This is a genomic window from Candidatus Magnetobacterium casense (assembly GCF_000714715.1).
Classification (GTDB): Bacteria; Nitrospirota; Thermodesulfovibrionia; order Thermodesulfovibrionales; family Magnetobacteriaceae; genus Magnetobacterium; species Magnetobacterium casense.
In genome coordinates this window covers 1-43,317 of record NZ_JMFO01000028.1, presented here as the reverse complement: position 1 = coordinate 43,317, position 43,317 = coordinate 1, and the positions used below count along the sequence as shown (strand labels likewise).

38 protein-coding genes are annotated in these 43,317 nt (G+C 49.9%); 20 read left to right on the top strand and 18 right to left on the bottom strand.

The genetic code is table 11. The features are described 5' to 3' along the window. A partial coding sequence (locus tag Mcas_RS12795) for a transposase (RefSeq protein ID WP_040335936.1) occupies positions 1–353 on the top strand: 353 nt, incomplete at its 5' end. Positions 354–977: 624 nt separating this feature from the next. Here the strand turns inward: Mcas_RS12795 and cheB are convergent. Both cheB and Mcas_RS12780 read right to left on the bottom strand, forming a co-directional pair. Continuing rightward, positions 978–2,057, bottom strand: coding sequence for a chemotaxis-specific protein-glutamate methyltransferase CheB (gene cheB, locus Mcas_RS12785; protein WP_040335934.1), 1,080 nt, complete (start codon positions 2,055–2,057; stop codon positions 978–980). Between the two features lie 14 nt (positions 2,058–2,071). Beyond that, positions 2,072–4,504 carry a hybrid sensor histidine kinase/response regulator gene (locus Mcas_RS12780; RefSeq protein ID WP_040335933.1) on the bottom strand — a complete coding sequence of 811 codons (2,433 nt, stop codon included), beginning with the start codon at positions 4,502–4,504 and terminating at the stop codon, positions 2,072–2,074. Positions 4,505–5,047: 543 nt separating this feature from the next. On the opposite strand from Mcas_RS12780, the gene Mcas_RS12775 reads away from it, so the two are divergent. After that, a complete protein-coding gene (locus Mcas_RS12775) occupies positions 5,048–5,260 on the top strand; it encodes a hypothetical protein (protein ID WP_052567419.1) in 213 nt (70 codons plus the stop codon). A 131-nt stretch (positions 5,261–5,391) separates the two neighbouring features. Here Mcas_RS12775 and Mcas_RS12770 read toward each other — a convergent pair whose 3' ends face one another. The 4 genes from Mcas_RS12770 to Mcas_RS16995 form a co-directional block, all read right to left on the bottom strand. Then, on the bottom strand, positions 5,392–7,008 hold the full coding sequence (locus tag Mcas_RS12770) for a methyl-accepting chemotaxis protein (RefSeq protein ID WP_162176328.1): 1,617 nt from the start codon (positions 7,006–7,008) through the stop codon (positions 5,392–5,394). Beyond that, positions 6,935–7,972 carry a hypothetical protein gene (locus Mcas_RS18540; protein ID WP_040335932.1) on the bottom strand — a complete coding sequence of 346 codons (1,038 nt, stop codon included), beginning with the start codon at positions 7,970–7,972 and terminating at the stop codon, positions 6,935–6,937. The genes Mcas_RS12770 and Mcas_RS18540 overlap by 74 nt, the downstream gene beginning before the upstream one ends. A gap of 63 nt (positions 7,973–8,035) precedes the next feature. Then, a complete protein-coding gene (locus tag Mcas_RS12760) occupies positions 8,036–9,136 on the bottom strand; it encodes a chemotaxis protein CheW (RefSeq protein ID WP_156033360.1) in 1,101 nt (366 codons plus the stop codon). 205 nt (positions 9,137–9,341) lie between these two features. After that, positions 9,342–12,641 (bottom strand): response regulator, encoded by a 3,300-nt coding sequence (locus Mcas_RS16995; RefSeq protein WP_052567415.1) that lies wholly within the window; start codon positions 12,639–12,641, stop codon positions 9,342–9,344. 278 nt (positions 12,642–12,919) lie between these two features. On the opposite strand from Mcas_RS16995, the gene Mcas_RS12750 reads away from it, so the two are divergent. The 11 genes from Mcas_RS12750 (at position 12,920) to rnhB (ending at position 21,230) form a co-directional block, all read left to right on the top strand. Beyond that, complete coding sequence (locus tag Mcas_RS12750) at positions 12,920–13,294, top strand: MORN repeat-containing protein (protein ID WP_040335930.1); 375 nt, start codon at positions 12,920–12,922, stop codon at positions 13,292–13,294. After that, positions 13,291–13,881 (top strand): hypothetical protein, encoded by a 591-nt coding sequence (locus tag Mcas_RS16990; protein WP_052567413.1) that lies wholly within the window; start codon positions 13,291–13,293, stop codon positions 13,879–13,881. The genes Mcas_RS12750 and Mcas_RS16990 overlap by 4 nt, the downstream gene beginning before the upstream one ends. 4 nt (positions 13,882–13,885) lie before the next feature. After that, positions 13,886–15,310 carry a proton-conducting transporter transmembrane domain-containing protein gene (locus tag Mcas_RS12740; protein WP_040335929.1) on the top strand — a complete coding sequence of 475 codons (1,425 nt, stop codon included), beginning with the start codon at positions 13,886–13,888 and terminating at the stop codon, positions 15,308–15,310. Further along, entirely contained in the window at positions 15,211–16,761 is a 1,551-nt protein-coding gene (locus tag Mcas_RS12735) for a hydrogenase large subunit (RefSeq protein ID WP_162176326.1), read from the top strand. The genes Mcas_RS12740 and Mcas_RS12735 overlap by 100 nt, the downstream gene beginning before the upstream one ends. A 310-nt stretch (positions 16,762–17,071) precedes the next feature. Further along, on the top strand, positions 17,072–17,401 hold the full coding sequence (gene trxA / locus Mcas_RS12730) for a thioredoxin (RefSeq protein ID WP_040335927.1): 330 nt from the start codon (positions 17,072–17,074) through the stop codon (positions 17,399–17,401). Between the two features lie 8 nt (positions 17,402–17,409). After that, entirely contained in the window at positions 17,410–18,732 is a 1,323-nt protein-coding gene (gene ffh, locus Mcas_RS12725; RefSeq protein WP_040335926.1) for a signal recognition particle protein, read from the top strand. A 90-nt stretch (positions 18,733–18,822) separates the two neighbouring features. After that, positions 18,823–19,077: a 30S ribosomal protein S16 gene (rpsP, locus tag Mcas_RS12720; RefSeq protein WP_040335944.1), complete on the top strand. Its 255-nt coding sequence runs from the start codon at positions 18,823–18,825 to the stop codon at positions 19,075–19,077. A 17-nt stretch (positions 19,078–19,094) separates the two neighbouring features. Further along, positions 19,095–19,328, top strand: a complete 234-nt coding sequence (locus Mcas_RS12715) for a KH domain-containing protein (RefSeq protein WP_040335925.1) — start codon at positions 19,095–19,097, stop codon at positions 19,326–19,328. Positions 19,329–19,526: 198 nt separating this feature from the next. Next, positions 19,527–20,273 (top strand): tRNA (guanosine(37)-N1)-methyltransferase TrmD, encoded by a 747-nt coding sequence (gene trmD / locus Mcas_RS12710; protein WP_040335924.1) that lies wholly within the window; start codon positions 19,527–19,529, stop codon positions 20,271–20,273. Continuing rightward, the gene (gene rplS, locus Mcas_RS12705; RefSeq protein ID WP_052567411.1) at positions 20,260–20,637 is read left to right on the top strand and encodes a 50S ribosomal protein L19; all 378 of its coding nucleotides are present in this window, start codon (positions 20,260–20,262) and stop codon (positions 20,635–20,637) included. Before trmD ends, rplS begins: the two co-directional genes overlap by 14 nt. Continuing rightward, on the top strand, positions 20,634–21,230 hold the full coding sequence (rnhB, locus tag Mcas_RS12700) for a ribonuclease HII (protein ID WP_052567408.1): 597 nt from the start codon (positions 20,634–20,636) through the stop codon (positions 21,228–21,230). Before rplS ends, rnhB begins: the two co-directional genes overlap by 4 nt. Before the next feature lie 20 nt (positions 21,231–21,250). Here the strand turns inward: rnhB and Mcas_RS16985 are convergent, their stop codons facing one another. From Mcas_RS16985 to Mcas_RS12680, 4 genes are read right to left on the bottom strand one after another with little or no spacing between them, the layout of a single operon-like run. Further along, positions 21,251–24,133 carry a CHASE domain-containing protein gene (locus tag Mcas_RS16985; RefSeq protein ID WP_052567407.1) on the bottom strand — a complete coding sequence of 961 codons (2,883 nt, stop codon included), beginning with the start codon at positions 24,131–24,133 and terminating at the stop codon, positions 21,251–21,253. Between the two features lie 44 nt (positions 24,134–24,177). Continuing rightward, complete coding sequence (locus Mcas_RS12690; protein ID WP_040335923.1) at positions 24,178–24,753, bottom strand: hypothetical protein; 576 nt, start codon at positions 24,751–24,753, stop codon at positions 24,178–24,180. 11 nt (positions 24,754–24,764) lie between these two features. Beyond that, complete coding sequence (locus Mcas_RS12685; protein ID WP_052567405.1) at positions 24,765–25,181, bottom strand: Hpt domain-containing protein; 417 nt, start codon at positions 25,179–25,181, stop codon at positions 24,765–24,767. Between the two features lie 24 nt (positions 25,182–25,205). Beyond that, positions 25,206–26,168, bottom strand: coding sequence for a chemotaxis protein (locus Mcas_RS12680; RefSeq protein ID WP_040335922.1), 963 nt, complete (start codon positions 26,166–26,168; stop codon positions 25,206–25,208). 159 nt (positions 26,169–26,327) lie between these two features. On the opposite strand from Mcas_RS12680, the gene Mcas_RS16980 reads away from it, so the two are divergent. The 4 genes from Mcas_RS16980 to Mcas_RS12660 all read left to right on the top strand — a co-directional run bounded on the left by Mcas_RS16980 (position 26,328) and on the right by Mcas_RS12660 (position 32,269). Further along, positions 26,328–27,959, top strand: coding sequence for a response regulator (locus tag Mcas_RS16980; protein WP_052567403.1), 1,632 nt, complete (start codon positions 26,328–26,330; stop codon positions 27,957–27,959). Then, a complete protein-coding gene (locus tag Mcas_RS16975) occupies positions 27,959–28,573 on the top strand; it encodes a DUF3786 domain-containing protein (protein ID WP_052567402.1) in 615 nt (204 codons plus the stop codon). The genes Mcas_RS16980 and Mcas_RS16975 overlap by 1 nt, the downstream gene beginning before the upstream one ends. Positions 28,574–28,679: 106 nt before the next feature. After that, positions 28,680–31,019 carry an Lcl domain-containing protein gene (locus tag Mcas_RS12665; protein WP_162176325.1) on the top strand — a complete coding sequence of 780 codons (2,340 nt, stop codon included), beginning with the start codon at positions 28,680–28,682 and terminating at the stop codon, positions 31,017–31,019. A gap of 89 nt (positions 31,020–31,108) precedes the next feature. Continuing rightward, positions 31,109–32,269: an Lcl C-terminal domain-containing protein gene (locus Mcas_RS12660; protein WP_040335920.1), complete on the top strand. Its 1,161-nt coding sequence runs from the start codon at positions 31,109–31,111 to the stop codon at positions 32,267–32,269. 97 nt (positions 32,270–32,366) lie between these two features. On the opposite strand, the gene Mcas_RS12655 is transcribed toward Mcas_RS12660, so the two are convergent. The 6 genes from Mcas_RS12655 to Mcas_RS12635 form a co-directional block, all read right to left on the bottom strand. Next, positions 32,367–33,971 (bottom strand): sensor histidine kinase, encoded by a 1,605-nt coding sequence (locus Mcas_RS12655; protein ID WP_052567400.1) that lies wholly within the window; start codon positions 33,969–33,971, stop codon positions 32,367–32,369. Positions 33,972–33,984: 13 nt separating this feature from the next. Further along, complete coding sequence (locus tag Mcas_RS12650; RefSeq protein ID WP_040335919.1) at positions 33,985–34,380, bottom strand: response regulator; 396 nt, start codon at positions 34,378–34,380, stop codon at positions 33,985–33,987. 194 nt (positions 34,381–34,574) lie between these two features. Beyond that, on the bottom strand, positions 34,575–34,751 hold the full coding sequence (locus Mcas_RS19315) for a type II toxin-antitoxin system HicA family toxin (protein ID WP_081853849.1): 177 nt from the start codon (positions 34,749–34,751) through the stop codon (positions 34,575–34,577). Next, the gene (locus tag Mcas_RS12645) at positions 34,748–34,954 is read right to left on the bottom strand and encodes a type II toxin-antitoxin system HicB family antitoxin (protein ID WP_040335918.1); all 207 of its coding nucleotides are present in this window, start codon (positions 34,952–34,954) and stop codon (positions 34,748–34,750) included. Before Mcas_RS12645 ends, Mcas_RS19315 begins: the two co-directional genes overlap by 4 nt. A gap of 193 nt (positions 34,955–35,147) precedes the next feature. Beyond that, positions 35,148–37,286 carry a Tex family protein gene (locus Mcas_RS12640; RefSeq protein WP_040335917.1) on the bottom strand — a complete coding sequence of 713 codons (2,139 nt, stop codon included), beginning with the start codon at positions 37,284–37,286 and terminating at the stop codon, positions 35,148–35,150. A 6-nt stretch (positions 37,287–37,292) separates the two neighbouring features. Then, entirely contained in the window at positions 37,293–39,800 is a 2,508-nt protein-coding gene (locus Mcas_RS12635) for a glycogen/starch/alpha-glucan phosphorylase (RefSeq protein ID WP_052567398.1), read from the bottom strand. A 185-nt stretch (positions 39,801–39,985) separates the two neighbouring features. Here Mcas_RS12635 and Mcas_RS12630 point away from each other — a divergent pair, with 185 nt between their 5' ends. Both Mcas_RS12630 and Mcas_RS12625 read left to right on the top strand, forming a co-directional pair. After that, positions 39,986–40,459, top strand: a complete 474-nt coding sequence (locus Mcas_RS12630) for a PIN domain-containing protein (protein ID WP_040335916.1) — start codon at positions 39,986–39,988, stop codon at positions 40,457–40,459. After that, the gene (locus tag Mcas_RS12625) at positions 40,440–40,625 is read left to right on the top strand and encodes a hypothetical protein (protein WP_040335915.1); all 186 of its coding nucleotides are present in this window, start codon (positions 40,440–40,442) and stop codon (positions 40,623–40,625) included. Before Mcas_RS12630 ends, Mcas_RS12625 begins: the two co-directional genes overlap by 20 nt. 122 nt (positions 40,626–40,747) lie before the next feature. Here the strand turns inward: Mcas_RS12625 and Mcas_RS12620 are convergent, their stop codons facing one another. Together Mcas_RS12620 and Mcas_RS12615 are read right to left on the bottom strand one after the other, a co-directional pair. Further along, a complete protein-coding gene (locus Mcas_RS12620; RefSeq protein WP_040335914.1) occupies positions 40,748–41,620 on the bottom strand; it encodes a tetratricopeptide repeat protein in 873 nt (290 codons plus the stop codon). Further along, positions 41,595–42,809 carry a CHAT domain-containing protein gene (locus tag Mcas_RS12615; protein WP_040335913.1) on the bottom strand — a complete coding sequence of 405 codons (1,215 nt, stop codon included), beginning with the start codon at positions 42,807–42,809 and terminating at the stop codon, positions 41,595–41,597. Before Mcas_RS12615 ends, Mcas_RS12620 begins: the two co-directional genes overlap by 26 nt. Before the next feature lie 105 nt (positions 42,810–42,914). Between Mcas_RS12615 and Mcas_RS12610 the strand changes: the two genes are divergently transcribed. Beyond that, positions 42,915–43,317: ISAzo13-like element transposase-related protein (locus tag Mcas_RS12610; RefSeq protein ID WP_040335912.1), on the top strand; the 403-nt coding region annotated here is incomplete at its 3' end.

The window sequence follows — 43,317 nt, the reverse complement described above, 5'->3', positions numbered from 1 at the left end:
ATCTGAATTTACAAACTATAAGAGCATTTCATATACGTGAAAATTTTCAATCAATTTATACAGAACAGACACAAGAAGAATTTGAATTAAAACTACATAAGTGGTATTTTTGGGCAACTCATAGTCGCTTAAAGCCTATATATGAAGCAGCCAAAACAATAAAAAGGCATTGGTCAGGAGTAACGAGATGGTATGAAAGTAGAATAAACAATGGAATATTAGAAGGACTTAATAGTCTGGTACAGGCAGCTAAAGCAAAGGCAAGAGGTTATAAAACATTCAAAAACATAAAGACTATTATCTACATGCTAACAGGTAAGCTGGATTATACTAAGATTGGGCTACCCACTTGAAATGAAAAGGAACCAAAGAAATCCTATGATTTCTTTCAACAATATACATAGTGCTTATATGGAATCAGACGGGCAACTATCAGTTAAAGAAAACACCTGCAGATCGTCTAAAAAGGGACATTATCAATTACTGAGAAAGATTAATGATCAAGCTTATTTTGTAATGTTATTTGCTTATTTAGAAGAAAAGATTAATATTGCATGTGAAAAAATTATAAGTAAAAAAAGGACTTTGAAGAGATGGTCGCAAAAACGAGTATGGGGAATTATTATACATAAAAACTTGAGGTTCCAACAAAAAACAGCTCTCTTGTTCGATAGTTCAAAACAAGATTATCAATATATTCTTGATAGCTATAAGATTAGGTGTGAAATAGCACATGATAATTTTCCTAATTGCTCTATCAATATCCCATCGTTCATAACTGACTTAGAAAATATAATGAGCAAAATCAAAACATAAGAGGTGATATACTTAAATGACACAGGTTTTTTCAGGCATGATAATTGATCGTGAAAAAATGGGGTCAAGGGGACTGGTCCCCTTGCGGGGGGTTCTAAAGGGGGGCGGAGCCGCCCCTTTCTTTCTTCTCCGGTCAAATACGATTGCCCTATGGGGAGGGGTCAGATGTTAAGGGCGCGTCTGCGGCAGTCGGTGAATCTCAGACCCTGGAGTACGGCGGCTATCTCCTCTGCGGACATGATGCAACGCACGGCGCCAAGCTCTATGGCCTGCCTGGGCATACCAAAGACTACGCAACTATCCTCATCCTGTGCGATCGTTATTCCACCTGCGTTGGCTATATCGAGGATGCCGTCGGCGCCGTCTCTTCCCATGCCGGTCAGGATTATACCAACTGAAGTCCTGCCATAGTACTGCGCAACAGACCTGAACGTTAGCGTGACCGACGGACAGTGACCGTCATAATTTGCCCTGTTGAGACAGTTAAAACGCCCCTGGCTGTTGATCTCCAGTTGGAAGCCCTCCTGGGGGAAGTAGATATTGCCTGGTACCGGGGGCTGTCCGTGAGGGGCCTTGACTATCTTGAGTTTACACTCCTGCGCCAGCCAGTCTATAAAGCCGTCGAGGAAGCCCTCGCTGATGTGTTGCACACACAATATGGGTGCGGGAAAGTCGGCGGGGAGATTCTTAAATATGCCGTGCAGCACCTGGGGACCGCCCGTGGAAGCCCCTATGGCAACCATCCTTATGTGATGGGGATTTTCTATTGCCGTGGGACTCGATAGTTTTCCTGTCCTGATGTCTGCTTGTGGTCTTTTCTTATGCCTGGTAAATGCCACCACACCTGAGAGTATCTTTATCTTTGAGGTCAGTTCCCTTGCATGTAGCTCGAAATCGCCATCGAGTATACCCTTGGGCTTGGGAAAGACATCTATTGCCCCATTGTCAAGAAGCTCAAAGATGGTATGCGTATGATGCTCCTGTACCGATACGCTTACCACAAGGATCGGCAACGGAAAACGCTCCATCACCGTCCTGGTAAACACCAGACCGTCCATCCCCGGCATGTGAAGGTCGGTGCAGATCACGTCCGGCGAAAGCATCGGTATCATCCGGAGGGCCTCTGCGGCATTGGTAAATCCCCCAACCACCTCTATGTCCGGGTCATAGGCCAGCATACGCTTTAGCACCGCCAGCGCTATCTGAGAGTCATCTATTAACAACACGCGTACTTTTTTCATTTATCGTTGTCTTCCTAAATAAGCCGTTTTAATACGTCCAACAAGACCTTGTGATCAAACGTTGGTTTGGTAATGTAGGCGTTTGCTCCGGCCTTCATGCCTCGTTTTTTGTCTTCGTCGCTGGATAACGCCGTAATAAGCACTATGGGCAGGTCCTTGTACTTTTTGTCTGCCCGTATTGTTTCGGCCAGTGTCAGGCCGTCCATGTTTGGCATCTGGATATCGGACACTACGGCATCAAAGTCGCGTGTGGGCAGCTTATTGAGGGCATCCAGGCCGTCTATTGCCGTGACCACCTCATAGGCTGCGCTGTCCAGCACACGTTTGATTAGCGTGCGGGTTGTAATCGTGTCCTCCACCAGCAATATGCGCCGCAGCCGTGACTGCTGTTGTACAACCTCCTCCGATATACGCACGGACTTCCTCTTTAGCGCACTCCTTATAAGGTCGGCGGGATTTAAGATGGCACAGACCTCGCCGGTTTCCAGGATCGCAGCCCCTGATATATTTCTCACCCGCTGCAGGAGCGTGCTGTAGCGCTTGAGGACAACCTCCTGTTCGTCAACTATCTGTCCCACGATAACCCCAACAAGTTGGTCATCCGATGACAGGATTATACAGGTCAGGGACTGCTCCCCACCCACCATGCCCTTAGCGGAGGGCACCCTGTCCAGTTCAAGGAGATCGGACAGAAGCGCCAGCGATATGGGTTGGTCTTCGTACTTGATGGTATCGCGTCCCTCGCGCCTGAATATATCCTTCCTGGCAAGCACAAAGGACTTTGTTACAAACTCAACGGGTATGGCAAACCGTAAGCCCGCCACCATAACCACCAGGACTCGTGTCGTGGTCATGTTTACGGGCATCTTCAACCGAAACACACATCCCTTGCCCTGTACCGACTCCACCCTTGCACTACCCTTGAGCGCCTCCATCCTGGTAGCGACAACGTCAAGGCCCACCCCCCTGCCGGAGACGTCCGTGATCATGCTGCTTGTGGACAGGCCGGGAGTGAAGATAAGCCCATGTATATGGGCAAGGGTCATCCCCTGGAGTTGTTCTTCGGTGGTGAGTCTATGCTTGAGGGCTGTCCTTTTTATCTCTTCGGTGTTGATACCGCACCCGTCATCCTCGACCTCAACGATTATCTGATTGGCGTGTTTGTACGCCCTCAAGACAATCGTTGCTGTGGCGGGTTTGCCGCAGTTGAGGCGTTCTTGAGCGCCTTCGATGCCGTGGTCGATGGCATTGCGCAGCAGGTGCATTATCGGGTCCTTGAGTTCCTCTATGATTTGTCTGTCAACGGTGGTCTCGCCGCCCTCTATGACGAGGTCTACGCTCTTGGACAAGGCCACGGATATATCCCGCACCAGTCTGGGAAACACCCTAAACAGCGTCTTTATCGGCAGGATGCTTACGGTTCTTATTTCGTAGTGCAACTTCTTTGTCACCGATTCCAGTCTTGTGTTATCGCCGTGCCAGCCGGTTTTCAGCTCGTTCAGGGAACTGTTCAGCTTTTCAAACCGTGAACGTTGGAGGTTGAAGAAGTCAACGAGGGCCTTTGACAGTAACTCGTTGCCGTGAGCCATCTCCTTGAGCATTATGTATCTTGAAAGCACATCGCTGTTCCAGTCATCACAGAACGACGTTATACCGTTGATCTCCTTGAACCTGTGGATAATACTGGTCTTTGTCACCGAAAGTTCACCGGCGTGGGTCATCAGGCTATCGAGCTTTCTGGTATCGACGCGGATTGTCTCTATGCGATTCTTACCGGAATCGATTTTACCGGGGATGTCTACTGTCGGCGGTCTGTACTCCGGTGTTGTCTCTTGCGGTTTGGCAACATCCATTGTCTGAGCCTCAACGACAGGGGCGGGGATAGCAGTGCTTGCCTCAGCAACGTCAGTCGTCTCATCCACAGGCGTTGGCTTAACAGCAGGGGGCATCTCAACAGCGACAATTGCCTCAACAACAGCGCTTGCCGGTTCCTGTGATGGAGAAGGTGGAGGTGCTTTCGGCTCCTCTCCCTGGGGCTGTGGGAGGGGGCGAGTCTTGGAGGTTGGCATCTCCCTGTCGAGCCTTAGATACTCAAGGACACCCTTGACCTCTATCCCGGGCCTGGCATCCGTGGTGGCTTCGGCTACAAATTTGCCGATTGCGTCAACCACGGGATAGATCCTCTCTATTATCGCCGGGGTAAAGACGATGTCGCCTCGTTGTGCCTTTCCAAACAGGTCCTCAAGGGCGTGTGATACCTCCATCACCTTGTAGACCCCCAGCATCCTGGCAGACCCCTTGAGACTGTGCGCCTCCCTGAACATCTCTTGCAGTATCTCCTTGTTGTCAGGCTGTTGCTCCAACTGCATGAGGTTGCTCTCAAGCACGCTCAAGTGCTCGTCACTCTCGAGCTTAAAAAGCTCCCGCATCTCTACATCGTCAATCATGGTCTAAATTTTTTGACTGCTTAGGCATAAACTATTATACCATGAATTGCACCTTTATATTTCGCCTTTTTTTATTTTGATATAAAATTCACACTCCTTGCAAGATTTTTTCCCTACTATATCTTGACATTTTAGAAAACACCTTTTCCCACATTCAATAATACCTCCTGCATGTATCCTCTTTTTACCACTCCAGGCACACCTGGCTCCTTGACCTACCCTTATTTATCTTCAACAAGAATTGTGGTTCATAAATTCCTTGACAAACGATTCATATCTTATTATTATATAACATATAGCGGTATCCTCTTTAAAAAGCAGGGTAATTTTTATTTCCCGGTTAAAAGGCATGGATTCCTGCTCCCTGTTCAAGCCAGGGACATGTTTTGCAGGAATGACAGTTACAGCCATTTTCCAAGTGTGTCATTCCTGGCTTGACCAGGAATCCAGGATGTGTAAAAGTATAGTTACCATGAAATATAAATAAGATACGGTGAAAGTAGTAACGTTAATGAATTTTATTACGGAGGAGATTTTTAAAATATGAGTCGGCATGTTTTTGATATGACCCCTTTTGAAATCCAAAAAACAGGTTGGAATGTTCTAAAGGACAACCTTGGGATTGCAGGTGCGTTAAGATTCTTGTTGCAATATGAAAAAGGGGAAGGCGATTATACTGAAATGAGGAAATCACTGTTTAATGAAGAGACAGTAGACAACCTCGTAAAAGAAATAAAAGTATCCGTATCCTCTTAAAAAAGCATGGTAAAATGGGGTCAAGGGGACTTCTTTCCGGCCGGGGCGCCTCGCCCCTCCCCTTGCAGGGGGTTCTGAAGGGGGGCGGCACCCCCTCCGCCCCTTTCTTTCTTCTTGACGAGTCAAATGCGCTATATCATATCTTTGAGGTTCTGAGAGACCTCGGTTAGTTTCTGGATAGCGACCTTTGTCTGGCTTATGCCCGAAGACGTCTCCTTGGCGCCGATGTTTATGGAGTTCATGGCCTCTACGACCTGACCGATGGCCAGGGATTGCTGTTTAATGTTGAGAAAAATCTGCTTGGAGCTTTCAAAGGAACTCTTGACGGCAAACAACACACCATTGAAGGCGTCTGCCGTTCTTTGTACGAGTGCCATTTCCTCCTCAACGGTCTTTGTGCCATCCTCGGTGACCATGACCGTCATATCAGTGGCCTTGCGGATGTCGTTTACGAGGGCGTTTATCTGGTCTACGGCCTTTTTGCTTTCATCGGCGAGCTTGCGGATTTCCATTGCAACAACGGAGAAGCCCGTGCCATGTTCGCCGGCTTTTACGGCCTCAACTGCGGCATTCATGGCCAGCATCTTGGTTTCACTGGCAAAGTCGGTGACCAGGCCAGTGATCTTTCCGATCTGTCCGGTCTGCTCGCTGAGGTGCAGGATGTGTTCGGCTACGGCGCGGACTTTATCCTTAAGGTTGATCATCCCGTTGAGCATCTGGTTGACCGTGGCGTTGCCGCCCTCTGCGATGGCCATGGCCTTTTCCGTTCCCAGGGCGGAGGACTCGGCCTGTTCGGCGGATTGACGTGCCGAGGAGGTCAGCTCATCCATCGTGGTGGTGGTTTCGTTGACGGAGACCGCCTGTTGCTTTGCCACGCGCTCGTGCTGGTTGATGGTCGTGGCAAGCTCCGAGGAGGTCGTCGTGATGTCGCTGACTATCAGGTTCAACGACTTGCCGATATTTCCCGACCAATACAGCCCAACACCGACTATAATAAGCACAAGCACTATCCCAAGGCTCCACATCACAAAATTGAGGCGATGCAGGATGGCAAAGGCCTCGTCTTCATTGATGGCAGAGACCACCATCCATTGACTCTGGAGTCCCTCTATCTTTAACGGTGCGTGTGTGAACAACACCTTATCATGCAGGTAATTGACACCATCTTCCATGTCATGGCTCGTAGTATGGCCGGACTCTTTGCCCAGGAGGTCCTTGACGTTGATTAACTCTATAGTGGTGTTGTTTTTCCTGAGTTTATCCATTGTCTCCTGCGGGGTGCCGGCAATCTTTAGTTTTCTGAAAAACTCGGCGGGGTCTTCTATAAACATCCGTGAGTCGCTATGCATCTCAAATCCATGGTCTACTATATAGCTTTCGCCGGTCTTACCCATACCAATCTTTTCCCAACTCTTGTTGCTGGTCATTATGTCATTTATCTTTTTTATCGATACCTGGAATATGAGTACACCGACCTTTTGGTCGCCGTTGTATATGTTGGTAGCAACAAAGGCCGCAGGGACGTTGTATGAGGGTACATAGGGGGCAAAATCGACAAAGGTTACAAATTCCTTGTCATTTGAGGCAAGGGTGGCCTCAAAGGCCCTGGCAATATTGGTGTTGCTGTAGGGGCCATTTAGCAGACTCGTTGAGAAGTCTACTTCCTTGTCGGTGCTATACACTATGTAGCCGGTCTTTGGTTCTACCAGAAAGACGTCGTAGTAACCAAATTTTTCGAGAAAACTCAAAATTGTGGGATGATACTTCCTGTGAACCTTGCTGTAGGTGGAGGGGTCCGGGGAGGAGATGTACTTGTGTTTGTTGCCAATCTGGTATGGACTTGAGGAGATGTAGAGGTGTTGAAGTATCCTCCTGGAATATGAGTACACCGACCTTTTGGTCGCCGTTGTATATGTTGGTAGCAACAAAGGCCGCAGGGACGTTGTATGAGGGTACATAGGGGGCAAAATCGACAAAGGTTACAAATTCCTTGTCATTTGAGGCAAGGGTGGCCTCAAAGGCCCTGGCAATATTGGTGTTGCTGTAGGGGCCATTTAGCAGACTCGTTGAGAAGTCTACTTCCTTGTCGGTGCTATACACTATGTAGCCGGTCTTTGGTTCTACCAGAAAGACGTCGTAGTAACCAAATTTTTCGAGAAAACTCAAAATTGTGGGATGATACTTCCTGTGAACCTTGCTGTAGGTGGAGGGGTCCGGGGAGGAGATGTACTTGTGTTTGTTGCCAATCTGGTATGGACTTGAGGAGATGTAGAGGTGTTGAAGTATCCTTGTTGTCTTGTTTTTGGGCCACCACACCTCAAGGGCGTTTTCCGAGGCGCCATCGGTGTGTTCTTTTTGGTAGACGTACCTGGCTCTCAACGCCTCTTCGTTGGTAGTTGCGTTTTCGTCGTACAGGGAGCCCAAATCACGCTCGACCTTTGAAAACGCGCTGTTAAACTCCTCCATTGCATCTATGATAGCCCTGTTTGCCGCCATGGAGGTTGCCTGGTTGGCAACTAACCTGAAGTGTTCTTCGATCTGCTCCTTTTTGGTCTCCCTGATAAATGTGAGCTGATTTTGCACTGATTGTCTTATGGTGCCACTTGCCTTTATATACGAATAGCTGCCTATTAATATGAAGGGCAACAGACCCAGCGCCAAAAACAGAATTATCAACTTGGTTCTCAGTTTAATCTTAATAAAAAAATCCATAAATTTTCTCCTTTGGTTTCTATCACAGGCAGATGAAATCTGCAAGCCTGAAATAATGTTAAATTAAGCTTCTTCGTTGACAATCAGGTCACTGCCGGTCAATAATTTGTGCAGATCGACAACGGGCAACGGTCTTTCTCCATAACGGATGGTGCCCTTAAAATATCGTTCGGCAGTGGAGTACTCGGCAATTGAGACGTTGATGATATCGCCCTGTCTGGGATAGACAACGTCGATGACGTCATCGATTACGACACCGGCCACCATGTCCTCCACCTGTATGACGACCACCCTGGCATCGGCATATGAGGGGGCAGCGGCCAGATTCAGAGCGCCCCTGACGTCTATAAGCGTGAGGATTTCTCCGTGAAGGTTCATGCTTCCAACGATGTGTCCGGGACAGCAAGGGATTACACGAACGTCTCTGACCCTGGAGAATTCGATAATCTTACTCATACAGGGAGCGTCATTGCCTGCTTTTATGCCGGGATATGCTGATTTGATCTCAAGGCCAAAGTGCTCGTCGTTGATACTCACCACGGCCAGGGACATGGGTTGTTTGACGTAGTCGTGTTTTTTGACGACGAGGAGGTTTGTTGCCCGTTTGTGGTAGATATCCCTGTGATGTTCAGGGGCGTCGGCTATGAAGTATCCCTCGTCGTGTGTAATGCGCTCCGGCCAATCTTCTGCATCAGAGTGCTCCCGTGGGGGGGCCGTCTCCGGCATAAAATGCGAAGGTCTGTCGTGCCGGATCAGCCTCTTATGGTCAAGCAGCATTATGATCTCATGCTGTATCTTGGCAAAGGCGATTATGAAGTCGTGCAGATAAACGTTTGCATCACTGAGGGTATTGATATCCTCTGTGTCGCCCTTTAAGATGGTTATGACATCCTGCACATCCGATACAATCAGCCCGTAGGAAACATCCTCCATACCGATGACAATAATTTTATCGGTTATCTTGTATCGCATGGGGGACTGTCCCATTCGCACATTGAGGTCCATGACCGGTATGACCTTGCCACGGTAGTTCAACATCCCGATGACGTAGTGCGGTACATTGCAGGCGGGTCTGAGCTCGGCAAGCCACACGATCTCCTCCACCGCCTCCGCAGGCAGCGCAAAGGCCAAGCCCTCTAAGTTAAATGTTGTATAAGATGTCATGGAAGAAAAAATAACGGGAGGATTGGCCAGCCACAAAAAAGCCCCCTTGACCCCATAATGCTCGGTTTAAAGGCATGGATTCCAGCTTTCGCTGGAATGACAGCAAGAGCCGCCATATATATGTCATTCCTGCGAAAGCAGGAATCCAGGGAACGTAAGAAAATAGCCACACCATGGGATATAAATAATATACTTTTTTTTCATTTTATTCGATTAATTTATTAAATGCCTCTTCAAAGGCCAGAAAGTGATTCATGGCGCTGTCTATATCGCCTTTTCTGAGTGAGAGCAGGACACGGAAGGCCGATGGCTGGAGTTGTGTCAGGCCGGCTTTTTCGGTCTCTTTTTTCAGTTTGCTGACGAGTCTTTCTATGGCGTCATTGTCCTGGGCTTCAAATGCTTTTTTTATTGTATCTATCTGCAGTGATGCTTTTTTTAAGAATACGGTCAGGTTATCTTCTGCTGTTGTTTCAGTGCCCGCTTTGGTGTTAGACACGGCTTGCGGAGGGAAGATCGGGATACCATTTGCAATGGGAATTCGCTGGGTTTCATTGAGGGATTCTTCGGGGCCATAGCGTTTGATGATCTCTATGAGGTCATTTGCCCTGATGGGTTTTGTGATATAGTCGTCCATGCCTGCCTCAAGGCAACGTTCCCTGTCGCCCTTCATCGCGTATGCGGTCATTGCAATAACGGGGATTGAGCGGGTTGCCGGTGAGGTCTTGATTATCTTTGTTGCCTCAAAGCCGTCCATTACGGGCATATGCACGTCCATCAGGATTATATCAAAGCGGTTGTTCTTAAGCAGTTCAACGGCCTTTGCACCATCCACTGCCTCCGTCACGGCATAGCCCTGTTTTTTCAACACCTCTCTGGCCAGCAATCGGTTGGTGGCATTGTCCTCTACCAACAGTATATTTACGTCAACCTTAACCTCTCTGAAGGTTTCGGCCTTTTGAATCTCCGGCCTGGGTGGTGTCAACCGGGGAGTGATTGTTTTATTTTGGCCGATAAGGAGGCGCTGGACTGTACTTATCACGTCTTTATACTTGATGGGTTTTATGATATAACCTGCAAGGCCAAGTTGCGTACATCTTTCTATATCGCCGGTGCGGTAGTTGGAGTTGAGTATGATGACCACAAAGCGGGTAAGTGTGGGGTCATGCACGACCTGTTCGGCCACCTTAAAGCCGCCTATTTCGGCAATCCTGACGTCTACAAAGACCATGTCGTATGTCAGGCCGGCATCTCTGGCACGTCTGAGGTCTTCCAGTGCCTCTTTTGGTTCCTTGACCCTTTTTATTTCGGCACCAAAATCGTTGAGCATCTCCTTGATAATCGTACAACTGGTGGCATAGGTACAGATTGTGAGTATTCTCTTACCGTTGAGGTCGAGTTCAGGGGGGGTTCTGTGCAGTTCCCTGATGTCCTTGACCCTCACCCGCACGGTGAAATGGAAGGTACTCCCTGCCCCTTCCTTGCTCTCAACCCAGATATCGCCACTCATCAGTGAGACGAGTTGTTTCGATATGGTCAGTCCCAGGCCCGTGCCGCCGTACTTTCGGGTAGTTGAGCCATCGGCCTGTGAGAAGGTGCTGAATATATAGTCGATCTTGTCCTGCGGGATGCCTATGCCCGTATCGGAGACCGAAAAGTGTAACATGACAGAGTCTCCGTCGAGACTGTCAGGTTCAACATTGACAACCGTTGCGACCTCGCCTTCGTCGGTGAACTTGAGGGCGTTGCCCACGATGTTTATGATCACCTGACTGAGACGTGCGGGGTCTCCGATCAGTTTTGTCGGCACGTTGGGTTTTATGCGGCAATACAGCTCTATGCCCTTCTTGTGTGCCTGAATTGAAAGCGTATCGAATATGTTTTCAACCAGCGGGTAGATGTCAAAGCCAACGTTTTCCAGGTCGAGTTTACCGGCTTCGATCTTTGAAAAGTCCAGGATACTGTTAAGTATGGTCAGCAGGGAATTGGCCGATGTCAGGACCAGGTCGAGGTAGTCCCGTTGTTGTTTTTTCAGTTCGGTGTCCAGGACGAACTCCGTCATGCCGATGATGGCGTTCATGGGGGTACGGATTTCGTGTGTGATGTTGGCAAGGAATTCGCTCTTGGCCTTGTTGGCCACCTCGGAGGCCTCTTTGGCCTTTTTTAGCGCCACTTCTATTGCCTTTCGTTCCGTTATGTCCTCGTTGACCGACAGGTAGTGTGTGACGGTGCCCTCGGCATCCCTGATGGGTGAGATGGTGGTGTTGTTCCAGTAGAAGGTGTTGTTTTTTCGCTTGTTCAGCAACTCGCCATGCCATGTATTACCGGCGGTTATGGACTTCCACAGGTCCGCGTATACCTCCCTGGGGGTACTGCCCGATTGTAATATCTTTGGGGTCTTCCCTATGACCTCATCCCTCTGATAACCGGTCATTTTGACGAACGTAGGATTGACAAACTCAATCCTGCCTTTGAGGTCCGTGATTACCACGGCAACAGGGCTTTGCACTATGGCGCTTGAGAGCTTTATCAGTTGTTCTTCGGCCTGCTTACACTCGGTTACGTCGTTGACAAAGCCCTCGTAGTACTGTGGTTTGCCATCGTCGTCTTTTACGATCCGGATATTCTGCTCTATGATGAGTTCGCTGCCGTCTTTTTTTCTCAGGCGGCTGCAGGGGTCTTTTATGGAGCTTTGTCCTGCCAGCATACCGACAAACTTCTCATAATCCGCCCTCTTGATGTACAGGGATGGCAGGTTCGGGCTAGCGGAGAGCAACTCTTCCTGATTGATAAAGCCAAGCATGGTTATAAATGCAGGGTTCATTGAGAGCAATCTGCCCTCGGTGTCAAAGCGGTAAAAGCCGCTGAAGGTGTTTTCAAACAACACCCTGTAGCTCTCCTCGGAGTGTCGCAGTTCCTTGGTGCGTTGTCTGACTTTGTCTTCGAGTTCTTCGTTGAGGGTCTCAAGTTCGATCTGGGCCTTGAGGAGTTCGCGGTTTTTGCGGACGGCATTTTCATAGGTTGACAGCAGGAGGTTGAGGATGTGCCGGGGTTTGGATTTTATTTCGTAGACCTCGCCCATGAGGTTGATTTCGAGCTTGTCTTGGGACGTGGCATCACCGACGGCACTTGGGGTGTTGTTGAGGATGGCCTCGATACTTTGCAGGACGTAGACCTCGTCATAGGGCTTGGTGATATAGTAGTCGGCCTCGGATTGCAGACCGCGTATGATTTCCTTCGTATCCGACAGTGCTGTCAGCAAGATCACCGGTATGTGTTTGAGTTCATTATCGGTCTTGATCCTGAAGCACATCTCATAGCCATCCATTTCGGGCATGGCAATGTCACTGATTATCAGTGCCGGCCTCTGACTTTTGGTCAGCTTCAGTCCCTCGGCCCCGTTCTTGGCAGCGATCACCTCATAACCGGCCCTGATCAGACTGCGTCGTAAGAGCTCTCGCTGCACCATGCTGTCCTCGACAACGAGGATTTCTTTATTGTGTTTCATTCCTAAGTTCCCGTACACGCTTATTATACTATAAAAAACAATAAAAATTCTTTACATCAGCTTTGTTTTTTAATTACAATACAGACAGTAGCAAAATTAAGGAGCAGTGGCATTAAGTACATGGACAAAACTTTTAGGATTGCGCATTTATGGGGTCAAGGGGTCAGCGACCCCCGGCTCAGTGGGGGACTGGTCCCCTTGCAGGGGGGTCTGAGGGGGGGCAGCGCCGCCCCCTTCTTTCTTCTTTGACGTATAAACTAACTACGGGCAGGTGTTTTATGAGATTACGTTTGGGTATCATGCTGATGGCGATCGTGCTATCGTCTGCTGTTGCCTTTGGGCAATGTATCGAGGGGGATTGTGTCAATGGTACAGGAACTGCCGTTTTTGAAAATGGCGACAGGTATGTTGGGCAATGGAAGGACGGCAAGAGGGATGGTGCGGGGACATATGAGCTTCGTAACGGGGATAAATTTGTCGGCGGATTCAGGGCTGACAAGGCAAACGGTCCGGGGACTTTGACCCGGGAAGATGGCACCGTGATAACCGGGGTGTGGAAGGATGGCAGCATCCTTGGCGATGCAACCGTGATCAAGGCCAGCGGAAAGGTCAAACGAATGCGTAAAAGGAAGGAGGAGACCAGTGGCAAATGACGGGTAATTTGTTGGATGCCCTGCCTCTGGTGCTCTTTGGCATGGCCCTGTTGTACGTGTCAACGGCGAACCTTGTCAAGACATACGTAAAGGCCCTTGTTATACAGGGTTGCCTGATGCTGCTTGTCTCTTTGACGTATGTCAGGCACATCGGCCTGTTGCATACAATTGTCATAGCCCTCGAGGTCATTGTTGTCAAGGTGACGGTTATCCCGTTTTTCATAATGTACACGAGCCGGAAACTGGACATCCAGAGCGATTGCGACTCTTCAGGGGAGGGCTACATGTCCGTTGTTGTGGCAGCCGTGATAATGTTTACAGCCATCACCGTAACGGGTACCTTGGGGCTTGGACTGGCCATATGTGCGGTGTTTACAGGACTGTTTGTAATGACCTCCGGCAGACGGCCTATCACACATGTGATTGGTTATGTGGTCTTGAGCAACGGGGTCTTTCTGATGTCACTGATGCCGGCATCCAGGGCGGCCTCTATTGTTGAGGCGGGAATGCTCCTGGACGTCCTCGCTGGTGTATTCATAACAGGCATATTTCTTAACGGTATGAAGTCGTGCCTGTTGGAGAGATGATACGGTGCAAGAGTTAGCCCTGATAATGGCACAGTTTGTACTGGCTCTGGTGTCCTTCCTTAAGAAATCGGGCAAGTGGGATAAGGCTATTATGCTCATTGCCGCTGTTTTTCATATGACGGTTACACTGTACCTGTGCCTCAGGGGTAGTGTTGCTGCGCCACTCTTGGGAGCAGACAATCTCGGATGTCTGTTTCTGCTGATCCTGTCAACGCTCTTTGGCGCCACAACCATAAGCAGTGCGCCATTTATAAAGTACACCGAACAGGGGTATTTTAATTACCGCTATGTGATCTTTATGCTGCTGTTGCTTGGTGCCCTGACGGGTGTGATCCTGAGCAGAAACATAGGGCTTATGTGGGTCTTTGCGGTGGCGGCAACGCTTGCAAGTGCGCCGCTGGTGTGGCACTACGGCGACAGGGAATCGCTGGAGGTGGTGTGGAAGTACACCTTCATATGTGCCGTGGGTCTGGCGCTTGCCTTTGTCGGGGTATTGGCAATCCTTGAGGGGGCAAGGGAAATAGCCGGGGCAAGTTTGAGTGTTGATCTGCTTGCCGGCAGGGCATCACTGATAGCACCCAAGTGGGGCAGGGTTGCCATTGCCTTTGCGTTGGTTGGCTATGCGGCTCAGATGGGTATGGCCCCTATGCACGCCTGGCTGGCTGATGTCCATGTTCAGGCGCCTTCTCCGGTGGCTGCGTTTTTCTCCGGCGCTATGGTCAGTTGTGCCTTTCTGGGCATACTGCGGTATTATCAGATATTTGCAATGACACCACTGATTGCTGATTTCAGGCATCTGTTGTTATTGATTGGCCTGTTTTCGGTCATTGTTGGGGCAGTGTACATATTGAGGGTCGATAACTTTAAGAGAAAACTGGCCTCCTGCAACATCCAGCACATGGGATTGTTGTGCGTGGGGATGGGGCTGGGCGGTGGGGCGGTGTATGCCACAATGCTCTATGCCCTGTCTTACGCCCTGGCAAAACACCTGATGCTCCTGACCTCGGGCAATTTTCTCCGCGCATATGGCACCATCAACACCAGCGAAATCAGCGGCGGACTCAGCAGTATGCCCGGCAGTTCGTGGTTGTTGATTGTTGGGGTGTTTGTCATTGCAGGCGTGCTGCCATCGGGCGTCTTTATCGGTGAGTTTATGCTGTTTAAGCGCATGGTTGCCTATCCATCATGGATGATCCTCATTGTGTCGCTTTTGCTGATGACAATCGTTGCCTATGCCATCATAGATGCAACGTTGCGCATCACGCTCTCTTACGGCGCTATACCGGCGTTTACGCAGGGGACGGAGTCGATCATTGCCCATGTCCCACAGTGGGTATTTATAGGGCTGTTGGCGCTGATGGCCCTGCACCTGCCGCAACGCTTGGATGCGATAGTACGTGGGGCGGCCTCTTTGTTGGGGGGTGGGTAGTGGCACAGTGGTTGCGTCTCAAGAACGCCCAGGCGGTACCAAAGTCAGCCATCCCCACCGTGCATATGACCGAACTGACGGAGACGATGGCGCAGCTCATTGGCAGTGGCCACAGGGTCGTGCAGTTCTGCGGCAGGCGCGAGGAAAAGGATAACTCCGTTATGGTAACGGCGGTCCTTGCCGATGATGCGGCGACCAGACTCCTCATCTGTCAGGCCAATCCACGGGCGTCCTACAGCTACGACGCCATCAGCACGAGGGTACCGGGCATGGGACTGTTTGAACGGGAACTGTGGGAGCAGACTGGCATAGTGCCCAACGGACATCCGGACCTCAGACCACTGCGCATCCGCTCTACTGCTACGGATGTCTCCTGCGATGTGGACATTGGCCCCGTGCATGGCAGTGCCACGGAACCCTACCGCTTGAGGTTTCAGTGTCACGGGCAGGAGGTCTACCACGCAGACCTTGATTTTGGTTATCAACACCGGGGTGTGGAGGCGCTCTTTAAGCAGGGCAGGGTTATGAACAAGGCACATCTGGCCGAGTCCGTTGTGGGAGACAGCGCTGTTGCCCATGCGTGGGCATACGCAATGGCGATGGAGTCTTTAAGCGGCACGTATATCTCCATGAGGGCGGAGATCATCAGGGCCGTTGCGCTTGAGTTGCAGCGGATAGCGATGCACCTGTCGTCGTTGGCGGGCATTTCGGCCTCGATTGGATTCTCCGCTGGTGTTGCAAACTACGGCAGACTGCGCTCGGAGGTCTTTGATATGCTGCTGATGCTCTGTGGTAATCGTCACGGACGGGGCCTGATACGTCCCGGAGGTGTCCTCTTTGACGTTGACGAGGCACTCAGAGAGCACATCATGGCGGGTATGGAGCGGCTGCATCGCGACACGGAGGCAATCAACGCCTATCTCCTGGACAGTCCCGGAGTGTTGGCACACCTGCAGGGCAGTGCGGCAATTGGCACCGAGCTTGCGTGGAAGGCCGGCATCGTGGGTGTTGCGGCCAAGGCCTCGGGATTGCCCATTGACTGTCGGGCCGACCAGCCCTTTGGCATCTACCGCAAAGACAAAGTTGTAGCAAGGCTCCTGACCCAGTGCGACACCTATGCCAGGGTCAAGGTCAGGGCACTGGAGATAGACGACTCCATAGCGTTGGTCCGGAAGTGGCTCAGTTATGGCTTTATGGTTGGGGATGTCATGGCCGCAGAAGCGCTGCCGGTTGCCGACCGCATAGTAGTGTCGATGGTTGAGGGGTGGCGTGGGGCAGTCTGTCACATGGTCACGACTACCTCAAACAGCGAAGTGGAGCACTACAAGGTCGTGGATGCCTCGTTTTACAACTGGGGTGCGGTGGCATTGGCAATGAGGGGGGCAAGTGTCACGGACCTTCCGTTATGCACCAGGGGGTTTGACCTGTCCCCCTGCGGGGTAGACCTGTAGGGGTAGGGGTGGGCGCCTTTAGGGGCAGTGTCATGTGCAGTTAGTAAGGGGGCCAGCCCCCTTGACCCCATTTTTTTACCATGCCTTGTTAATGAAAATACGTTTCAAGTGTGTCGGATTTTTTTGTACCCTTTTCCTTGCCATTATGTTATAATGAACCTTTGTGCTTGGCATAGTGCAATTGCAGCCCGCCAGAAGGGCCAGCAAAAGGGGCCGGCAAAAGGGGCTGGCAAAAGGATAGGCAGATTTGACAAAAGAGTTAGTTTGCAAATATAATCATTAAGTAATCGAAATATTGACTGGAGGTAATATGGCAGAAGGCGTAGTGAATGCAACGTCGCAGACGTGGGAGGCAGAGGTGTTACAGGCGGAAGGCTTGGTTTTGGTTGATTTTTGGGCAGTGTGGTGTGGTCCCTGCAGAATGGTAGCGCCGATTGTCGAAGACTTGGCCAAAGAGTATACAGGACGGATGAAGGTCGTAAAGTTAAACACGGACGAAAATCCGGACGTAGCCAGTAAGTACAAGATAATGGGTATACCGACGCTGATGTTTTTCAAGGGCGGTGACAAGGTAGACCAGCTTGTCGGTGCAGTACCCAAACATCAGCTAAAGGACAAGATCGAAGGTCTGCTAGGATAAAAAGACTTATGTTTAACTCCTTAAGCGAGAAGCTTGACTCGGTAATAAAGAAGTTAAAAGGCAAGGGGGTTCTCAATAGCCAGGATATAGATGTTGCGATGAAGGAGATCCGCCTTGCCCTCCTGGAGGCTGATGTCAACTTCAAGGTAGTCAAGGGGTTTATAGAGCGTGTAAGAGACAAGGCCGTAGGCAATGAGGTGCTTGAGAGCCTGACCCCGGGTCAGCAGGTGGTAAAGATAGTGCATGATGAGTTGTGCGTGCTGCTTGGATCGGACAACGAAAAAATACACCTCTCTCCCAATCCGCCCACAATATTGATGATGATCGGCCTTCATGGCTGCGGTAAAACCACAACGGCCGCCAAACTCGCCAGACACTACAGGACCCAGGGCAGGCGGCCTATGTTGGTAGCAGCAGACCTGCAAAGACCTGCGGCCATAGACCAGTTGATCACCCTCGGTAAACAGATAGATGTGCCGGTGTTCTTTTCCAAGGAAGAGAAAAACCCCGTAGTCGTATGCAACAACGCCCTGTCTGAGGCCAGACGTGAGGCACGTGACCTTGTGATCCTCGATACCGCAGGTCGCCTGCATATAGACGATGCCCTCATGGTCGAACTGAAAAACATCAAAGACTCCACAACCCCCAAAGAAACCCTCTTTGTAGCCGATGCAATGACAGGGCAGGATGCCGTCAACATAGCAAAGGCCTTCAATGAAAAGATCGGCATAGACGGAATAATCCTCACCAAAATGGACGGCGATGCCAGGGGTGGCGCCTCTCTTTCGATTCGTGAGGTGACCGGTAAACCGATAAAGTTTATCGGTATGGGCGAAAAAATAGACATGCTGGAACCGTTTTATCCCCAGCGAGTGGCGTCGAGGATACTCGGTATGGGCGACGTCCTGAGCTTCATCGAAAAGGCACAGCAGTCCTTTGACGAACGAGAGGCCGAATCGCTTAAAAACAAAATCCTCGGTGATGGCTTCACGCTCGATGACCTCAAGGAACAGCTCCGGAAGATCCGCTCCATGGGGCCTATTGAAAACCTGCTGTCGATGATCCCGGGCATAAACAAACAAATGAAGGGCATAAATGTCGATGAAAAACAGTTCGTAAAGATAGAGGCCATTATCAATTCTATGACAAAAAAGGAGCGAACCAATCCGCAGATACTCAACGGTAGCCGAAAGATCAGAATCGCCACCGGCAGCGGTACCGACGTCGCAGAGGTAAACAGACTCCTGAAACAGTACAAGGACATGAAAAAGATGATGAAGATGTTTAAGGGTAAGAAGGGCCTGAAACTGCCTAATATCCTGCCCTTTTAACTGACGCTTTGTTAATCTTTTGTTTGGCATATTTACTTTGATTGCCTGGATATATTAAAATATCTTATAGGAACGTATTTGGAGGTATCTATATTGGTAAAGATTAGACTGACACGGATGGGAGCACACAAGAGACCTTTCTACAGGGTGGTTGTGACCGATTCAAGAACAAGACGAGATGGACGCTTTCTCGATATAGTAGGGACTTATAATCCACTGAAGGAACCCTCGGAAATCAACATCGATATTGAAAAGTGCAAGAGCTGGCTTGGCAATGGCGCTCAGCCTACTGATACTGTCAGAAAACTATTACAAAAGGCTGGCTTACAACTGCAGACAGCCTAATTCATTTGGAGGTGGTCATGATGAAAGACTTAGTTGAGGTTATGGCAAAGGCCTTGGTCGATAGACCGGAAGATGTAGCAGTGAAGGAAATCGATGGAGAAAAAACGACCGTTTTCGAATTAAGGGTGGCTGCAAGTGATTTGGGTAAGGTCATTGGTAAACAAGGAAAAACAGCAAGGGCTATGAGAACCATACTCTCTGCCGCAGGTACAAAAATAGGCAAACGTTCCGTGTTAGAGATTCTTGAATAGAAAATAGCTTCATAGAGATAAACAATGCTAAACTAAAGGGACACGTGTAGCATGGGGTGGCGCAACGGGTGGCGCAACGGGTGGCGCAGAAGTAAAAAGTGCATATGCCGTCCCTTTAGCATTCTTTTTTTTAAAGTAGTCTCTTTGGCCGTATTTTAGGCCGTTTTTTTTGGACTGAAGTAAACGGGATTTATGGCAATGAAAATAGAGGTACTGACCATATTTCCGGATATGATCTTATCGTATATGACACAGGGCATGATGACCAGGGCTATACAGAAGGGTTTGGTGGATTTGAGCGTGACCAATATCAGGGACTTTGCAAGTGACAAGGCCCGCACGGTGGATGACTACCCCTATGGTGGTGGCCCGGGGATGGTCATGAAAATTGCGCCCGTATTTGACGCCCTGCAGTATCTGCACGCTGACGGCACAGAGAGACACGTCATCCTCACAACGCCACAAGGCAGGGTGTTTGACCAAACCAGGGCACAACAACTGGCAACGCACTCAACCCCGCTGACCTTTATCTGTGGCAGATACGAGGGCATTGACGAAAGGGTCCTCGACCTGGTCAACGAAGAGATATCTATTGGCGATTATGTCCTTACCGGTGGTGAGTTACCGGCGTTGGTGATCATAGATGCGATAGTGCGACTTATCCCGGGGGTGTTGGGTGATAGCCGGTCCGGGATGGAGGATTCCTTTTCGTCGGGCTATCTCGATTGTCCGCACTACACACGCCCGGAGGATTTTCACGGCAGATGTGTCCCCCCAGTGCTACTATCGGGCAATCACAAGGAAATCAACCGGTGGCGTAAAAAACAAGCCATCAAAAAAACCCTCAAAAACAAACCATATCTGCTCAACATGGATATGCTGACACAAGAGGAACACAGACTTTTGACAGAAATCAAGGAGGAAATAGAAAATGAACCTGGTTAAGGCATACGAGGAGCGTTTTAAGAAAACGATCCCTGAGTTTCACATCGGAGACACCCTGAGAATAAGCGTGAGGGTTGTTGAAGGGGACAAGGAGCGCATCCAGCCCTACGAGGGTTTCGTCATTGCCCGCAAGAGCGGCGGCATCCGCGAAACCGTAACGGTCAGAAAGATATCGTTCGGTGTTGGGGTTGAGAGGATATTCCCGCTGCATTCGCCGATCATCAAGGAGATACAACTGATCAAGCGCGGAGACGTCAGAAAGGCAAAACTCTACTACATACGCCACAAGAAGGGTAAAGATGCAAAGATCAAGGAAAAGGCACGGGAGATAAAACACCCGGTTGCGACCAAATCGGCAAATTGAGGGAACTCTTTGACCACGACAGAGAGTTCTACGACAACGGTTGTGTAGCGGGGCTTGATGAGGCCGGCAGGGGCCCTCTGGCAGGCCCTGTCGTTGCCGCAGCGGTTGTGTTTGAGGCAGGGAGCTACATAGAGGGCGTTAATGATTCCAAAAAGCTCTCTGAGGGACGTCGCAAGGCGTTGTTCTTTGAGATCGTCTGCTGCGCCAGAGACATCGGCATTGGCATCGTGGATGCCGCCGATATCGATAGACTCAACATCCTCAATGCCACAAAAATGGCCATGAAAAAGGCCGTCCTGCAGTTAAACCATCCCCCCGATATCCTGCTCATTGATGCCCTACGCTTGCCCGATATTGACATCAGTCAGGTTTCTATCATCAAGGGGGATTCAAAGAGCGCCTCCATTGCGGCTGCCTCCATAGTGGCAAAGGTGCTGAGGGATTCGCTTATGTTGGCATATCATCAGCAGTATCCGCAGTACGGCTTCAACTCCCACAAGGGATATGGCACCAAACAACACATGGAGATGATACGCACACACGGCCCCTGCCCCATACACAGACGCTCGTTTGCACCGCTGAATTCCCTATGAAAAGGAGGAAAACGTTTTCTTTACTCCTTCCGATACTGTGCAATTGCATCCATCAGGACGGCCTTCTTTATGGGTTTTGTCAGATGGCCGTTGCATCCGGCGTTCAGGCTTTTTTGCACGTGCTCACTGAGCGCGTGGGCGGTCAGGGCGAGTATGGGGGTCGCCGCAACTGCATTGTCCCTCTCCCACTGCCTGATCTCCGCCACCGCCGTGTAGCCGTCCTTTATAGGCATCTCCATGTCCATCAGGACGATGTCGTAGCTGTTGCCACCGGTAAACTTGTCAACGGCCTCCTGGCCATTTGGGGCTATCTCTATGATATGCGACGTCTTCTTGAAATACGAACGCATCAGCACCTGATTGTCCTCGTTGTCCTCTGCTATTAGGATGCGCAACGATCTCTCTGCCTTACCACTTGGCGGAGCACTACCACCAGCCCCGGCATCCGATGGCGCCTCCATCAGCTTGCACTCCTTGCCAAAGACCTCCAACTGCACCGTAAAATAAAATCGACTCCCAACTCCCTCCTTGCTGTCAAACCACATCCGCCCACGCATGTTTTCGACGATGGTCTTTGATATCACAAGCCCCAGCCCCGTGCCACCATACTTGCGGGAGGTGGATGAATCGGCCTGCGAAAACCGCTGAAACATCAACCCCTGCTTATCCTGAGCAATGCCCACCCCCGTGTCCCTCACGCAGCATTGAAGCTCGATGAAACCGGCCTCTTCCTTGTTAATATCCACCGTGACACCAATCTCCCCGGCGTCGGTAAACTTGATGGCATTGCTTAACAGATTAAACATCACCTGCTGCAAACGCAACGGGTCCCCCCACAGTTGCCTCGGTATAGCATGGGCAATGACCAGCGACAGATCAATACCCTTCTGTTGCGTCTTAACCCTCATCAGATCGGCAGTCTTTGACAGCGCATCAAAGATGTTAAAGCACACCCGTTCGAGTTTGAGCTGCCCCGCCTCCATCTTTGAAAAATCAAGGATATCGTTTATTATGCCCAAGAGGTTTTCCCCGGCGTTTCTCAACAGTTGCACGGACTTATCCTGCTCCTGCGTGAGCCCGGTTTCGGTGAGGACATCGGCCATGCCTATGATGGCATTCAGCGGGGTGCGTATCTCATGACTCATGGCGGCAAGAAACTCACCCTTGGCCTTTGTGGCGCTTCTGGCCTCCTCCATGGCGCTTCTCAGGGCTGCTTCGGTTGCCATCTTTTCCGTGATCTCTTTGTGCAGGGCTGCATTTGCCTGCGACAACTCCGTGGTCTTCTCCTGCACAAGCCTCTCCACCCTTTCACCACGACTTGCAAGCATAAACAGAAACACTTCCAGTAACCCGATAAACAACAGGCTACCCACCAGGATCAACCATGATTGAAACGTCATGTGGCTCTTTAAATACTCCGCCGACGGATAAAATACTACACTCCATGCCCTACCTGCCACGTTTATCTTAGTCTTGTGCTCAATGCCACCCTGATGTTTGCCCTCTGAACCTCCAGCTTCGGGGTCGCGTATGTACATGAGCCTCTCCGATTCACTGGCTGCATCGTCATATACGGCGAAATTGATCCCCTCTACCTTAAGCCCCTCTATTTCTTTTTCTATAGCATCCCCGATGCGAAACACACCCGATACAAATCCCTGGATGTTTGCACTTTTAAGTTCAACGCTATCGTTAAGCTGTCTTGTGCTGTACACGGGTACAAATATTATCATACCAAACTGTTTTCCCTTCTCCTGCACAAGCGTAATGCGCCCGGTGGCCTGGGGCTGTCCTGAATCCCTTGCCCTCAGAAGTGCCTCCTTACGCGAAGGGTTGGAGGCAAGGTCAAACCCCATTGCCGCTTCGTTACCCTTATAAGGCTCTATGAAATACACAGGAACGTATTCCTCCCCACTGGAGGCCGTTACCAGTTGTCTCTTACTATCCCGCTCCGTTATCCGAAAGTCACTGTAGCCATCTGCCCTTGCCGCCTCCTCGATGGCTGCCCTCTCTCCCTCGGATACCCTGGGATTCCACGACAATGCCTGTATTGCACGGTGCCGTGAGAGTATACCGCTGACGAATATCCTGAACTCATTTCTTTCAACTTTATTTGAGGCTTCATAAAAACTCTTTACCGATTCAATGATGTCTATATAGTTTTGAACACTCTCGGATATGGTGTTGCTTATGATATCGGCCTTACCTGCAAACTCAAGTCTGGCACGGGTCTCCTCCAGTCTGCGGACATACACAAATAAAACCACTACGGCAAAAAAGAGGGTAAAAATGGGGATCACTACGGTATTTCTCTTTTTCCGCCACAACTCAGCCGGTCTGCCCATCAATATCAGCACCAGTGGCGTTACCACAATGACACCTATAGTATCGCCCAACCACCAGGTAAACAGTGAAAAAATATAGCCCGACGGCTTTATTGCACCCACAACAAGCATGGCAACAGAGCCGAGGGTTGCATTGATTACGCAGCTGAAAGGGCCACCGATAAGCAGGAGTTTTAGCAAATCCTGTTCCCTCTCAAAGGTCCCCTGGCGTCCGACAAAGCGTTGTATCAGATATGTTGCCGTCACCGTCTGGAGTACTGCACCGGTGGCAATTATCCCCGGCAGCACCACAGAGACACCTGGCGTGTTGAACGATATATACACGTTGAGTAAAAACGACCCCACCCATATCCCCGGCCAAACCCGGTAAGAATACAACAGCATAAAGGCCAACGCCACACCCGATGGCGGCCATATCGGCGTTGCATACCCCGGGGGGATGGCAAAAAACAACGAAAGCCGCCCACTGACAAAATAAATGGTTACCAGGAAAATGGCAGTAGTAAGGGAAGAAAGGGGGCCAGACCCCTTGACCCCTTTATGTTCTTTTACGGTCAAATGCGATTGCCACACCCCCTTTTTTCTCTTTCCTGTTTTCTTTTCTAATCGCCCATGATGCCGTCTTGCGAAAATCTGTCGAGGATGGCCTGCAACACCGGCGACTGACCGCCATCCGTGTCGCCGCTCAATACCGCCAGTGTTATGTCCTGTGCCATCTTGCCTATGTCGATATCCTGTGCACCCTCCAGTGCTCCTACGTCTATTACATGATAGTGGTATTGCATGTTTGGCTCATTGATACTTATGGGCATGTCAAACTTTTCCTTGCCGTAATATACCAGATACTGTTTGATATCAACCTCTGTACCATACTTACCAATTGCCTCCACTATGTTATAAAGCATCCATCTGGCCATCTTCTCAACATTGGTGTCGTGAAACTGCACCAGAAGAATACTGGTTACATCCTTGTTATTTGGTATCACCAGGTCTACGTCAGAGGGCCTGTGGTTTTCTACATTGGTTGGCGGCCCTAACTTGAGTATCTTTATATCCTTTAGCTCATGACCGGTCAGATGCTTCATCATTATCTCAGAGTCCTGTACCAACTCTATGAGAGTGTCCCTTATTTCTTTGTCACCAATCTTGTCTCCAAATTTACCGCTTTTGCCTGCCATGTTACCTCCTTTTATGGCTTATGTAGTTGTCCCATAAGCATGTTGAGTCTCTCAACAATAGAGACTACGCCTGCCGGGGATATGTTTGACGTTCTACCGACCCTGATGTCCCTTAACAGGTCCCGGATGCCATCTATTGCGCTCAACAGTACGGTAACGGCATCCTCATCGGGCAAGTGCCTGTGTTGCCTGAAAAACTGCAACACATTCTCCATGCTGTGTGAAATGGCTTCTATGTGTTTGAGGTTGAGCAGGTTGGCGCCGGCCTTGATGGAATGAGCACAACGAAAGATTCCGTGCAAAAGCGCCTCTTGCTCCTGCCTACTGGTTCTGTGGATACCCAGGAGGGTATCTTCTATCTCATCCAGACGATCGGACGTTTCTTCGATATAGGTGGCTATTACCTCGTCGTCTTCTTCAAATGCCATCAATTACCTCTGCTTGTCGGTTATTTATGTTGCGGTTGTCTCTATGAGCCGTATGGCCATCTCTGCCATCTTGTTGAGGTCGGGCTTTGAGACCTGGTAGTCGGCCTTGACGGACTCTCCCTTGTGACGCAACTCATCGGTTATGATGGAGGAGTACAGGATGACCGGAAGGCACTTGAGCCTGGGGTCCTCCTTGATGTTCTTGGTAAGCGTAAAGCCGTCCAACTGTGGCATCTCTATATCGGATATCACGACATTTACGAATTCACTGATGTCCCTGCCCTCATCGGAGGCCTTTTGTGCGGTCTGCCTGAGGTAGCTCAGTGCCTCCTCACCGTTGTTGACTATGTGGGTGGAGAAGTTGGCTATTTGGAGGTTCTTTTTGAGCATCAGGCGGATGGTTGGTGAATCGTCTGCTATGAGGGCGATGTAGTTCTTTTGTGCCCTGACGCTGGTCTGCCACATCTCTTCGGTGGACTCCGGGTTGAGGTCTGATATGATATGTTCGAGGTCCAGGAGCTGAATGAAGTGGCCGTCTTTTATCACCATTCCGACAATGGAGCTGGAACCGATCCTGTTTATGAACTCGTTGGGCGGGATGACGTCCTTCCAGACAACCCTGTGAATCTCCGTTACCCCGGAGACCAGAAAACCCTGCACGGATTGACTGAACTCGGTTATAATGACGATTTCATTGTTGGTCCTTACCCGCTCTATGCCAAGCCATTCACTTAGGTCTATCACGGGCACTATGAGATTGCGCAGGGGGATAGTGCCAAGAAAACAGGGATTTTGGGAGTAGTCTTTTTGCTCAAGGTTGGGGCTTTCAATTACCTGCATCACCTTGGCAACATTCATACCAAAATAGACGGCCTGCGTGGTGGTGTCAACCGAGGACTGTTCATATATATAAAACTCGAGGATCTCAAACTCGTTTGTCCCTGTCTCAAGGAGTATCTGAGACTTAATCTGTTCTATTATATCCATAGTGTGCCCTCTGCCCCCTTTTTTTTGATGCTATAATTATTTGTCCTTTTTATAGAATATGTTAAACTATTATGACAAATAATATCAACATGCAAAAAATCAGGCAAACCTTGTATAATAATTAATGAGTGATAGCAGTTGCTATAAAAAGATGCTCTGATGGATAACAAGTTGCTGGATAACGAGCTGAGGACGCTGACGGTCCTGTACGTGGAGGATGAGACCGGTATCAGGGAAAACATCGGTGAGGCCATCAGTCGCCGTGTGGGGTGCCTGCATCAGGCCGAAAACGGTCAGGAGGGGCTGGAGCTATACATAAAACACAAGCCGGACATCGTTATTACCGATATCAGGATGCCCCTGCTCAACGGTCTGGAGATGGCCAGGGAGATAAAAAAACTCAACCCCAAGGCACAGATAATCATCACCACGGCCTTCAGCGAGCGGGAGTTGTTCCTCGATGCAATAAATATTGGGGTCAACCAGTACGTTCTCAAGCCAATCAATCGGGATAACCTCCTGGCGGCCATCTACCGGTGCATGGAGGTGGTAGGGATAGAGCGTAAGTTCAGGGAGAGTCAGGAGCTGTTCAGAAAGCTGTCGGAGGGGTGTGCCTTTGGCGTGGCGCTGCACACGGAGAGGTTCATATACGTCAATCCGGCGATGGAGAAGATAACGGGCTATACGGGGGCGGAGCTTATGGGGTTATCCCTGTGGGATATCGTGCATCCCAATTGGCGGGATACGGTTAAAGAGCAGGTGTTTTGGCGTCTCAAGGGCGAAAAATTGCTGCACGAAGACCAGGAAATGAAAATACTGACAAGGTGGTCGGATGAGCGCTGGATACGCCTGATTGCCGATACGGTGGAGTACATGAGCGCCTTTTCTGCCCTGATAAGCGTCATAGACGTCACGGCTGAACGGACATACGAACGGGAAATCCGCGAACTCAACAGAACCCTCGAGGGTAGGGTATATGACGAAATCAGAAAGCGCCAACAGCACGAGCAGTTTCTCATCCAACAATCCAAGATGGCCTCGATGGGTGAGATGATTGGCGTGATCGCCCATCAGTGGCGTCAACCGCTAAACAACCTAAACCTCATCATCCAGGACGTACAGGTTGCATATGAGTCAAAGGAGTTGGACGGGGCATATTTGGCAACCTCTGTAGAGGACTCAATGAAACAGATCGACTTCATGGCAAAGGCGATAGACACCTTCAGGGATTTCCTAAGACCGTCAAAGAAGAAAGAACTCTTTGATGTAAGGGCAGCCATTACCGATACGTTGTCACTCTTTGATGCCATGCTCAGGAGTGTTAATATCTCCGTAAATTTAGACTATTGTGGTATTGACGGCGCTGATGATGTCAAGGTACTTGGCTATCCAAACGAGTTCAAGCAGGTGGTCTTCAACATCCTCAACAATGCCAAGGACGCTATCGTTGACAGACGCCAGAAGACCCCTTCCCTAAAGAAAATGAAAGGGGCTATTTCTATAAATATCTCCGTGAATGTCTCCTACGGCGTCAAGCGGGTCATCATAGGGATATCCGACAACGGCGGAGGCATAGATGACACCATCATAGGCAAGGTCTTTGATCCCTACTTTACGACCAAGGACACCCATAAAGGCACCGGCATTGGCATGTACATGTCCAAGACCATCGTCGAAAACAACATGAACGGTAAGCTGGACGTTGAAAACACGCCGGACGGTGCGTTGTTTACCATAGAGCTGCGCTGTGAGCCACACCCTGCAGACACTGATAAGGGGGCGGAGCCGTGATGCTTCCTCCGGGTGAAAGCAGCAGGTGGGACAAGCTCGTAACCCTTCCGCCACCGGAGGTGTGTCAACGTGCGTCGGTGGAGTACGACGACGTGGCGGGGACATATGTCGTTAGGTCTTTTGGACTGTCGTATCGGTTCACGCCGCATGAGAGACAGATATCACCCCCCGTGCTGGAGCCCCCCCAACAGGAGATGCTGTTGACCCGATTTGGGTACTTCTACCGCCTGGCATCGTTGTGGTATCTTACCGATGCACGGGATATACCGCCGTCAAATCACCTGGTACCACCGGAGGGATTGAAGGATGGCGAAATGTTTTTCAAGGGCGGTCACACCCTACCGCTCAATAAGTTAGCGGCACGCTTTGGGGCTGACAGGGACGGTTTTTTAAAGAGGGGTAGGGAGCTGGGTGGTGAGGAGGTGTCTTTTGGGGATGCCGCCGTCAGGCTGTTTGCATATCCTCGTGTGCCCGTGGTGTTGATCCTGTGGCTTGAGGACGAGGAGTTTCCGGCACGGGTCAATCTGCTGTTTGACTCCACGTGTGAGTTTCACCTACCACTGGATATGAACTGGAACGTTGCCATGATGTGTGTGCTGCTGATGTCGGCCTGACAAGGGAATACCGTTGTGGTGGGTGTGTCATAGTTGTCTTTGCATCGGATAACTACCAGTGTTACTGGTTTGCATATCAAAAATGAATATTGTCATTGGAGGGAGTATGTTTTGGCAAAATAATAGCCGAACAAAGGTGAAGTATCCTCCGTACAGCGTAGCGTTCATCGTAAGGGCGCTGATTGCCCTGACACTGATAGCGGTCATTGGAGGGGTATATGTTAATGGTGTTGCCTATGGTGGTAGTGTCATGCTGCCTGAGACGGGGCAAACAACAAGCTACTACGCCGGTGATGACGGTGCAATAAGGGCTGGTGTGGCCTGGCCTATCCCTCGGTTCTGGCACTACTGCAACTTGTCACACTGCATGAAAGACAACCTCACGGGGTTGGTATGGCCCAAATACGGTGATCTTGCAGGTGAAGGTCTGTCATGGAGTGATGCCCTTAAGTATGTTGACAAGATGAACAGAGGCGAGGTAAATAACTTTGGCTACACTGACTGGAGATTGCCAAACATCAACGAACTTGAGAGCCTGATAAATGCCCAAGAGGGTTTTTCATCAACATGGCTTAAGGACCAGGGGTTTATGGATGTGCAGCTTGGACACTATTGGTCATCTACTACATATTATAACGATACCAGCAATGCATGGACTGTTGACATGCTCCTGGGTTTAGTTGAACCAGGCGCTAAGTCGTCCCCCAGCTACGGTGTCTGGCCTGTTCGGGAGGGAGACTCCGGTGATGCGCTTATCTGGGCAACCGGACAATATACCAGTTATGCTGCAGGCGACGATGGCGCATTACACAGAGGTGTGGCGTGGCCTGAACCTAGATTCACAGAAAACGTTAACAATACAGTAACGGATAATCTGACGGGGTTGAGTTGGACTAAGGACGCTAGTACGCCCAACGTGTACTCGAAGGTCAACGAAACAGACGTGCTTAGTTGCGAGGGACCGCCTGCGAACTGGGATAAAGCTCTTGATTACGTGAAGTGCATAAACAATGCAAGATACCTTGGCCACAACGATTGGCGCCTTCCAAACAGAAAAGAGCTTATGAGTTTAATCGACCGTCAGGGATATTATCCTGCACTACCATTTGGAAATCCATTTATCCACTGGAAACAAACGTATGCGACATCGACGACGAATGCAAGAGAACCCAAGAACGTCTGGTTTATGAAGTTGGTTTCAGGTGTTATGAGCGAAGACACGAAATCTGTCCCCTGGTTTGTTTGGCCAGTGCGCACACGAGAGGTGGGCCAGGAAGGAGATATATATACGTTAAAGATTTCAAAACAGGGCACGGGCAGAGGATATATTACAAGCTCGGACGGCAAGATAGGCTGCGGAGGCGTCTGCGTTGCATCGTACACATCACCCGTAATCTTAAAACTCACGGCAACGGCAAACGCCAATTCAACTTTTTTTGGCTGGGGGGGTGACTGTGCAGGGAGTGGTTCAACCTGCATTATTACCATGTCTGGCGACAAGAATTTTACGCCAACGTTCATTTTAAATCCAGAAGCCAGGAAAGTCAAGTACGACTTTGATGGTGATGGCAATAGCGACGTCCTGTGGCGCAGCTCATCAACTGGTGACGTCTACCTGTGGTCGATGAATGGTACAAAGATAACGGAGATGGACTTTGTTACCAGAGGCGTGCCACTGGACTGGGATATTAAGGCAACAGGGGATTTCAATGCCGACGGTAAAAGCGACGTCCTGTGGCAAAACACCAAGACCGGAGATGTTGTCAACTGGCTCATGGAAGGCCGCACAATCAAGGATAGCGGGTATGTCAACAGAAGTATGCCGCCGGAGTGGGTATATCAGCAAACAGGCGACTTCAACAGCGATGGCAAGAGCGACATCGTCTGGAGAAACACCAACATGGGCGACGTCTATGTCTGGTACATGGATGGCACAAAGATATCTGGTGGTGATCATCTGGCCAAGGGTATGCCGCCGGAGTGGGAGATTAAGGGAACAGGCGATTTTAATGGCGACGGTTACAGCGACGTCCTGTGGCAAAACACCGCCAATGGTGACGTCGTTGCCTGGCTGCTCAACGGTCTGTCCATAGCATCTGCAAACTACGTTGAAAGGGGTCTTGACGGCAAGTGGCAGATAAGGGCGGTTGAGGACTTTGACGGTGATGGCAAGAGCGATATCCTGCTGCGAAACGTCTCATCAGGTGACGTAGTTATCTGGCTCATGAATGGGAGTGCTATAGCCAACAGGGGATATGTGATAAAAGAGGTGCCTGATAACTGGCAGATTGGCACACCCGGATATTACAGCAGTGACGGCAATGCCGACCTACTGTGGCAGGACAATGCAACTGGCGACGTCTACATGTATCTCATGGATGGCATAAAGGTTACGGATGGCGGTTACGTTACGTTTGGTTTGCCAAAAGACTGGCAGGTGAGGTAAGATACCTGCTATAACATAATGGTTATCTGTGCTAAATTCCAGTTTTACTGGTTTGCAGAGGCAAAATTAAGCAGTATTGCAGAGGAAGTATGTTTTGGCAAAATAACAACAGAACAAGGATGAGGCATTACCAGACCAACAGTTCACTCGTGTTTATAGTCCCGGCGCTGATTGCAGTGATATTGGGCATGTTTCTTACCGATGCAGCCTATGCCGGCACCTTGAGCCTGCCTAAGACGGGGCAGATAAAAAGCTCCGATGCCAACTCCCCACAACAGGACGACGGAGCGTTACAGAAGGGTGTGGCATGGCCAAGTCCGCGCTTTAAGGACAACGGCAATAAGACGGTTACCGATACCCTTACGGGACTGGTTTGGAGCAAAGATGGGGTTGCGCCCAAGGTTGGCAGTTGCATGGGCGGTCTTAAGAACTGGCAGGGGGCATTGGATTATGTGGCCTGCCTCAATACGAACAAGTACCTTGGTTACAGCGACTGGCGGCTGCCAAATGTAAACGAGCTGGAAAGCCTCATCAATGCAGGGCAGGTTGATACAAGTGTATGGCTCAACAAGCAGGGGTTCACCAATGTGCAGTCAAACTATTACTGGTCATCCACTACCTGCGCTAGGGCCGGCAATACATCCGCTGCATGGGGCGTGCGTATGGACTCCGGCAGTGTGGGTGCTGACCTTAAGTCAAGTTATCACTATGTTTGGCCGATTCGTTCCGGGGAATCTGGAGCGCTTTCATCTATTTGGTCTACCGGCCAGACTGCCACTTATGCTGCCGGTGATGATGGGGCGTTACAGAAGGGTGTGGCATGGCCTGCTCCGAGGTTTGTCGATAGCGATAAAAATGCCGTCACCGATACCCTCACGGGACTGCTCTGGAGCAAAGATGCCGGCACTGCGGCGATAGGCTCTTGCACGGGCGGAGCTAACTCCTGGCAGATGGCGCTGGATTATGTGCAGTGCTTAAACAGTGCAAGCTACCTCGGCTATACCGACTGGAGGCTGCCAAACAAGACGGAACTCTATAGCCTCATTAACCGGGGCATGTCTTCACCGGCACTTTCCTCCGTCCATCCCTTTACAAACGTGCAGTTTGGCAACTATTGGTCATCCACTGCCTACCATGAGGGTGCCTCCTATGCGTGGAGCATCAATATGGAAGATGGCAAAGCCGACATTTCGGTTAAATCCAACATTGGCTATGTCTGGCCAGTTCGCAACGCAACGCCTGGTAATTAGAACTGCCAGTACCCGGTAATTGACAACAATCCCCCTCCCTTTATGGGAGGGGCGGGAGAATGAGGCGGGGGAAGTGAGCCGGAGAAGGGTCAGCGACTCAGGTCGTTATCGACAGGTTTACCTTCTCACCGCACTTTGCCAGGTCTGCCGGGATGGTTGTAATGGGTAGCTTGACCGTAAAGGTGGTACCACGGTTGACCCTCGTCTGGACGGTAATCTGACCACCGTGCTTTGCTATGATCCCCTGAGAGACAGACAGTCCAAGACCTGTCCCCTTGCCCTTGGATTTTGTGGTGAAAAACGGGTCAAATATATGCTGTAGTATGTGGTCTGAGATGCCATGACCGTAATCTGTTACCTTTATGGCGATAAAGTTATGTTCCTCCGACTGTCCGGCATGTATCTTCAGATGTCCCCCCTTAAGGGTTACGTCAAGGGCGTTGAGGATCAGGTTCAAAAACACCTGCTCTAACTGGTGCCTGTCGCCGTGGATGCGGGGCAGGTTTGGTGCTATTTTTATGTCCACGTTTACGCCGGCCAGCTTTATCTGATTGCCTGCCAGTTTCAGGGTGTCCATAAGAACGCTGCCAATACAGATGGGTTCCATGATGGTCTCACTTTCGCGTGCGAAGTCCAGGAGGTTGCGTACGATGTTCCTTGCACGCCCGGCTTCATCCACAAGGTCCCTGGCCATGTCTATGCGTTCGTCATCGGAGAGGTCGTGGTAGTCTTCCAGGAGCATGTGTGCCGTCAGCGTGATGTTGTTTATCGGATTGTTTAGCTCGTGGGCAATGCCGGAGGTAAGTGTCCCCACGGCGCGGAGCTTTTGGGACTGTGCAAGTATTTGCTGTTGCCTGTCCAGCTCCTTGATCAGGTAATCTATGGCCATTGACAGATCAGAAAACTCGTCATTGTATCTGTGACCTGACATGATCGTGGCATACTGTCCGTTGGCCATTAGCGTTGAATACTTAGAAAAGAGATTGATTGCACTGAGCACCCTCTTACCTAACAGGTGCGATATAAACAACATAAATAAGACCATAAATACCACCGCATACAGTTGTACCGTCCTAAAGAGCAGCATCAATCTTTCTGTTGTATCACGTCCCCTAGCCAACAGTTTATCGGCCGAGTTAACCATCATGTAGCCGCATTGCTTGATTTCCTTCTGGAGTCGTTCCCGTCGCTGGAGCTTGTCCGGCTGGTGGGTGCTTTCACGGTCCAGTTCCTCGACAGAGTCTAACAGCTTGACATATCTCTCTATCAGACCTATGGAGTTGTCATAGTCAATATGTCCTTTGAGTTCTCCGTAGTGGGTTATGACCAGTCTCTCAAGCGTTTTCATTATCTCTTTGCTTTCCCTAAGTCCTGTGCCATAGAGGAAGTAGTCCTTTTCAAATGCCCGAGCCTGAGAAACACTCGAAAAAAAAGTCTGAGCAAGCTCATTCAACCGCAATCCCTTCTCCATCTTCATCATCGTTATTACCATGGAGATAGCTATCCCCAGAGCAAAGACGAGGGTTACGGCAAACCCAATATAAATGTGGGACTTAATTGTAAATCTGTAAGGCTTGGTGGCCTTGGTGACTCCCTCTGCACCATCAGCCACCAGAGTGCCCTTGTCAATCTGCTGTTCGATTAACTTTTTAAGCCACTTTAATCCGCACTTATACCACTTATCCAGGCAGTCATCTAACATCAGGGGGAATGCCTTATGCCTGTACTGTCAGAGTTACGCCAAGGGTTTCGGCGGCCTTTACGATAACGGCCCTGAGGTCATCGGGCTTAAAGGGTTTGGCTATGAAGTCGAAGGCGCCCTTTTCCATTGCCTGTCTGGCCAGCTCCATCATGGCATAGCCGGTGATCATGATGACCTTGGTCTTGGCCGACTTATTCATCACATGTTCAAGGACCTCCAGGCCGTCGATTTCGTCCATTCTGATATCCGTAACCACTATGTCGAAGGTTTCCTCGTTGATCCTGTTAATCGCCTTTGATGGATTGTCAAAGACCTCAACGTCGCAGCCCAGTTTTGATATTGCCGGTTTCAGCCTCTTTCCCACTATAGGCTCGTCATCAAGAAGCAGTATCTTTAACGTCTTTTCCATAGAACAGCTCTCCTTTTCTTATATTTTTTTACTACCATATTAAATATTACAACGTTGTGAAACACTTTGTAAAGGAGGCGAGTTTAAAAGCAGGGGATTCACAATTGACGGGTGTTATCCCGGCTATGAATCAAGACGAGTCATAATAAGCCCTCTGAGTCTCCTGCATGGGCTTTTAGCTTAAATGCTGACTATTACAGTCCAAGTTGTTTTTTTATCAAGTCACATAAGCTCTCTTTAATTTCAGTGTGCCTGGGTACGGGAGCTTTCCTTCCATTGCGTGGATTAACATAGATATCATGATTACTGCCGTGTTGCTTTAGATAGCACCCCAAATTCACTATCTCACGTATAAACTCACGTCTCTTCAAACTTCAACTGCTATTTCCTTGGTAACAATGTCAGTGTGATATACATCTTCGTCCTCACCTTTCATGAGCTTATAGGCTTCCCTGATATTATCCTCCAGTTTTTCAAGTGTTTCACCCTGACTAAACACACCAGGGACTTCCTTTAGCTTGCCTACATACCAGTTGTCATCAATCCAATATTGCAAAGTAAAATTCTTCAGCATTGTTGTTACCTCTTTTTTTTTATCACGACACCTAAAAACTCAACAAATCAGAACATTACTCATTTCCCCCCAACCTGTCAACTAACCCTTTACGGGGTCAAGGGGACTTCTTTCCGGCCGGGGCACCTCGCCCCTCCCCTTGCGGTAGGGGGTCTGAGGGGGAGGGCGGAGCCGCTCCCCCTTCTTCTTTTCTTTATCCCTTCTGCTTTTTCATAGACAGCGATATCCGTTTCCGCTTGACGTCTACTTCCAGGACGGTCACACTGACCTTCTGATGAACCTTAACCACATCTGTGGGGTTTTTCACGAACCGATCCGCCAGTTGACTGATGTGCACCAGACCATCCTGATGAACGCCGATATCGACAAAGACGCCAAATGCCGTGATGTTGGTTATAATCCCTGGCAGCTTCATCCCCGGTTTTACGTCCTCAATGGCCTTAACGTCGTCAAGGAAGCGGATGGCCTCAAACTGCTGCCTGGGGTCACGCCCCGGTTTGGCCAGCTCTTCAAGGATGTCGGTCAACGTCGGAACACCTACGGTATCCGTGACGTACTTCCTGATATCCACGAGCTTGCTGATGTCGGTGTTGTGAATCAGGTCGCTGACGGAACACTTCAGGTCATCGGCAATGGCATAGACTATCTTGTAGCTCTCCGGGTGGACGGCGCTTGCATCGAGTGGATTTTCGGCCTCCCTGATACGCAAAAAACCCGCCGCCTGCTCAAAGGCCTTTGGCCCCAGCTTGGAGACCTTCTTCAACTCCTCACGACAACGAAACGGGCCATTGCTCTGCCGGTACTCAACAATCCGTGCGGCAAGCTGCGGACCAAGCCCCGATACGTAGGTCAACAACTGCTTGCTTGCCGTGTTGACCTCCACTCCAACGGCATTGACGCAACTAATGACAACGTCATCGAGGCTGCGTCTGAGGGCTGCCTGATCAACGTCGTGCTGATACTGCCCTACGCCGATGGACTTGGGGTCTATCTTGACCAGTTCCGCCAGCGGGTCCATCAGCCGCCTGCCAATTGACACAGCGCCCCTGACCGTTACATCGTGATCGGGAAACTCCTCACGTGCCACCTCAGAGGCCGAGTACACGGAAGCTCCACTTTCGTTGACCAGCACAACCTGTATCGATTCCGGCAACGCCAGCCCCCGTACAAAGGCCTCCGTCTCACGGCTGGCCGTACCATTGCCTATGGCTATGGCGTTTATTTCGTACTGCCGGCAGAGCGCACGAATCTTATTTGCAGCCTCCGTGAGCAGCTTTTCGGACTGAGTCGGATAGATCGTGTCGTTGTGCAACAGCTTGCCCTGCCTGTCCATGCAGACGACCTTGCAACCGGTACGAAACCCGGGGTCTATGGCCAGGACGGTCTTTTGACCAAGCGGCGGGGCAAGGAGCAATTGACGCAGGTTTTCGGCAAAGACCTTTATGGCCTCCTCATCGGCCCGCTTCTTTGTGGCCAGACGTATCTCAGTCTCCATGGATACCGACAGGAGCCTCTTGTAGCTGTCGTGGATGGCCAACCTGACCTGTTGAGAGTCGGCGTTATCGCCCTTGACAAAGAGCAGCATGAGGGTCTCCAGGGCCTCTTCTTCAGGCGGTGTTGTGCGAAGCGACAGAAACCCCTCCTTTTCGCCACGCCTCAGGGCCAGTACCCGGTGCGATGGCGCACTGACAACAGGCTCCTCCCAATCGAAGTAGTCCTTGTACTTAAGCCCCTCGTCTTCGTTGTCAGAGAGTGCCTTTGACCTGAACGTCCCCTTGAGTTCAAACAGCTCGCGCATCTTTGCACGTCCTGCCTGGTCCTCGTTGACCCACTCGGCTATGATGTCCCTGGCCCCGGCAAGGGCATCGGCGACGTCCTTGACGCCCTTGTCCACATCAATGTAGGCCAGCGCCTCCGTGTGCGGGTCTGCACCCTCCTGGGCAAATATGAGCGTTGCCAGCGGTTCAAGCCCCTTTTCACGGGCAATGGTTGCACGCGTGCGACGCTTGGGACGATAGGGCAGGTAGATGTCCTCCAGCACGGCCATCGTTTCGGCCTTGAGGATGCTCTCCTTTAGTTCGTCCGTGAGCTTTCCCCTCTCCTGGAGCGACTTCAGGACCGCCTCCCTGCGTTTGTCAAGCTCCATGAGCTGTTGTGTCCTGTCACGTACCGCCGTGATTGCAACCTCATCCAGAGAGCCGGTGGCCTCCTTGCGGTAGCGCGCAACAAAGGGAACCGTCGCCCCCTCCTCCAACAGTGCAACGGTAGCCGCCACCTGCCACTCCCTGACGGACAACTCCTGCGATATCTTTAATACATGTTCGTTATTCATTTTCTATTAATCCTGCTCTCCACCACCACCGGCCAGGCTTATCGGGATGGGTTTAACGTTCCATATGTCCTGTGCATATTCCCTGATCGTCCTGTCGCTTGAGAAGTGTCCCATGGATGCTACGTTGAGGATAGACATCTTTGCCCACCTGCCCCAATCCGCATATGCCTCATTGACCTTGTGCTGACACTCAATGTAGTGGCCAAAGTCGGCAAGCAGGAAGTACCTGTCGCCGTGATACAACAGCGAGTCCGTGATTGGCTTGAAGAGGTCGGGCTGAGACTGATTAAAATATCCACCCTGGATCATGTCAATGACCTGTCGCAGTTGTGGGTTGTTGTCGTAATAATGGTGTGGATTGTAGCCCTTGCGTTTGAGGTCTTCGATCTGCTCGGCGGTCAGACCAAAGGTGAAGAAGTTTTCCTTGCCGACCTCCTGTCTGATTTCAACATTTGCGCCATCGAGGGTACCAATGGTGAGGGCACCGTTGAGGGCGAACTTCATGTTACCGGTGCCGGATGCCTCGGTTCCGGCAGTGGATATCTGCTCGGAGAGATCAGAGGCTGGCAGCAACTGTTCGGCCATCGTCACGGAGTAGTTTTCGATAAAGACGACCTTTAGCTTCTCACCTATAACGGGGTCGTTGTTGACAACGTCTGCAATTGAGTTTATGAGCTTTATGATGAGTTTGGCCATATAGTAGCCCGGGGCTGCCTTGCCGGCAAAGATCACCGTTCTGGGGATGAAGGGGGCGTCGGGGGTTGACTTTATCTTGTTATACATGTAGATAACGTGCATGGCGTTGAGCAGTTGGCGCTTGTACTCGTGGATTCTCTTGAGTTGGCAGTCGTAGATAGAATCGGGGTTTATGCTGATCCCCTGGTGGTCCATTATGCAGACGGCGAGGTGGCGTTTGTTTCGTTTTTTGATTTCGTGCCATCGTTTCAGGAAGTCCTTGTCGTTGCTGAAGGGGATGAGTTTTTTGAGGTCTCTGAGGTTAGTTATCCAGCTATCTCCGATGTGTCCTGAGATCAGTTGTGCCAGTTCGAGGTTGCACAGTCTCAGGAAGCGTCGTTGGGTGATGCCGTTGGTTTTGTTGTTGAACTTGTGTGGCCACAGATCGTAGAAATCCTTAAACAGGTCGAGTTTGAGTATCTCCGTGTGCAGGGCGCTGACGCCGTTGACGCTGTGGCTGCCGACGATGCAGAGGTTTGCCATGCGCACTTTTTTTTCGTCGCCCTCTTCGATGATGGACATCCGGTGCAGCTTGTCGATGTCGCCGGGGTATTTTGCGATCAGGGAGTCGATGAAGCGTTGGTTGATTTCGTAGATGATCTCCATGTGTCTTGGCAGGACACGGTGCATGAGGTGTAGGGGCCAACGTTCAAGGGCCTCCTGCATGATGGTGTGGTTGGTGTATGCGAAGGTGGCCGTAGTTATCTCCCATGCCCTGTCCCAGCCCAGGTGCTCGGAATCGATGAGTATGCGCATGAGTTCGGCGATGGCAATGGCCGGGTGTGTGTCGTTTAACTGGATGGCGACCTTTCGTGGGAAGTCCCTGTAGTCAGCCCGTTCGGGGAAGTTCTTCTTGTAACGGCGGATGATATCCTGCAGCGTTGCAGAGACAAAGAAGTACTCCTGCTTGAGGCGCAACTCCTTGCCCTCAAATACGTTGTCGTTGGGGTAGAGGACCTTGGAGATGGTTTCGGTGAAGACCTTTTCCGATACGGCCTTTTCGTAGTCGCCGTACTGGAAGTAGTTGAGGTCAAATTCTCGTGTAGACTTAGCGCCCCAGAGTCTGAGGGTGTTGACGGTGTTATTGGCGTAACCGGGGATTGGAGTGTCATAGGCGATGGCGACGACGTCCTGGGTGTTGACCCATTCGTGTCTGAGGTATCCGTTGTGGTCTTTGTAGGCGCTGACGTTGCCGTAGTAGTTGATAATATAGAGGTTTTCTGGTCTTTCGATCTCCCATGCGTTGCCGTATCGCAGCCAGTTATCGGGGGTTTCCACCTGGTAGCCGTCCTTGATCTTCTGGACGAATATACCATACTCGTAGCGGATTCCGTATCCGTAACCTGGCAGTTGGAGGGTTGCCATAGAGTCCAGGAAACATGCCGCAAGGCGTCCGAGTCCGCCGTTACCTAGGCCGGCGTCCCACTCCAGCTCCCGGAGTTCGTCCAGGTCGTAGCCAAGTTCGTTGAGGGCCTTTTCCATATTGTCGTAGAGGTCAAGGCCGATCAGGGCATTGCCCAGCGACCTGCCCATCAGGAACTCCAAGGAGAGGTAGTAGACCCGTTTGGTGTCCACGTTGTAGTAGGTCTGTTGGGTGTTGATCCACTTTTCAACGAGGCGGTCCCTTACCGTGAGGGAGAGTGCCTTGTAAAAGTCCCGCTTGGTTGCCGAATATTCGTCCTTTGCCAGGGAGTATTTAAGGTGTGTCAAAAAGGAGAATTTTAAGGATTGCACGTCCGTTGCGTGCAGTATGTCTTTTATCTTTTCCGATCTAATCATTTTGCCGCCTTCCTCTGTAAAGATTCTGTTGCTGTCGTGTGGATATTATATGCAAATGGCTGTGAGTTTTGCAATCATGGCACCAAACAGGCAGGGTTAGTCCCCTCCTTGACTCCTTTGTTCAAGTGTAATATCCCTGCATACAGACCATAGCTTTATAGCCACAAATATCGTATAATATTATTATGAAGCGATATAGAATCTATGTAGACACCTCGGTAATAGGAGGTTGCTGTGATACTGAGTTTCAGAAATACTCTACAGGGTTGCTTGCAGACTTCAAATCTGGCATGCATTCGCTATTGCTTTCAGTCATTACAGATGCTGAGATACAAGATGCACCAAAAGAAGTGAAAAACGTATACTTAGAGTTTAGAAGGCATTGCGATGAATTTATCAATGTTACTCCGGAAGCAATGGAGTTAGCGGATATGTACATAAAACGAGGTTTTCTGTCTAAGAATTACCGTAATGATGCCCTGCACATCTCTGTTGCCACAATTGCATGGGCAGATTTGCTGGTCAGTTGGAATTTTAAACATATAGTCCGCTTGGAAAAGATACAGGGGTTTAACTCTGTAAACATTGAGATGGGATACAAACAAATATTAATCTACTCACCAATGGAGGTAACAAGATATGGCAGTAAAGACAGTTGAGTTGATACGGGCTATAAGAGATAAACACTACGAAGATACAAAGTCTTTGTCAGTAGAGGAGCAAATCAGGTATTTTGAACAAAAGGCTAAACTCCTCTCTGACCAAATGGAGACTAAATCTGACGAATCTTCTGATAGTTCGCATCCCTTATACAAGGGACATTAGCAGACATACAAAGGTTCCCCTCCCTTCTAACCAATTGCAACGGCCCCCTTGACCCCGTAAAGGGCTGGTAGGTTGCAGTTGGGACGTAGTGGAGGGTTCGTGAGGAACGGATAGGTGCAGAATTAAGGCCATGCTTTTTTGCTCTTTATAAAATACTTGATTGCTTTTAGAATACGAACTGTTTTTAAACATACGCCAGCAAGATTTTTATACGATTGCGCAATATGAGGATGCTTTTCTCCGTAGATTGCCAACCATATATCAAGTGCTTTTTGGTAAAATTCAATAGCCTGCTTTGCATAGCCTAACTTCCATAGTGATGTAGCGTATTCATTAAGAAAATTGCCGACATTTATATCCTTCTTTACCTTAGCCTCAGCAATTACCGCATCTGAGACCCTATCAGCAACCTTTTCCATAAGCGCTGAACCCTCACGATATAAAACCATCCGGTCAAAATATTGCCCAAACGCAAAAGCATGCTTACACGCACCACGGATGTTGCCCAATTCTAGTGCGTGATGGACAGCTTCTTCTATGTACTTGTAATTCTGCTCATCGGCTTCTGAAATCCAACTGTCATACCATTGATACGCATGTTCGTGCATTGCATCCCTCTCATAAGGCGTCAACTTGCCCCACATACTCTCACGGATGACAGGTGTTACCCAGCACACAAACTCACCCCTGCCCAACTCCTCACGCTCAAGCAACGTCAGATCAACGCCCGTGTTCAAAAATTTGGCACCACCAAAAGCCTCAAATGCAGTCGCATCAACAGCCTCTCTGTATACGGCGGCCTTCTGAATGAACTTTTGGAACTCTGTACCCTCTGTCCATTCAATCACATCCGCAAGATACTTGTGGATGAACTCTTCCTGCTTGCCCTGTAGCTTTGGCTCAATGTCACACTGGTCGTACTTACCCTTGTCTTTGGCGATAACGTCTAACCACTCCAACAGGAGAGGGTTACCGTAACCGTACTTGATGTACAAACTCTCCCCTGAGCACTCTTACACCCCTCTGAACATACCGTCTCCTGCCAATAAATCCGCTCTCAAGCACACGCACGTTGCTGTCCTGGAGGGTCTTGTGTTTGAGTTTAACGAGGTTACTCTTTTTGGGCAATCCATCCACCACTAATGGCACAGTCGGAGATGCATCGCCAAAGAGCCTCAAAAGTGGCCAAGGGTAATATCTGTCTTCAACTTGAGCTTCAACCTCCTTACGTACGATTTGGATGGCTTCAGCAATGCCTTTACCTGTTGAAAGGTTTAAGTATAACTCAGCAGCAGCTATAGTAGCATGTTTGTCAATAACAGATAATCCCCAACCAATTACCCAGCTCACTCCTCTTTTTACCATCTCACTAGCAAAGGATTCCGATGCAACTGAGTCATCGGAGTTGCCTGTAAAACAGCCTGAGAGGAAAAGCACCCTGGGCGGAAATATCTTAATCTTATCCCACAACATACGAGGCGCTACCTTTTCGGTTTTACCGGCATCGTCTTCCATGTATAACACCGGTCCCAAAACCCTGTCTATACCACCATGACTTGTTATGTGGATGATGTCAAACCCTCTACATTCAATATTGACCTGCTCAAGCCCGTTGAGACTGCCCGTGTCCTCGATCCTCATGTCGATGTTGATGTTATGCTTGTCAAATGCACCTAAGATGTACTCCTCCTCTTTTTCAAAATCGAGGACATATTTTTCGTGCGTATCCGTTGGTGAACAGGCCATAAAGAGCATCCTAAGCGGCTCTTTCTTGGGTTTCGGCAGATTTAACTTGTTCCTGTCATCAATCAGCCGAATGATGTGTATATTTCTGTTTAGCAAGACCCAATCCCCATTGTTCAACAACTCAAACGGCAACTGCATCAATTCACGGGATGTTTGGATATACAGGTTTGTATGAACACCAGCGCCCCTGCTACTGTTGATAATCCCCTGAAGCATCCCTGCACTACCGTTAAGCAGGTCATATAGCCGCCTGCCGATATCAGCGCCCGCATCGGAATTGTAGCACCAGAGGTTGTTGTTTGCTTCTTTGAGGAGCGTGGCAACATCATACTCATTGATGTTATGGGACATCTCGTCATTGATATGCACCTGATACTTACCACCGGCAGCATCCGATATCCTTATGCGTATATTTTTGGTACTATCGTTATTACCCATTTTACAAAACCCCCTGAATATAGAATAAGGATTTGTCCACAAATAACTTGTACAAATGGTGTCTAAATATGTTATGATCAAAAAGTGCAAAGCGATACCGAACTTATGATACAAAGAAAATTTGAAGTACTCAAAGATGTTTTAGACGAACAAGGCAGACGAATGTGGGCTGCAGTGGAAGCCGAGGCATTGGGACGAGGAGGAGTTACTTCAGTTTCCAGATCTACTGGTCTTTCGCGGACAACGATATATGAAGGAATTAGACGTATTGCTGAATCAAAGGAAAAACCTTCAAAAGGGAAAAAGAAGATACGTTTACCTGGAGGTGGACGCAAGCCGGTTGTTGAAACAGACCCATCCGTGCTTGTAGATATTGAGGGGTTGGTAGATCCGGTTACCCGAGGAGACCCTGAGTCTCCATTACGGTGGACCTGTAAGAGTGTTCGTAATCTTGCTGTTGCTCTTCAAAACCAAGGACATGTGATTGGTAGACAAAAAGTTGCCCACC

What these genes read in the sequence shown, in the direction of transcription:
- cheB (WP_040335934.1), bottom strand. Translation starts at nt 2,057, where the DNA reads ATGAAAAAAGTACGCGTGTTGTTAATAGATGACTCTCAGATAGCGCTG.
- Mcas_RS12780 (WP_040335933.1), bottom strand. Translation starts at nt 4,504, where the DNA reads ATGATTGACGATGTAGAGATGCGGGAGCTTTTTAAGCTCGAGAGTGAC.
- Mcas_RS12775 (WP_052567419.1), top strand. Translation starts at nt 5,048, where the DNA reads ATGAGTCGGCATGTTTTTGATATGACCCCTTTTGAAATCCAAAAAACA.
- Mcas_RS18540 (WP_040335932.1), bottom strand. Translation starts at nt 7,972, where the DNA reads ATGGATTTTTTTATTAAGATTAAACTGAGAACCAAGTTGATAATTCTG.
- Mcas_RS12760 (WP_156033360.1), bottom strand. Translation starts at nt 9,136, where the DNA reads ATGACATCTTATACAACATTTAACTTAGAGGGCTTGGCCTTTGCGCTG.
- Mcas_RS16995 (WP_052567415.1), bottom strand. Translation starts at nt 12,641, where the DNA reads ATGAAACACAATAAAGAAATCCTCGTTGTCGAGGACAGCATGGTGCAG.
- Mcas_RS12750 (WP_040335930.1), top strand. Translation starts at nt 12,920, where the DNA reads ATGAGATTACGTTTGGGTATCATGCTGATGGCGATCGTGCTATCGTCT.
- Mcas_RS16990 (WP_052567413.1), top strand. Translation starts at nt 13,291, where the DNA reads ATGACGGGTAATTTGTTGGATGCCCTGCCTCTGGTGCTCTTTGGCATG.
- trxA (WP_040335927.1), top strand. Translation starts at nt 17,072, where the DNA reads ATGGCAGAAGGCGTAGTGAATGCAACGTCGCAGACGTGGGAGGCAGAG.
- ffh (WP_040335926.1), top strand. Translation starts at nt 17,410, where the DNA reads ATGTTTAACTCCTTAAGCGAGAAGCTTGACTCGGTAATAAAGAAGTTA.
- Mcas_RS12715 (WP_040335925.1), top strand. Translation starts at nt 19,095, where the DNA reads ATGATGAAAGACTTAGTTGAGGTTATGGCAAAGGCCTTGGTCGATAGA.
- trmD (WP_040335924.1), top strand. Translation starts at nt 19,527, where the DNA reads ATGAAAATAGAGGTACTGACCATATTTCCGGATATGATCTTATCGTAT.
- rplS (WP_052567411.1), top strand. Translation starts at nt 20,260, where the DNA reads ATGAACCTGGTTAAGGCATACGAGGAGCGTTTTAAGAAAACGATCCCT.
- Mcas_RS12690 (WP_040335923.1), bottom strand. Translation starts at nt 24,753, where the DNA reads ATGGCAGGCAAAAGCGGTAAATTTGGAGACAAGATTGGTGACAAAGAA.
- Mcas_RS12685 (WP_052567405.1), bottom strand. Translation starts at nt 25,181, where the DNA reads ATGGCATTTGAAGAAGACGACGAGGTAATAGCCACCTATATCGAAGAA.
- Mcas_RS12680 (WP_040335922.1), bottom strand. Translation starts at nt 26,168, where the DNA reads ATGGATATAATAGAACAGATTAAGTCTCAGATACTCCTTGAGACAGGG.
- Mcas_RS16980 (WP_052567403.1), top strand. Translation starts at nt 26,328, where the DNA reads ATGGATAACAAGTTGCTGGATAACGAGCTGAGGACGCTGACGGTCCTG.
- Mcas_RS16975 (WP_052567402.1), top strand. Translation starts at nt 27,959, where the DNA reads ATGCTTCCTCCGGGTGAAAGCAGCAGGTGGGACAAGCTCGTAACCCTT.
- Mcas_RS12665 (WP_162176325.1), top strand. Translation starts at nt 28,680, where the DNA reads ATGTTTTGGCAAAATAATAGCCGAACAAAGGTGAAGTATCCTCCGTAC.
- Mcas_RS12660 (WP_040335920.1), top strand. Translation starts at nt 31,109, where the DNA reads ATGTTTTGGCAAAATAACAACAGAACAAGGATGAGGCATTACCAGACC.
- Mcas_RS12655 (WP_052567400.1), bottom strand. Translation starts at nt 33,971, where the DNA reads ATGTTAGATGACTGCCTGGATAAGTGGTATAAGTGCGGATTAAAGTGG.
- Mcas_RS12650 (WP_040335919.1), bottom strand. Translation starts at nt 34,380, where the DNA reads ATGGAAAAGACGTTAAAGATACTGCTTCTTGATGACGAGCCTATAGTG.
- Mcas_RS12645 (WP_040335918.1), bottom strand. Translation starts at nt 34,954, where the DNA reads ATGCTGAAGAATTTTACTTTGCAATATTGGATTGATGACAACTGGTAT.
- Mcas_RS12640 (WP_040335917.1), bottom strand. Translation starts at nt 37,286, where the DNA reads ATGAATAACGAACATGTATTAAAGATATCGCAGGAGTTGTCCGTCAGG.
- Mcas_RS12635 (WP_052567398.1), bottom strand. Translation starts at nt 39,800, where the DNA reads ATGATTAGATCGGAAAAGATAAAAGACATACTGCACGCAACGGACGTG.
- Mcas_RS12630 (WP_040335916.1), top strand. Translation starts at nt 39,986, where the DNA reads ATGAAGCGATATAGAATCTATGTAGACACCTCGGTAATAGGAGGTTGC.
- Mcas_RS12625 (WP_040335915.1), top strand. Translation starts at nt 40,440, where the DNA reads ATGGCAGTAAAGACAGTTGAGTTGATACGGGCTATAAGAGATAAACAC.
- Mcas_RS12615 (WP_040335913.1), bottom strand. Translation starts at nt 42,809, where the DNA reads ATGGGTAATAACGATAGTACCAAAAATATACGCATAAGGATATCGGAT.